This is a genomic window from Cobetia sp. LC6 (genome assembly GCF_030264805.1).
Classification (GTDB): domain Bacteria; phylum Pseudomonadota; class Gammaproteobacteria; order Pseudomonadales; family Halomonadaceae; genus Cobetia.
This window is the reverse complement of sequence record NZ_JASSPL010000008.1, coordinates 114,816-172,486: the sequence shown is the minus strand read 5'-3', so window position 1 is coordinate 172,486 and position 57,671 is coordinate 114,816. Positions and strand designations below refer to the sequence as shown.

Here is a 57,671-nt window from a genome sequence, read left to right as displayed (position 1 = left end):
GCTCCAGCAGGTGGACGTAAAGCTTTTCCTTGGAGCCGAAGTAATAGAGCAGATTGGCCTTGGGCAACTCGGCCACTTCCGCAATCTGCTTCAAGGTGCTGCCGCGATAACCGTGACAGGCAAATACGCATTCGGCGGCCTCGAGAATGCGGCTCTCAGCTTGCTCACGCGGAGAACTGGCGGGTGGCGCGCTCAATTCCGCACTACGGGTACGACGGACTTCAGCGTAAAGGGAAGAAGGAGAATCCGCGGGCATCGGCATCACTCATCAGGTCAGAAAAAAGCATTCGAGTCTCTTGGCGACAGCCCCCTGTCGGTCTCGCCTGTCAGCGGCGATGTGCGCAAACAGGAGGCTCTGGTCAAGCGACTGACACGTGGCGTTGGAACAGCAGTGAAAACAGCCCGTTGAGACACCGGTGAACAAAATACCACAACATGCACTGACCATTTGGTCAGATTCTTGCAGGAATCACAATACGACCTGTTACATTGATAGAGACAACAGCCTGCAGACCGACGCTCGCCGCCTGGCTAGAACAGGCCCGCTGGCAAGACAGACCAAGTCCGCGACCATGGCAGGACCAGGACTTGAGCGTAGTGAGCACGCTGTACGCAACAAGGCACCACAATGACAAAACGACCTGACAGGATGCCCGCATGATCGACTTCACCTTGAACGGGCGCGCGTGCCGACTGCCCTCACCCGCACCGGGAACGAGCGTACTCGAAGTGCTGCGCACCTCACTTGGGCAAGACGGCACCAAGGAAGGCTGTGCCTCCGGCGACTGCGGTGCCTGCACCATTGCCTTGCAGGGGCCGGGCCACAATGTGAGCACCGCCAATGCCTGCCTCATGCCCGCCCACCAGCTGGCCGGCTGCGACTTGATCACCGTCGAGGGTCTGGCGGATGCCAGCCAGACACCAACTCTCTCGGCGGTGCAGCAGGCATTGGTCAGCACCCATGCCAGTCAATGTGGCTTCTGCACCCCGGGCATCGCCATGAGCCTTGCGGTGCTGCATGCCTGCCATCAGCGCCAGATCGATCAAGGCGAAGTGATTGATGCCAGACAGCGCGATACCATGATCGACCATGCACTGGGCGGCAACCTGTGTCGTTGCACTGGCTATCGGCCGATCCGCGAGGCCGCTCACCGTCTACTGCAAGGCGAATTCGGGCCAGCCAGCCTGCTGGACGCTCGCGTGAGCACAGGGGAGGCACAGCACGACACCGCCCCTGATGATGAGAGAGACGCCGGCCGCTTCTATCGGCCGGTCACCTTGCAGGCCCTGCTGGCGCTGCGCGCCGAGCGCCCGGATGCCGCGCTGATCGCCGGCGGCACGGACCTGATGCTGGAGCACACCCAGCGCCTGCGCGACTTCCCGGCCTTGATCGACACCACCCAGGTCGCGGCGCTCGGCAAGATAGAGGAAGGCGAGCACGCCGGTCAGGCAGGCTGGTGGATCGGGGCCGCGGTCAGCTATCACCAGCTGATGCCGCTGCTGCGGGAACATTACCCGGATGGCGCGGAGCTGCTCACGCGGCTGGGCAGTGAACAGATCCGTCATCGTGGCACCCTGGGTGGCAATATCGGCAATGCCTCGCCCATCGGGGACATGCCGCCGCTGCTGATCGCGCTGGACGCCTATATCCAGCTGATGAGCCAGGACAATGAGCGCATTCTGAAGCTCGAGGACTACTTCCTCGACTACAAGCGCACCCAGCTGATGCCGGACGAGATCATCCACTCCGTCTTCCTGCCGCGTCCGCTGCACAACCAGCGACTGGCGGTGCACAAGCTTTCCAAACGGCGTGACGATGACATCTCCACCCTGCTCGGTGTCTTCGCCTGGCGACGTGATGCCAGCGGGCGCGCGCAGCACTGGCGGGTGGCCTTCGGCGGCATGGCCGGGGTTCCGGCCCGCGCCCCGCACCTGGAGGCACTGCTGACGCTGCAAGCACTGGAATCTCTTACTCCCGCCAGGCTGACGGGACAGACTCGCCAACAGATCGAGCAGGCGGTGCAGGCCGATTTCTCACCGCTCAGTGACGTGCGCGGCTCACGCGAGTATCGCCTGCTGGCGGCCAGCCATCTGATTCCCCGCGTGGCCCAGCGCATCCTGAATGAGCGTCAGACCACGACTTCCCTCACGTCACTGGAGAGCCTCGATGCGTACCTTGCACAGTCTTGAGTCCGACGCCAGCGCCGCGCCGACCGCCCCCGTCCTCCAGTCGCGTCAGCATGAAAGCGCCCAGCGCCATGTCAGCGGTTCGGCGCGTTATGTGGATGACCTGCCACTGCCCGCGGGCACGCTGCATCTGGCCATCGGCATGAGCGAGGTCGCGCACGCCACCCTGGAGGCGCTGAATCTCGAGGCGGTGCGCCGTGCCCCCGGCGTGGTCTGCGTGCTCAGCGCCGCCGACATCCCCGGCCACAGCGATGTGGGGCCGGTCTTCCCCGGCGACCCGCTGCTGGTCAGTGACATCATCAGCCATCATGGTCAGGCACTCTTCGTGGTCGCCGCCGACAGCGAGCGCGCGGCACGTCAGGCGGCGCGACTAGCCAAGGTCGCAACGTCCCCCCTGCCGGTGTGCTTGGACCCGCGCGAGGCGGCCAGCCGCGGTGATCTGGTGCGCCCGACCCACACCCAGGCGCGGCTCGCCAATGGCCGCGCCGGCGATCTCGACAGCATCAGCGCCAGGCTCGCCAGATCCGCCTGGCAATTGAGCGGTGAGCTGGAAAGCGGCGGTCAGGAACACTTCTATCTGGAAAGTCAGGCCGCACTGGCCTTGCCGGGTGAGGATGACGAGATGCTGGTGCACAGCTCCACCCAGCACCCCAGCGAAGTCCAGAAGTTGATTGCCGAGGTGCTCGGAGTGCCCTTCCACGCCATCACGGTGGAGACCCGCCGCATGGGGGGCGGCTTCGGCGGCAAGGAAACACAGGCCGCGCCGGTGGCCTGTCTGGCCGCGATGGTCGCCCGCCGCACGGGCCGCGCGGCACGCCTGCGTCTGCCACGTGGCGATGACATGCGCCTGACCGGCAAGCGCCATCCTTTCCACCATCGCTATGAATTCGGCGTCGATGACAGCGGGCGCATCGAGTCCGCCATCATCGAGCTGACCGGCGACTGCGGCCACTCGCCGGACCTGTCGGATGCCATCGTCGATCGCGCCATGTTCCATGCCGACAACGCCTACTATCTGGGCAATGCCCACGTGCGCGGCATTCGCGCACGCACCAATGTGGCGTCCAATACCGCCTTCCGCGGTTTTGGCGGCCCTCAGGGCATGTTGGCGGTGGAGGCCGCGATGGAGGATATCGCCCGGCGTCTGGGGCGTGACCCGCTGGAGATCCGCAAGCGCAATCTCTACTGCGAGGGCCGTGAGACCACGCATTATGGCCAACACGTCAATCAGCACCCGCTGCTGGCGACCCTGATCGATCAGCTCGAGGACAGCGGCCGCTACTGGGAGCGCCGCGCCGAGATACGCGCCTTCAATGCCGCCAACCCGGTGGTCAGGAAGGGGCTGGCACTGACACCGGTCAAGTTCGGCATATCCTTTACCGCCAAGCACCTCAATCAGGCAGGTGCCCTGGTACATGTCTACACCGATGGCAGCGTGCAGGTGAATCACGGCGGCACCGAGATGGGCCAGGGCCTGCACACCAAGATCACCCAGGTCGCGGCCCGTGAACTGGGGCTGAGCGTGGACAAGGTACGCATCACCGCCACCCGTACCGACAAGGTGCCCAACACCTCGCCGACGGCGGCAAGCTCCGGCGCTGACCTCAATGGCATGGCGACGCGTGATGCCTGCCTGCGCCTCAAGATGCGTCTGCTCGACTTCGCCGCCGAGCATCTCGCTCAGCCACGCGTCAGCCTGAGCCTTACGGATGGCGAGCTGCATGGCCCGAACGGTGTGCTGATGACCTGGGGCGAGCTGATCCAGGCGGCGTATCTGGAACGCATCTCACTGTCCGAGAAGGGCTTCTATGCCACCCCGGATATCCATTACGATCGCGCCAGCGGCACCGGCCACCCCTTCTACTACTACGCCTTCGGCGCAGCGCTGTGCGAAGTGGTCGTCGATACGCTGAGTGGGGAGTACCGCCTGGAAAGCGCCGAGATCCTGCATGATGTCGGAGATTCGCTCAATCCGGCCATCGACATCGGCCAGATCGAGGGCGGCTTCGTGCAGGGCATGGGCTGGCTGACGACGGAGGAGCTCAAGTGGAACGAGGATGGTCGGCTGCTCACCGATGGCCCGGCGACCTACAAGATTCCGGCGATCAGTGACGTGCCAGCCGGTGCGCTCAAGGTGCGCCTGCTGGAAGGCCACCCCAACTCGGCCGCCAGCATCTATCGCTCCAAGGCGGTCGGCGAGCCACCCTTCATGCTCGCCATCAGCGTGTGGGCGGCACTGCGCGATGCACTGGCCTCGCTGACCGACTACCGCCGCGCGGTACGCCTGGACACCCCGGCTACGCCGGAACGTGTGATGCTGGCGGCGCGCGAACAGCGTGACTGGCAGGAGCAGCACGACACTCCCGGCGCAGAGTCAACGCAGGTGACGTCATGAGTGCCGGCAAGAATGTCGACAAGAGTGCCGTCCGCTGGTATCAGGCGCTCGCCGAGGCCCAGGCAGCATTGACGGCGCATGCACTGGCCACCGTGGTGACGGTGGCGGGCTCTGCCCCGCGTGGGGCCGGCAGCAAGATGCTGATCACCCCCGATACACTCCATGACAGCCTCGGCGGCGGTCGGCTGGAACAGCTGGTGGTGGAGCGCGCCCGCGAGAAGCTGGCCCGGGGGCAGTCAGGCTGCCTGCTCGAGGAGATCGCGCTCGGCCAGCATGCCCAGCAATGCTGCGGCGGCCATGTGCAGGTGCTGATCGAGCTGTACCCGGCGCTTGCGCCACGCCTCGCCCTGTTCGGCGCCGGCCATGTCGGGCAGGCGATCGTCACGCTACTGGCACCGCTGGGCTGGCAGATCGACTGGCGGGACTCACGCGCCGAGCAGCTCACGAGTGCCACGACTCCGGCAGGCTGTGAGGGCCGTGTAGCGCGTCAGACGTTCAATGTCCTCACGGAACTGCCGACCGGGAAAGCTGCGCCAGGCAGTGAGGCGGTGCCCGTGATGGCGGGCAGCCATGTGCTGGTATTGACCCATGACCATGTCGAGGACCAGGTGTTGATTGCCGCGCTCGCAGCGCGTGATGACCTGGCCTCGCTGGGGTTGATCGGTTCCAGCAGCAAGTGGGCGCGCTTTCGCCAGCGCCTGCGTGGCGATCTCGAGGAGCATCAGGTCGCCCGCGTTCGCTGCCCGATCGGCGTGCCCGGCATCCCCGGCAAACGCCCTGAGGAAATAGCGATTGGTGTCGTCGCCGAGCTACTGCAGATCGAGGCACGGCGCAGTGACGAAGCGGCCTTGAACTCGGCCGACAAGGCCGCCAGACATGGCACGTCTCTCCAAAAAAGCACGTCAGCCCAAGGCACGTCACTGGACAGCCATGGGCTGACGCGTCAGGGTGCCCGCCAGCTGCGCGCCCAGTTCGCCCCTGACGCGATGCATCAGACAGAAACGACACAGAAGGCCGAATGATGACTGACCAAGACACGTCGCACACTGCGGCCTGCCACCTGGATGAGCACCGCCTGACGGCAGCCCTGCGCGCGGCCGCCAGGGACGCTTCCTGCGTCAGCCTGCTGCGCGGAGCACTGCTGCATTTCGTCGCTGACCCTGAAGACGCCATGCTGAGTGAGGCGGCCTCGAGCGATGGCAGCGATAAGCAAGATAGCAATCAAGGAGACAGAGACACACGAGCCTCTGACATGACGGCGACCCTGGCACGCGCCGTCGAATACTACGCCGATGCGCTGCTGGTGATGCATGCAGGCCATGTGGTCGCCGTGGGGGATCATCACTCGCTTGCCCGACATGAGGCCGTGGGCGAGCTGATGCGCCTATCTCCGCCGCGCAACGTCGAGGGCCTGATGATGCCGGGCTTCATCGATACCCATGTGCACTTCCCGCAGCTGGATATCATCGCAAGCTACGGCCACTGCCTGATCGACTGGCTGAACACCTACACCTTCCCCGCCGAGCAGCGCTTCGCCGACCCCGCACATGCCGCCGAGGTCGCCGATGCCTTCCTCGATGCGCTGTTGTGTCATGGTTCGACCAGTGCCCAGGTGTTCGCCACCTCACATGCCACCAGTGCCGATGCCCTGTTCAGGGCCGCTCGCGCTCGCGACATGCGCATACACGCCGGGCGCGTGATGATGGACCGCAACGCCCCGCCCGAATTGCTGGACTCCGGAGTCGCCGCGCTCAAGGACGATGAGCGCCTGATCGCCGACTGGCACGGGCGTGACCGCCTTGGCTATGTGCTGACGCCGCGCTTCGCGCCGACCTCCACGCCCGAGCAGCTGAAGGCTGCCGGCCAACTGCTCAAGAGCCAACCGGACCTGCACCTGCAGACCCATCTGGCCGAGAATCTCGATGAGGTGAAGTGGGTCGCCGAGCTATTCCCCGACGCTCGGGATTATCTGGCGGTCTATGAGGATGTCGGCCTGAGCCATGAGCGCACCACCTTCGCCCACGGCATCCACCTGGACGATGGCATGCGCCAACGCATCGCGGATCAGGGCGCCAGTATCGCCTTCTGCCCGACCTCCAACCTGTTTCTCGGCAGCGGACTCTTCGATCGCGCCAGTGCCCGCGCCATGGGCATGAACATCAGCATCGCCACCGATGTCGGCGGTGGCTCCAGCCTGTGTCAGCTGGAGAGCCTCAAGGCCGCCTATCAGGTCGGCCAGCTTCACGGCGCGGTCGCCCATGATGTGACGGGGCTTGAGTCACGCACCAATCAACCGCTGACACCCTGGCAGGGCTTCTATCAACTGACGCTGGGCAATGCGCGCGCCATGCGTCTGCAAGACAAGGTCGGCAACCTGCGTCCGGGCATGGAAGCCGATGTCATCGTGCTCGACCCCGCCGCCACGCCCTTGCTGGCACGGCGCACTCGCTGGGGTCAGTCCAGCCAGGTATCGCTGCAGGAGGTGCTGTTCGCATTGATGATGCTGGGCGACGACCGCGTGATACGCGAAGTCCATGTGGCGGGCCAATGCCGCAAGCTGCACGGCCTGATGCTGAGTGCTTCTTCTGATACGCCATCCAGAGAGCCTGCCGCAGCATTAATGCCATGAAAGCATCACAGCGATGACAAGCAATTGACATATGGCACCAATTCTCGGGATTGGTGCCATTTTTTCATCTTAAAGATGCGCGCAATGCGGATACTCAACGCTGAATCCACTCGCTATGATGGCGACATCTTCTTCCAAAAGGTCATGGACGCTCAGCGACTGGCCTGCCACTACGAGGACCATCATCATGACTCCCACCGCCATCATGCAACGTCGTTATTCCACCAAGGCCTTCGATCCGGCACGCAAGATCAGCGCCGCCGACTGGCAGGAACTGGAAAACGTGATGCGCCTGAGCGCCTCCAGCGTCAATTCCCAGCCGTGGCACTTCCTGGTGCTGGAATCCGACGATGCCAAGCAGCGCTTCGCGCGCGCCGGTACCGATGACAAGTACGCCTTCAACTCGCCGAAGATCACCAATGCGTCTCACGTCGTGCTGTTCTGCACTCGCTCCACCCTGGACGACGACTACCTGAACCACCTGCTGGACACCGAAGCCTCTGATGGCCGCTTCAAGAAGGATGACGAATTCAGCGCGATGATGGATGGCGCGCGTCGTCTGTTCATCGACCTGCACCGTCATGACCTCAAGGACCTGCAGCACTGGATGGACAAGCAGGTCTACCTCAACTACGGCAGCCTGCTGTATGCGGCCTCCAGCCTGAACATCGATGCGGTGCCGCTGGAAGGCATCGACCCGGTGGCGCTGGATGCGGAGTTCGGTCTGCGCGAGAAAGGCTTCAACGCCCTGGTCGCCGTGAGCCTCGGTTACCGCGCCGCTGACGACTTCAATGCCGAGCTGCCCAAGTCCCGTCTGCCGGCAGACGAGATCTTCACTCGCCTGTAAGGCTCGCGCTCAAGAGCGGATTCTGAATATCTGTTCAGAAAGCTGTCCGCAAGACATCGACGTGTCCGCCTTGCGGGCCAACGACGGGCACGGGGGGCAAGTCGCTGCCCGTGCCCGTCGCATTGCATCCCGATGACGGACATGCCACCTTTTCGAGGCAGGCCGGCGCAGTGCATTCCCGGCGGCGATGTCCGGCTTGCGTGCCTGATTCGTTTCGCCTAACCGTCACGTCCACTTCTTACGCCCACGACAGGATTCATGCCATGTCCATCAAGCTTATCGCGACACTGACCTTCCCCGCCGACCAGCAGGACAAGGCACGCGATGCTCTCGCCGAACTGGTCGAGAAGAGCCAGTCCGACAAGGGCTGCCTGCAGTACGAATTCTTCGCGATCGACAAGAACGTCGCGGAAGGTGAGCCGGTACCGGAAGGCGACTTCGTGGTACTGGAAGAATGGTGGGATGAAGAAGCCATCGAAGCCCACGTGGCCACCGAGCACTTCCAGGGCTTCCTGAGCACCTTCGGCGAAGGCGAGATCAGCCTCAATATCCAGCGCCTGCTGACGCCCTGATCCGCTGAGCGTACGTTCGCTCAGACAAGGCGCCGCGAGAGCGCAGACAGACCCCCGCCGGGCATCACACCCGGCGGGGGTCTTGCGTTTCTGGCACACGGGCCTGGCCGCGGGACACGCAACAAGTGACGGAAAAATCGACACGAGCACTGAACTTGGTTCATATCTTGCTTATAATTGGCTGCCCGCGCTGAACACTCCAGTGCCCGACACCATTTCCGTTATTGCACCGCGAGCAGAACAAGGAGCGTCACATGAGCCAATCCTCTTCCGATTCCAAGGGGATCGACGAACCACTGCTCGGCCTCGAAAGCTGCCCGTCGGTCCCCATCTCGGCACTCGCTGGCGCCCAGCATCTGCTGGCCAGTCTGGCCGGCATCATTGCACCGACATTGATCATCACCAGCGCGCTGGGCCTCGGTGCCTACACCGCCAGCCTGCTGTCGATGGCACTGATGGTCTCCGGGGTCGCCACCTGGATCCAGTCCCAGCGTATCGGCCCGTTCGGCTCGGGGCTGTTGAGCATCCAGGGCACCAGTTTCAGCTTCGTGTCCGCACTGATCACCGCCGGGTTGATCGCTCGATCGCAGAATGCCAGTGACGAGCAGGTACTGGCGGTGCTGTTCGGCACCTGCCTGGCGGGCAGCCTGATCGAGATGGCGCTGGGCACGGTGCTGCCATGGCTCAAGCGGGTCATCACGCCCGTGGTCACCGGCGTGGTGGTGATGCTGATCGGCCTGAGCCTGATCCAGGTCGGCATGACGGACATCGGCGGCGGCTTCGGCGCCGAGGACTTCGGTGCGCCCGCCAATCTGGCGCTGGCCGGTTGTGTGCTGATCACGGTGCTGGCCTGTCAGGTCTCGCGTCATCCGTGGCTGAGAATCGCCTCCATCTTCATCGGCATGGCCGTCGGCTGCATCATCGCCGCCATCGGTGGCCTATATGATGCACCGCAGCTGGCCGATGCCGCCCTGCTGGCCCTGCCGCATCCGGCGACCCTGAATACCGGCTTCGATTTCTCGCTGGCCGCCTTCCTGCCGGTGGCCTTCATCTTCATGATCACCGCCATCGAGACGGTCGGTGACCTCACCGGCAGCGCACGCGCCTCGGGTCTGGCCGTGGATGATGAGCTGCACCAGAAGCGTCTGCGCGGCGGCGTGCTGGGCGATGGCCTGAATTCCGCACTCGGCGCGCTGGCCGGCACCTTCCCCAACACCACCTTCAGCCAGAACACCGGCGTGATCCAGCTGACCGGCATCGCCAGCCGCCATGTGGGCCGCTACGTGGCCGGCTTCCTGTTGCTGCTGGGGCTGTCGCCCTTCATCGCCACCCTGCTGACCCAGATGCCGCGTCCGGTGCTCGGTGCCACCACCACGCTGATGTTCGCGCTGATCGCGGTGTCAGGCATTCGCATCCTGATGGCGCAACCCATCGGGCGTCGCGAGATGATGATCATTGCGCTGGCCCTGGGGCTGGGGCTTGGTGTCGGCATGGTGCCGGATGTCCTGAACGCCATTCCGGGCGCCTTCGCCGATGCGCTGCGCTCGCCGATCACCATGGGCGGCCTGACCGCCATCATCGCCGAGCTGCTGCTGCCGAAGATGGAAGACGCCGAGGTGTTCAATCCCAGAGCGAGTGAGCGTGAATCCACCGACAGCATCAGCGCGGACCAGGAACACGCCTGACCCGCAGGCTCAGCGATGAGACGTGAAAGAACCGGCGCATCATCGGCCGGTTTTTTCATGTCGGTCTGGAAAGTTCGCACTTCGGGTGCCGGTCATCCAATCTCCACATTGGCAAGACAGGCTCGCACAGCGGTGACTCTTGCCATCGGTTACATCGTCACCTTCCTCATATCAGCACTTTCACACTCAACACCCTTACACTCAGCCCCCTGGCAGTCACTCCCCTTTCCAGCAGCATTTCAGATCGGGACGCGACATTGCGCCCCAAAGCCATTGCGCCCCAAAGCCAGACACAAGGAACGTATCGCTCATGAAGAACACTCGACTCATCTCATCAAATGCGCCGTGCTTGAACGCATCCCCCGACTCGCTCATGGCGCTGAAGGCCCTGCTGGGGGCTGCACTGCTCAGTACGCTGAGTGCCTGTGCCAGCCAGGCGGGCCATGAATGGCAGGCCGACACCACCTATCAACTGACGGTGCTGCATACCAACGATCACCACGGTCGCTTCTGGCAAAGCAGTGATGGCGAATACGGCATGTCGGCGCGCAAGACGCTGGTCGACCGTGTCCGCGCCGAGGTGGAATCCGCAGGCGGCAGCGTGCTGCTGCTGTCGGGTGGCGACATCAACACCGGCGTGCCGGAATCCGACCTCCAGCAGGCTGAGCCCGACTTCAAGGGCATGAATCGCATCGGCTACGACGCCATGGCGGTGGGCAACCATGAATTCGACAACCCGCTGGAGGTGCTGCTCAAGCAGCGCGACTGGGCCGATTTCCCGATGCTGGCCGCCAACATCTACGACAAGACCACCGGCAAGCGGCTATTCGCGCCCTGGAAGATCTTCGATGAGCAGGGTGTCCGTATCGCGGTGATCGGTCTGACCACCGAAGACACCGTTCGCATCGGCAATCCCGAATATTTCAGCAAACTCGACTTCCGCGATCCCAAGGAAGAAGCCCGCAAGGCCATCGAGCAGCTCAACGAGCAGGAGCAGCCGGACCTGATCTTCGCAGTCACCCACATGGGCCACTATCAGAACGCCGAACATGGCATCAATGCGCCGGGCGATGTCTCGCTGGCACGTTACCTGCCCTATGGCGAACTGGACATGATCGTCGGTGGCCACTCCCAGGAGCCGGTCTGCATGGAGGGCATCAACCGGATGGCGGGCTTTGCGCCCGGCGATGATTGCCAGCCGGACCGCCAGAACGGCACCTACATCGTGCAGGCGCATGAATGGGGCAAGTACGTAGGACGCGCCGATTACGAGTTCCGCAATGGCGAGCTGACCATGCGCAACTATCAGCTGATTCCGGTGAATCTCAAGAAGACCGTCGAAGTGAACGGCGAGCGCATGAAGGTGCTGGTCGCAGAGGAAATTGCCGAGGACAGCGAACTGCGCGAATTCCTGCGCCCCTATCAGGAAAAGGGCCAGGCGCAGCTCAACGTCACGGTCGCGCAGAGCAACGGCAAGCTCGAAGGTGATCGCGATGTGGTGCGCTTTGCCCAGACCAACCTGGGCCGCCTGATCGCCACCGCCACCATGCAGGCCGGCAAGGCCGACTTCGGCGTGATGAACGCAGGTGGCGTGCGCGCCTCCCTGCCCGCGGGCGAGATCACTTACAAGGATGTACTGACTGTACTGCCCTTCGGCAACACCGTGGGGGTCGTCAGCATGTCAGGCAGCGAGGTGCTCGACTACCTCAATGCCGTGGCGACCCTGCCGGTGGACTCCGGCGCCTATGCCCAGTTCGCCGGCATCAGCCTGCGCGTAAATCGAGCAGAAAGCAGCGTGTCCGACGTGATGATCCAGGGCCAGCCTCTGGACAGAAGCGCGCAATATCGCTTCAGCGTTCCGAGCTTCAATGCCGCCGGCGGGGATGGCTATCCCAAGGTCTCTGACCAGCCAGGTTACCTGGATACCGGCTTCGTCGATGCCGATGTGCTCAAGGCCTATCTTGCCGAGCAGAGCCCGATCGACGTCGAGGTATACGCGCCCCAGGGCGAGATCGTCTATCAGTGACGCTTGAGGCTGCTGTCATACAGCATGCACATGACAACGGGGTGCCTTGGCGCCCCGTTGTCGTTTTCAGAGCGGGAATATTCTCGCCAGAGGCGGAAGTCGGACTATACAAGTGCGGGTCGCACAGGTTTGATAAGACAGGTGCACCACTACAACAAAGACCATCGAGACCCTGGCCCATGAACCTCAACCGCACCGACAGTGAACTGCTCAACCTGCTGATCAAGGACGGTCGCATGTCCTATGCCGATATCGCCCGCAAGCTCGGCATTTCACGTGCCCATGCCCGCAGTCGCGTCCAGGCGCTGGTCGAGAGCGGCGTGATCGAACAGTTCACCGCCGTCATCAACCCCGACAAGCTCGGCAAGGGCATCTCCACCTTCGTGGACCTGACCGTCGCTCCCAGCGCCATCGAACGTATCGCCGAGGAGCTCTCCGCCTGCGTCGAGGTGGTCAGCCTCTACATCATGAGCGACCTGAAAAGCCTGCACATCCACACCCTCACCGACAGCTACGAGGCCTTCGATGCCTTCGTGCGCGCGCATATCTTCAATCGCGACGAGATCCTCTCCGTCGACTGCAAGTCGCTGATGACTCGCGTAAAGCACCGGCGTGGCGGTGCGCGGCTATAACGTCTCTGTTTCTGCCTCCGCCTCTATCTCTGACGCCGCAGCCCCGGCCGGCGCCAGGGCTGACATCTCAATCGTCATCTCCAGTATCACCTCAAGCGTCACTGCAATCTTCCCAACCCGCGCAGCAGCCGTAGCGCGATCCACAGAAAGCCCAGCGGGAACAGCACCGTCTGGGTGATGAACAGCATGGTGAGGTCGATCACCTTATCGGTCATAGCATCAAAGCCCTGGGTGACACTGGTGATCGGCCCGCCGACCCAGCCTTCCATGCTGCCCTTGAACTGCTGCCACCAACTGCGCTCCTCGTGCGCGCCGCCTACCTGCTTGTCGGCGACTTCCGCCAGCTGCTGCTGCGTCACGCTCAGCTGCGCCATCTGGGTATCGCGGCTGTCATCGAGAAAGGCCTGACCTGCGGCGCCGCTGGCCAGCGCGACACTCAGCACCGCGAAGCGCAGTGCGATGCCCCACAGAGCCAAGCGCAGTATGGCTACCTGCCACCAGCGCTGACTGGGATGCACGCCATCGACCGATTGGCGACTGCCCGTGAGCAGCCCGAGTGCCGCCAGCAGGCAGGTACCGCTGGCGAATACCTTGATGATCACGGAACCGGAGATGCCCAGCAGCAGCTTCTGCAGCGCCAGCGAGCCAGTCGCCGCGAACATCACCCACGAGAAGCGCTCGATCATGTCATTGGCGGGGTCCAGCGCTTCCCCGGGCGAGACCTGAAAGACCTGCAGGTCGATGGTCGAGGACTGCAGCACCGAGATGGTCGCGTTCAGGCCCTTGGCGATGGCGAAGGCACTGAACGCCTGGCCCAGAGTGGCGTCGAGGAAGTCCAGCGCCCACTGCTGCGGCATTTCCCACCAGGCAAGCACCGCCATCACCACGAGGATGGCGACCAGCGGGATGCGCGGCACCTGTGCCCCTCCGGGTGCCCCAGGCGTGGCGGGCAAGCGAGGCCCGGCAGACTTCATCACGAAGGCGGATGAGGCGGCAGGTGAAGACACCGAGCGGGCGGCGGGCTCTTCAGGCTCATGAGGTGACATTCAAAGCTCCATCAGGACAAAGCCGCATGATGCCACCGCCCCGATAGACTGTCGTCTTTGGTGCCTCGCATGAAGGCTCGATGTGGGCGAACCGGCTCTTATTGGCCTGCTCAGGTTGACCGACGCTGATTGACCGACTCCGAGCACCCCTATCCAGATGCACCATGATCGATCGCACGCACCATCAGGTCGCGAGCATGACAATTGATCATGTCCACCCCACATTCGTGAGCCAGATGTCACCCTCTAGGTCGCTATCGGTGAACAAATGCCGCGACAAGCGCCATCTTCCGACATATGTCAGGCCCTGCCCCCTGCCAATCAGCGCTGACACGGCCTCACCTGGGCAACGCCAGGGGCGCACCCACGCTCCATCAGCGGAAAACAGCACCGAAAACCACCATCCAGTCGATTGAAAATAAAGGACAAATATCCCTACGCGCAAAATGGCACATGCCTTGCAACGTCATCCGTGTAGCCCACTGACAAATGGCAGCCTTCTGGCTGACAAATGACAGGCATCGCTACTCAAGAACATGCAGAAACACCTACACAACAAGATCGCCGGCCGCGATGTCGGCATGCCGTACAGGCGCCCCTTGAGACAGAGAACTCTTTCACAAAGAGCATTCAGAGCCGTCTGTCGCAAGGACATTACTGGTCATCCGTCCGCAGGAGATCCTCCCATGACATTCGATCGTCGCAAGTTCCTGGGTGCCGCACTGGCAACCTCAACCGCTGGACTCGTGATGGGTGCGCCCGCCATCGTGCGCGCGGAATCCAACAAGACCTATCAATGGAAGATGACTAATGCCTACGGCCCGGGCTCGCCCTTCTATGTCGAGGGCCCGGGCAGCCCGACCGATTTCTGCCGCAAGGTGGAGGCCATGTCGGGCGGGCGCATGAAGATCCAGCACTTCGCGGCTGGTGAGTTGATTCCGGCCCTGGAGGGCTTCAATGCCGTCGCCAGTGGCGTGGTGGAGATGAACGCCGGCAATGCCTACTTCTGGGCTGGCAAGATTCCCGCCGCCCAGTACTTCACTACCGTGCCCTTCGGCATGAATACCCAGGGCATGAATGCCTGGCTGTATCACGGTGGCGGGCTGGAGCTGTGGCATGAACTCTACGCCCCCAAGGGGCTGATCGCCTTCCCGATGGGCAATACCGGCGTGCAGATGACCGGCTGGTTCCGCAAGCCGATCAATACGGTCGAGGACTTGAAGGGTCTGAAGATGCGCATCCCGGGGCTGGCCGGCAAGGTCTACGCCGAACTGGGCGTAGCCGTGCGTCTGTTGCCCGGCGGAGAGATCTTCCCGGCGCTGGAGCGCGGTGTCATCGACGCCGCCGAGTTCGTCGGCCCCTATCAGGATCGTCGTCTGGGGCTGCAGAAGGCCGCCAAATACTACTACACCACCGGCTGGCACGAGCCGACCAACGTTACCGAGCTGATGATCAACAAGGCGGCCTGGGAGGGCCTGCCCGAAGACCTGCAGGCCATCGTCAAGGCTGCCGCCCAGGCGTGCAACGTCGAGAGCCAGGCCTGGTGCGAGTCGGTGAATGCCGAGGCGCTCAATGATCTGGTCGACAACGAAGGCGTCACCGCCCAGCCGCTGCCGGACGAGGTGGTAGCGCGCCTGAAGGAAGTCACCGAGAAGACGCTGACCGACATGGCGGCGGCCGATCCGGACACCGCGCGCGTCCACGAGTCCTTCATGGCCTTCCGTGACCAGCACAAGGAATGGGCCGCCGTCAGTGAGAAGACCTTCCTGGCGCTCTGACGGCTGACATCGAACTTCCCTCTCCGTCGCGCCTACTGCAGCTCACGCCCCAGTGCCTGAGCGAGTCATCGCTGGTGTCATCCCTGCTTCCCTGTCCAACGCCACGACCTGTCCCGTCGTGGCGTTCACGAGGCCATGTCATGCTGTACATCATCCATTTTCTCGAGGGCATCATCGAGCGACTGGGCGTCATCGCCCGTTACTCGCTGCTGGCGCTCGTATTGCTGGTCGCCGGTAACGTGCTGCTGCGTTACTTCTTCAGCATCAGCCCCGTGCCACTCCAGGAATTCGAGTGGCACCTGATTTCTCCCATCGCGCTGCTGGGCATCTCCTACGCCCTCAAGCATCGCGCCGACGTTCGCGTCGATGTCTTCTACGACCGTTTCTCCCTCAAGGGCCGCGCGCTGGTGGATCTGATCGGTGCGCTGATGACCATCGCCATCGGCGCCGCCATCGCCTGGCTGGGCCTGAGCTACACCGAGCAGTCCTGGCAGCTGATGGAAGGCTCGCCCGACCCCGGCGGCCTGCCCTATCGCTATCTGCTCAAGGCCTTCATTCCCCTCGGGTTCTCCGCGCTTGCGCTGCAGGGCGTGGCAGATTGCCTGCGCGCGCTGCTGGTGCTGTCCGGCAAGTCCGTCGACGGTGACCTGGAATGCGAGGTGACGCCATGAGTCCGAACGAGTGGATCGCGCTGGCCATGATCGGCGGTTTTCTGGTCCTGATGCTGATCGGCATTCCGGTCGCGATTTCCCTGGCCGTAGCCGGTTTCGTCGCAGGGCTGGCGGGTTTTGGCCCGCTGCTGTTCAGCCTGATGCCGGCACGTCTGTATGGCGTGGTCACCAACTACACCCTGCTGGCGATTCCCTTGTTCGTCTTCATGGGGGTCATGCTCGAGAAATCACGGGTCGCCGAGGACATGCTCGAGACCATCGGGCGGGCCATGGGTGGCGTCAATGGCGGCATGGGCATCGCGATCATCCTGGTCGGCGTGCTGATGGGCGCCTCTACCGGCATCGTCGGCGCGACCGTGGTCACCGTCGGCATGCTGACGCTGCCGACCCTGTTGCGGCGTGGTTACCACCCCGGCGTGGCCTCGGCCACCATCTGTGCCTCCGGCACCCTGGGGCAGATCATCCCACCGAGTCTGGTGCTGATCCTGCTGTCGGAAATTCTCGGCGAATCCGTCGGCACCCTGTTTGCCGCCGCCTTCGTACCGGGGCTGGCCATCGCCGTCATCTATATCGTCTATCTGCTGGTACTGGGCTGGTGGAAGCCGGCTCTCGTCCCGGCCATCCCGGAAGAGGAGCGCGCCGCTGCCGGTGGCATGAAGGAATTGCTGCGTGACCTGGCGCGTAGCGTGATTCCGCCGCTGATGCTGGTGTTTGCGGTACTCGGCTCGATTCTGGGCGGCGTGGCCGCTCCCACCGAAGCGGCCTCGATGGGCGCGTTGGGCAGCATGCTGATCGCGCTGCTGGCGCGGCGTCTCAACTTCGCCATGCTCAAGGCCTGTCTGCACTCGACCCTGACCATCACCGCCATGGTCTATTTCATTCTGCTGTGCGCGCAGCCCTTCTCACTGGCCTTCCGCGGCCTTGGCGGCGAGAACATGGTGCATGATCTGTTCAACCTGCTGCCGGGTGGCGAGCTGGGCGCGCTGATCTTCCTGATGGTGATACTGTTCGTGCTCGGCTTTTTCCTCGAGTGGATCGAGATCAGCTATATCGCGCTGCCGATGTTCCTGCCGGTCTTCATCGGCTATGGCACCGACATGGTGTGGCTGGGCGTGCTGGTGGCGATGAATCTGCAGATGTCCTTCCTGACGCCGCCCTTTGGCTGGGCGTTGTTCTTCCTCAAGGGCGTCGCCCCGCCAGAGGTCACCACCCGCCATCTGTATCTCGGTGTACTGCCCTTCGTGGGCCTGCAGGCTATGGCAGTCGTGCTGCTGTTCTGCTTCCCGGGGCTTGCCACCTGGCTGCCGGAAGCGATCGGTTGGTAAGCCGGCCAGCCATGTACCGGCGCGGCTCGAGACACTTGACGGGTAATTCAGCGCAAAGGCCATTGGAAAGGTAATTCAGCAACGCGTAATGTCTTGTGGCCTGCCCATCGGCTCGCCTCCCTGGAGACAGTACACCCGCCAGCGCTTCAGGCAGTGCTTCAGGGGACAAGCATCGACTGCCGATGGCGTTCATCGGCAACCTTCATCAGCAATGAACTACCCCGCGCCATACGGGGACGACAAGGAAACACCATGGAACTGTTCTCAGCCTATCCACTGCACTGGATTCTCGGCCTGATCGCCGCACTGATCGTCACCGGCATGATTGCCGGCGTGATGGCCGGCCTGCTGGGGGTCGGCGGCGGCATCGTCATCGTGCCCGTGCTCTTTCACCTCTTCAGCCTGCTGGGCGTCGATGAAGCGGTGCGCATGCACCAGGCCGTCGGCACTTCACTGGCGACCATCATTCCCACCTCGATCATGTCGGCCAGGGCGCATTACGCCAAGGGCAATCTTGACCCGGCGATTCTCAAGCGCCTGCTGCCGGGCGTGATCATCGGCGTCATCATCGGCGGCCTGCTGTCCAACCTGTTCAGCGGTGCGGTACTGATGGGGCTGTTTGCCACCGTGGCCTTCCTGGTCGCACTCAACATGTTCCGCCGTCAGTCCACCGTGCTGGGCAGTGGGCTGCCGGGTCCGCTGGGCAGCAGCGCACTGGGTACCTTCATCGGGAGCGTCTCGACGCTGATGGGCATCGGCGGCGGCACCCTGAGCGTACCGACCCTGAGCACCCTGGGCACCCCGATGCACCTGGCCGTCGGCACGGGCGCGGCGCTGGGTCTGGTCATCAGCCTGCCGGGCACTGCCAGCTTCCTGCTCAATGGCATCGGCGAACCTAACCTGCTGCCGGGCTCCATCGGCTACGTCAACCTGCTCGGCTTCGCCGCCATCGTGCCGGCCACCATGCTGTGCGCCCCGATCGGCGCGAAGCTGGCCCACGCAATGGACGCCGCCAAGCTCAAGAAAGTCTTCGCCATCTTCCTGATGTTCACGGCACTGCGCATGTTCTACGACCTGTTCACCGGTAGCTGAAACGTACTGGACGCTCAATAACAACAACGGAATCCCCAGGAGCAAGACGCCATGATTCATACCCGACGTGGTTTCGGCGGTGCCTGCGCCGCGCCTCACCATCTGGCGGCGCAAGCAGGCCGCGATATTCTGCGCGATGGCGGCAATGCCATCGAGGCAATGGTCGCGATGGCGGCAACCATTGCGGTGGTCTACCCCCACATGAACGGCATCGGCGGTGATGGCTTCTGGCTGATCAAGCGTCCGGGGCTGGCGCCGCTGGCGATCGATGCCTGTGGCCCGGCGGCAGGGCTTGCCAGCCGGGAGTTCTATGCCGCCCAAGGCTACGGTGTCGCTGATGATGAGGCTGCCGCCCCCCTGATGAATGGCGACAGCATCCCCTCGCGGGGGCCACTGTCCGCCTTGACGGTGGCCGGTACCATCGGCGGCTGGCAGGAGGCGCTGGCCTTCTCTGCCGAGACCTCGGCGGATGGACGCTCGCCCGTGGCGCTCGCGACACTGCTGGGTCATGCCATTCGGCATGCCAATGATGGCGTGGCTGTCAGCGCCAGCCAGAAGGCACTCAGCGAAAAACACCTGGCTGTGCTCTCGCAGCAGCCCGGCTTCGCTGAGCGCTATCTGGGCCAGAGCGAGTCAGGTGAGCCGATCGCGCTGGAAGAAGGCGCACGCCTGCGTCAGCCGGCGCTGGCCGCGACGCTCTCACGTCTGGCAGATGCCGGACTCGATGACTTCTATCGTGGTGAACTTGCCACGCGCATGGCACAGGAGCTGGAAGCCGGAGGCAGCCCGCTGCGCCTGGCAGACCTCAACGGCTATCGCGCCCAGCGCGTCACGCCGCTCAAGGTTCGCCTGCGTGACAGTGAGGTATACAACCTGCCAGCGCCTACCCAGGGCCTCGCGACGCTGATGATTCTGGGGCTCTACGATGAATTGAGCGCCAGGCATGGCATCAGCGAGGCGGATGGCAATACACCGCGTCATCTGCATGCGCTGATCGAAGCCACCAAGCGTTCCTTCCTGGTGCGTGACAGTCTGATCACCTCGCCGGAATGCCTCGAAGGTGGCCTGGCGGGCAGTGTCGCGACTCAGCAGAGGCATCTCGCCGCGGAGGCTCTGGCAGAACAGGCAGCCAGGGTCGACATGCAGGTCGCACTTGGCTGGCCCTACGAGCCCGCCGAGGGCGACACCATCTGGATGGGCGCCACGGATAGTGACGGCACCACCGTCAGCTTCATCCAGAGCGTCTATTGGGAATTCGGCAGTGGCATGGTGCTGCCCAGCAGTGGCGTGATGTGGCAGAACCGTGGGCTGGCGTTCGATCTGGAGCCGGACAGACTGCGCAGCCTGGCGCCGGGCCGCAAGCCCTTCCATACCCTCAATCCGTCACTGGCCTGCTTCGATGATGGCCGTGTGATGGCCTTCGGCACCATGGGCGGTGAAGGCCAGCCGCAGACCCAGGCGGCAGTCTTCACGCGCATCGCGCGCCACGGCATGTCACTCCAGGACGCCATCAGTGCGCCCCGCTGGTTGCTCGGCCGCACCTGGGGCGATGTCAGCACCAGCCTCAAGCTCGAATCACGCCTCGCGGGTGAGATGGCTCAGACACTCGCGGCCATGGGCCATGAGGTGGAAGTCCTCGATGAAGCCTTCAGCGACACCCTGGGGCACGCCGGCGCCGTGATGCGCCACCCGGACGGACAGGTCGAGGCAGCCCACGACCCACGCAGTGATGGTAGCGCGGCGCTGACGTGAAGGCACTGTCTGATTAAATTTGCGAGAACCGTGAGGAATACGCAAAAAGGGACTGCTCAGGCAGTCCCTTTTTGCTGCATCCCCCATGTGTCGAGGCGTGAAACGCTATCACACCTTCAAGGCGCGTTGCGCTGCGAGGGGCTGCACGTGAAAGCACCGGGGCGCTTCTCACCGTCTTCGCACTCGTGATAACGCCTGGCGGCATTCGCCCACCAGGCAAGTTGTTCGAAGGCCCGCCCGAGATAAACATCCCATTCCCGGGCATCCTGATTGCTGGCGTAGCCGCCACCCTCGTTGAGCACTTCCTGGGCCCTGGGTACGTGGATCATCGCCGAGACCGGCAGACAGCCCAGCTCCGACAAGAAGGTGCGCATGTTGACCGCTGCGCGTACCCCACCCCACTGCCCTGCGGAATAGGTCGCGATGACCGAGGGCTTGTAGGAGTAAAGCGAGCTGCCGAAGTGATTCAGCAGATTGGCCAACGCCGGACTCATGGAATGGTTGTACTCGGGGCTGACCATCACGTAACCATCCGCCGCTTCGATTTGCTGGGCGAGATTGAGCAAGTCCGGGGGGGCATTGCGTTGCGCATAGGAGAACAGTGGCTTGAAAGGGTCTGCCAGAGCGTAATCCAGTGGATCGATCAACACCGCTTCATGGCCGCTTTCCTCGAGCAGTGCGACGCAACACCTGGCGACCCTCTCCCCAAGGCGTGCAGGTGCGGGAGGTGTCCTGGTCCGCACCGACCCCAGAAAGACGAGTATCTTCAGTGCCATTGCTATCTCCTTGTGGTGAGCCCCATGAGGTGAATTCCTGTGCTCGATATTCGCTCTTTCATTGCATCATTTCCCGAACCCAGAACACCAGAACACCAGAACACCAGGGTGCAGAACACAGAATCAATTTTCGTGATGCACCTGACACAGATCATGAGTATGCATTCTCAGCCGTGCATGCCCTGCCATGAATTCCTGCCATGAATTTCTGGGCTGGTTGCTTTACCTCCTCCCGCATTCTTTCCGTGATTGTGCTGAGACATCACCCTTCCAGTACCCGCAAGGGTATGCCCTGCTGGCAATGAAGCATGTCACCCACAGTACCTGCAATTGGTGACTGATGACCCTCTGCAAAGGTAGCGTGGCGGAGTATCTGGTGTTGCGTCAGTAGCCCATCATTTTCATGACAATACCGATCTCATATCTCGCAGAGTCCAAAGGCTCAAGGCCATGCACGAGCCAATCCGGAACCATGCGAAAAATCGCAACTTCATCTAATTTGGCATCATGTTAGCCGCTTATAACGACACTATTCTGCCGTATAAACGTCATCCATCATGTCGCACACATTTCATCAGCGCGCTGGCAATCCTGAGGTACATGCCAACGTTGCTATATCCGGTTTCGCGTCATGACGCTGCAACAAACATGCACTAAAACTAATTAAGTGCTAGCTTTGCCATCCCCATAGCATGAGAAAACCAACCCGCCTCATGACACGAGGAGACAGACAGGGAATGCAAGACACTCAGGACGTAGCCGTCATCCAGCAGTTCACCTCTTCTTTCACGCATCAGGCCCATCGCGAGACTGTGTCTTTCTTTGGTCGCAATCATCCGCTATTCCGCCAGGTGCTCACGCTACGCGAAGACCACCACAGCGCCTCGAAGGCCTACCTCCAAAAGCACCGTGACCACGATGATGTGATCGACAGCAACAGCCAGCATATCTGCCTGATGGATACCCAGCGCGACACCGTACTGGGCAGCATTCGTGTCACCCCCGGTAGTCTCGAGTCGCGCACACTCTTCGATGACAGCGATGCCGTGTCCATCCCCAAGGGCGCCATCTATGAATTCAGCCGGCTGGTGATGGCACCGGAGGCCAAGCGATTTTCCCACGGCAATCTACTGATGGCTGCTGCGGCACATCATGTCAGATCTGAAAAAGGCGCCGGCATTCTGGCCTTGTGCAAACGCGCCAACATGAAGATATTCAAGCGTTTCGGCCTGCTGCCGATCCACGATGCCACGCTCCGGACTGACAAGCACCTGGGAGATCTCTACATGGTGTACGCCAGCATGGAGACCATAATGCACACCGCGAAACAGCGATATTGCGCGCCCGAGCAAGCGCCACAGCCAGCGTACCTCTCACCAGACGCTACCCCGTTCTCGCCGGGCCCGGGCCTCGCAAGCCAAGCTCTCTGAACGTAGAACGCTCACCAGTACTGCATCGCAGCCAGCCTACGCGCTGACAGCATATCTGTATTGCGCGCACGACCCGGGGCCAAGCCACCTCCGCCTGATTTTCCATTCCCTCTTGCAGTCGCTGAGGCTTTGCACCATTATTGAATGATAATGATTATCATAATCATGACGATTCGCTAGAGAGACGGTAACCGGACACGGGAGGGCCTAATGGACGAATGGAAGCGTGAAACACAGGCAGGCAATGTATTGTTCGAACAGGGCGACTACGCCATGGCAGAGCAGCATTATCTCAACGCCTGCCATTTTGCCGACATCTTTCTGATGCCCTCAGCAGACCCGGATGGCGGCGTCGCGGCACTGGTCGTGAGCTATCAGAATCTGGCCGAGCTCTATCGCGCCCAGGGCCAACACCCGCAAGCGATGCGCGCCCTGCAGGCTGCCCATGCGCGCCTCTCCCATGCGCTTTCCGCCCCGGGTCTTTGCCATGCCCATCAACAAGCCTTGCTGCGCGGCAGCGGCCAGGTACGCATGGAGATCATGAATACCGTGCAATGGCTCGGCGTTAACAAGCGACGGACTCAACCGACAAAACCCGCGGAACACTCCACGACGCGGGTCTATCACTGACTCTCACCCTCACAGGAGATACGGCATGAAGAAAACCCTCACCACGAGCGGACTGCTGTTGCTGACCGCCGCCAATACGGCCCTGGCCCACCCGGGACATGACCACAGTGACTGGAGCAGCCCACTCGTTCACACCCTGTTCTATGGTGCCATCGCAGCCATCATCGGTACCGCGTTCTTCGTCATTCGTCAGTCGCGTCACAAGCGCCAGAACACTCAGCAAAAGGAGGATTGAGCATGATTCACGCCCTGCTTCGCGGCATTGACCGCCTGGTATCAGTCCCTGCAGCTTCCGCGCACTGTGATATTCCCTGCAAGATCTACGACCCGTCTGCTGCGCAGATCGCCGCGCTCAGCGTGATCCGCTTCATGGACCTCATCAATGAGCTGGGTCAGAAGGACAGCCTGACGCTGGCAGACCAGGCCCTGCTGGCGCGCCTGGTGGAGCAGAAGGAAAGCCACGCCGAGAAAGCCAAGCATGAGATTCGCATCATCTGGGGCGATTACATCAAGCAGCCGCAACGTGACGCCTATCCGGACATCGATGCACTGGTCCACAGCATCATGCTGGCCGGCTCTGCCTGCAAACAGGGCATCGAGCGCGACAAGGGCGAGAAACTGCTGACCCTCATCAATGAATTCGCTGTGGCATTCTGGGATACCAAGGGACTTCCCACCTTTACTGCGACCTGCCCGTATCCGCCATCTGAAAATGTCGTCTATCCGAAGCTGGACTGATTCAGCGACATGACGCGCCAAAGCACTGATGAAGCGTGAATTGATCAAGAGTGAACGGATGCCCTTCGGACTCTATCGCGTCAATGGCATCAGCATGTCTCCCGGCCTTGCGCCGGGAGATTATGTCGTGACGCTTAAACGCTGGAAATCGCGCTATCGCATCGGCGATATCGTAGTGGCACAGCACCCCCACTTCGGCCGTATCATCAAGCGCATCCGCGCGATACAATCAGACGGCATGCTCTGGCTGGAAGGCAGCCATCCTGACAGCACCTCGACTGAAAAGATGGGCTTGCTGTCAAATCACCTGATCAAGGGGCGAGTGATCCACACCTTCTCTCAAGACAATACGTGAGCCTTTCTTTCTCCTTGCCACGACTTCCCTTTGATATCCAATCTCTCCGCTAACCATCACACCTCCTTCATCAGCCTCAGCGCGTCGTAGATCGCCGCATGGGTATTGCGGGTCGCGACGGCGTCGCCGATGCGGTAGAGCTGGAATTTGCCGTCTGCTGTGCGTTGGGTGTGTTCCGGGCTCGGGCCATCTGCGGGTTGGGCGAGTCCCTCGATCAGGGCGTCGTAGTCCACTGCCCCGCCATTGCGTGAGTGAGGCTTGAGTTCGAAGTAGAGGTCTTCCATCGGGCGGGCGCCGTAGTTGACGACTACCTGATCGACGATTCGCTGATCCGTGTAGGCACCAGTGCCCTTGCCCTGCGCTACGGCATCATCCAGGTAATCACTGCCGATATGGGCGATGAGCTGACCCTCCTCACTGCGCGTGACACCGCCCAGGCGATAGGTCGGCGTGAAGGTGACGGCGAGACGTTGCAGGCTGCGCATGTAAGGCACCAGGTTCATGGCCATGATTTCCGGCGCGAAGGTGCGGTCTGGCGTCATCATCTCGAGCCTGGCCCCGCTGTTGGCGATCATCTCGGCGGCCTGAAGTGCGGCGTGATCTCCCGCGTCATCAAACAGCAGCACGTTGCGGCCAGGCGTGACATGGCCGGAGAGAATGTCCCAGCTGGAGACGACCAGCTCACTGCCGACCTGCGGTATGTCTTCCTCGGGATAGCCACCGGTGGCGACGATGACCACATCGGGCTGTTCCGCCAGCACATCCTCTGCTTCCGCGAAGACGTTGTAGCGAATCTGGACACCGAGCGCCTCGCAGCGACTGATTCGCCAATCGATGATACCGATCATCTCGCGACGCCGCTCGCTCTGCGCGGTGAGGCGAATCTGGCCACCGGGTTGATCGGCGGCTTCCAGCACTACTACCTGATGCCCACGTTCACCGGCGACACGTGCGGCCTCGAGCCCTGCCGGGCCCGCCCCGATGATCACGACCTTTCGGGTGACCTCGGCAGGCGTGATGTCATGCGGCTGCTCCAGCTCCCGCCCGGTCGCAGCGTTATGGATGCAGTAAGCGGAGCCGCCCTGATAGATGCGATCAAGACAATAATTGGCCCCGACACAGGGGCGAATATCCTCTTCCTTTCCGGCCAACAGCTTGCGCACGATGTGCGGGTCCGCCATGTGGGCACGCGTCATGCCGACCATGTCGACCTTGCCGGTGGCGATGGCGTGGCGCGCAGTGGCGATGTCCTGAATCTTGGCACCGTGGAAGGTCGGGAAATCCATCGCCTCACGAATCTGTCCAGCGAAGTCGAGATGCGGCGCACTGGCCATGCCCTGGATCGGGATGACATCGGTGAGCCCTGCATCGGTATCGATATGGCCGCGCACCACATTGAGAAAATCGACCTGACCGCTATCGCGCAGCAGACGCGAGACTTCCAGGCCATCACTGGCGTCCAGTCCGCCACGCAGGCACTCATCCCCGGTGTAGCGAACGCCGACGATGAACTCGTTGCCCACCCGTGCGCGAATGGCGCTCAACACTTCCATGGTGAAGCGCAGTCGATTCTCGAGACTGCCGCCATAGGGGCTCTCCAGGGTATTGGTGAGCGGCGACCAGAACTGGTCCATCAGATGGCCATAGGCCTGCAGCTCGATACCATCAAGACCCGCCGCCTGCATCCGTTCTGCGGCATCCGCATAATCATTGATGAGACGCGTGATATCCCAGTCCTCGACCCGCTTGGGAAAGGCGCGATGAGCCGCCTCGCGACGATGCGACGCCGACACGGCAGGTAGCCAGTCGGCCTTGTCCCAACGCGTACGCCGCCCCAGGTGGGTGAGCTGGATCATCACCGCGGTGCCGTGCTCATGGCAGGCATCGGTCAGCTCGCTCAGCCATGGCACCACCTCATCACGCCAGGCGAGAATATTGTTGAACACCGGCGGACTATCCCTGGCGACCGAGGCGGAGCCTGCTGTCATGGTCAAGGCGATACCGGCACGCGCACGCTCCTCGTGATAGGCGCGATAACGTGCCTTGGGCATGCCATCTTCGGGATAGGCGGGCTCGTGGGAGGTCATCATCAAGCGATTCTTGAGGGTGAGGTGCTTGAGCGTGAACGGTGTGAGCAGCGGATCCAGAGCCATGCGGCCTCCTGAACGTCAGGTCATGAGCCATCACAAACAGAGATGCCTTTGTCGTGTACACATGTGTACATGAGCTGACTATAGCCCTAGAATCCAGATCGTGCGTCGCTGGAAATGGCGTTCTAGTCCCGCTGGCGCAGACAGAATCGTCACTGTCGCAGACAGCATGCTCGAGACGCGCCACTCCCCCCGTGCTGGTGTCATGCTTGGGTCTTCGAGCCCCCGACGACAGCATCCCCCGCCTGTCAGCCCTTCAGGAGCCCGCCCATGACAGAGAGCACCGCCACACGACCCGAGAGTGCGAGCGCCAGGCCGGAGGGACGCGGCAAGGCCGAAGACTGGCTGGAAGCCGCCTATCAGCAACTGTTGCTCGGTGGCGTGGATTCGGTGCGCGTCCTGACATTGGCCAAGACGCTGGGGCTGTCACGCACCAGCTTCTACTGGAGCTTCAAGGACCGCGATGCCCTGCTCGCGGCCTTGCTCGCCCGATGGGATGCTCACAATACTGCTGGCTTGATCGGTCGCTGCGAGCAATACGCGGCCACGGTGGTGGAGGCCATGCTCAATGTCTTCGACTGCTGGCTGGATGAGTCGCTTTTCGACTCCCGCTTCGAGCTGGCGATCCGCAACTGGGGCTTGAAGAATGATGAGGTCGCCGCTGTCGTCGACCGCGCCGATCAGGCACGCCTACAGGCACTGACCACGATGCTGATGCGTCATGGCCAGCCTGGCCCCCAGGCTGATGTCCGAGCGCGCACCATTTACCTGACCCAGATCGGCTATCTGTCGATGCGCACTCAGGAAAGTGTCAGCGAGCGCATCAGTCGCGTCGCCGAGTACGTCGAGGTCTTCGTCGGCGAGCGCTGCGCCCCCCAGGAGGTGGCACGCTTCGCGGCGCGACATCCGGCCTGAAAAAACAAAGCCCTCACCGACGTCGGTCGGCAAGGGCTTGGCGCAGGACCGAACTCAGGGTTCAGCCTGGAGCAGAACGCGCTCAGAAGGCTTCCCACTCCTCCTCTTCGCGGCGCTGGAACCCGCGCGTGGCATTTGCCGGCGGCGGGAAAGCTGTCTGCTCGGCATCCGCCTTCGGCTGCGTGTTCATGTGCGACATGGACTGATGCGACAAGGGCTGGCGCGACATTGATGAATTTGCCATGTCCTGGGCGCCCGCCACCTTGAAGCCTGCCATCAGCTGCTCCAGTGCCTGAGCCTGAGCGCTCATGCTGCGCGCTGCGCCACTGACCTGATTGACCAGGGTGGTGTTCTGCTGCGTCATCGCATCCAGCTCGCTGACCGCGGTATTCACCTGGCCGACGCCGGCACTCTGCTCACGCGCGCCGGCACTGATCTCGGCGATCATGTCGTTGACACGCTCGACACTGGAGAGAATCTCGGCCATCGCCTGACTGGCGTCCTTCACCTGCGCCACGCCCTGCTGCGTGTGCGAGATCGACTCGTCGATCAGGCCGCGAATCTCGCGGGATGCATCGCTCGAGCGCGTCGCCAGGGTGCGCACTTCCTGCGCGACCACCGCGAAGCCACGCCCATGCTCACCGGCCCGCGCCGCTTCCACCGAAGCATTCAGCGCCAGGATGTTGGTCTGAAAGGCGATGCCGTCGATCAGGCTGATGATCTCGCTGATGCGCTCTGCGGAGCGGTTGATGTCTTCCATGCTCGCCTGCGCCTTGCGCATGTCGTCATTGCCGCGGCGCGCCTGCTCGGAGGTCGAATTGACCAGCTGGCTGGCCTGCTGGGCGGAATCGGCACTGTGTTGCACGGTGGTGGTGATCTCCTCCATCGAGGCCGAGGTTTCCTGCAGGCTGGAGGCGGACTGCTCGGTGCGTGCCGAAAGCTCCTCGTTGCCCTGGGCAATTTCACCGGCAGCCTGATTGACGGCGCCCGTGGTGCCCCGCACCTGACCGACCACACGACTCAGGTCCTCGCCGACGCTGTTCATGGCTGCGGTCAGCTTGCCGATCTCATCCTGACGCTGACTGGTGATGCGCCGGGACAGATCGCCCCGCGCCAGCGCCTGAGCCAGTGATACCAGCGCATCCAATGGGCGACTGATCAGGCGACGCTCAAGGAAATAGAGAATGCCGGCCACGACCAGCGCCAACAGCAGTGCCAGCCCGAAGACCTGATTGCGGACCTGCGTGATGCCCGCCGTCACTTCCTGCTTGTCGATCGTGGTCGCCACGATCCAGTTCCAGGCCGGATAGTGCTGGAAGCTGGTGATACGATCGCTGTCGTCACCCGCCAGGCGGTAATCGATCTGACCACTGTCGGCGGCAAAGAGTGGCGCGAAGGCCGATTCACCCTGCGCATTCTTGAAGTCCATCAGCGAGCGGCCCTGCCACTGCCCCGTCGTCAGCACCTTGCCCTGCTGCCCCGGTGCCGTGCTCGCCACCAGACTGAAGTCCTTCTCATGCAACTGGATATTGGTGATGGTGGCATACAGCTCATCGATCTGCTCGCCGACATCCACCCCGATGAACGAGGCCCCGATGAGGTTGTCATTGAAGTCGGTGATCGGGCGATAGCGCGTCATGTAGTGACGGCCCGCCAGATAGAGCATGCCGGTATAGGGCTGGCCGGCATTCAGCGCATCCTTGACCCCACCACTCAGCGTCAGCCCGAGCAGGCTTGAGCCATCTTCGGTCTTGAGGGTGGTGGCGATCCGCACGAAATCCTCACCATCGCGCACGAAGAAGCTGACCGGGGCACCAGTGCGATTGGCGAAGTCGGCCAGATAACCGGATTGATTGTTGAGCATGAAGCCGGCATTGAGCAGCGCCGGGGCATCGCGCTCGCCGATCGGCAGACGTCGGTCCTCGATCAGCGTGAAGTTGTCAGGAATGGTCGCCAGGAAGGCATTGAGCATGCGGGTCACGCTGGACTGCATGGTGGTGTCGAACAGCTCGATGGTGTTGGTGATCTGTTGCTGCTGCTGAGCGAGAGCGCGTTCTGTCTCGCCTTCCACCTGATGCATGCTGGCCGTCGAGAACACCAGGCCCAGCGCCGTGAAGGCTGCCATCATCAACAGCAATACCAGCAAGGCGAGCTTGCTGCCGACACTGGCGCGGGCCAGACGCTTTCTTGTTGTCATCACTACGCGATACCCCGATCCAAGAGAGAAGTATCACGTCTATCGGCCACCGGACGCAGAACTGTAGCGATCCTGCTGACGAGGGGTTGCTGAAGAGTTGGCACTGACAAGGGGGGGCTGGCCAGCGGGGCCTTGGGTTGCCGCTGATCAGTCCCCCCTCATTCATGCCTCACTCATCCCTTGCCCCACATCCATTGCGCCTCATCCATTGCATCTCATCCATTGCCCCTCAGCGTTTTGCCTGCCACCAGTCATCCAGCAGCTGGCGCTCGGAATCGGTCATCTGGGTCATGTTGGCCAGCGGCATGCTCTTGTCGACCACCGTGCGCTGATGGATACGCATGGCCTGACGCTGGATGTCATCCCAGCCATTGAAGGCCACGCCGGCCGCCGGAGCCGTCAAGCCGATCAAGTTCGGCGTGTCACTGTGACAGCCGGCGCAGCGTTGCTCGACGATATGGCTGACCTTGTCTCGCAGGGCCTGATTCTCCCCCGGGCCCTGGTTGACCGCAGCGCTGCTGGCCGTGACAGATGCTGAAGACGCTGTAGTCTGGGCGGTCGCAGGCGCCGTCTGTGAGCGCGGTGAGCAGAGCAGGATCACGCCGATCAACGCCAACACTGCCCCCACGGGCACCCACAGGCGCTTGACGCCCTTGTGATGATCCACCGTGGCGATGCGGATCAGACCGCCCATCACCAGCAACAGAAGGATGACGCCGAGGCGAGAGTCATTGGCATACAGCAGCGGGTAGTGGTTGCTGATCATCATCAGCACCACAGGCAGCGTGATGAAGGTGTTGTGTACCGAGCGCTGCTTTGCGCGCTGGCCGTGGACCGGGTCCGGCGATGCCCCACGCTGCGCAGCGGCCAGCAGCGCCTTCTGACCCGGGATGATCACATTGAAGACGTTGCCCGCCATGATGCTGCCCATCAGCGCGCCCATCACCAGAAAGGCGGCACGCCCCGCGAACAGTTCGGTCGCGACCCACGCCGCCAGCGTCAGCCACATACCGACCGCGACGAACAGCGCACCGGCATGGCGCTTGAAGGGGCTGCGGCACAGCGCCTCGTAGCCCAGCCAGCCGCCGACGAGCACGCCCAGAGCGCTGCACACGGCCAGGGTGCCGCTCATCTCGAACACGCGCGGGTCGATCAGGTAGGCGTGAGGCTGCAGCAGGTAGATCAGCGTGAACAGCCCCATCCCGGACAGCCAGGTGACGTAGGCTTCCCACTTGAACCAGTGGATCTCGCTGGGCAGCCGTTCGCTGACCCCATCATGGCGAAACAGATGATAGAGGCCGCCACCGTGTACCGCCCACAGCTCACCGCCGGGGCGGCCATCGACCGCATGAGTAGCGGGCTTGCGCCGATTGTCGAGCCAGATGAAGAAGAACGATGCGCCGATCCAGGCGATCCCCGCCATGACATGCAGCCAGCGGGTCAGCAGCATCGCCCAATCGAGAAGATATGCGCTCATGCCGGCTCCTTAGCTGCCGCGGTAGACACTGTAGGCCCACGGGGTGACCAGCAGCGGAATGTGATAATGGCCGTTGGCCTCCAGCGTGAACTCGACCGGCACCCGGCCGAGCATGCCCTTGCCCACCGCGCGGCTGGCAAAGTAATCCCCGACCTGAAACGTCAGACGATAGACGCCGGAGAGATCAGCGGAAGCGTCGCTTTCCTCAAGCAGCGGTGCATCGAGGCGCCCATCGGCATTGGTGGTGACCTGCGCGATCTCGTGGAAGTGACCCTGCGCATCCTGGTGCTCCAGGGTGATATGCACACCGCTGGCAGCGATGCCTTCGGCCTGGTTGAGCACATGCGTCGTCAGTCTGGGCATGGCGATTTCCTGTTCTTGTGTGGGTGTGGCGGGTACGGCTGGGCCCTGTACGACGGGGGCCTGTACAAATGAAGCCCTGCGAAAGACGGCCGTGTTTCGGTTTTCTGGCTTGCCCTGTTCTGACCTGCCGTCAGCGGTTGGTGGTATTGCACCCGATGAGTGCATTGCTGCATTCTGACCGATCGGTCAAGGTGCAAGCCGTATCTCCCCATCGCAGGCGCCGCTCGGCGCCGCCAGGCAAGTCGGAGGCGATACAGCCTTGTCGTCCACCCGCTGGCATGGCGATGCAGCGTGTGACCGAGCGTTGGTCAGGCGCGTTGCCAGCGACGGCATGTGCCTTGCAAGCTGATGATTCCGTGAGCTTTTCAAACCTATCCCCCTCTCTGGAGCAAGGCGCATGCCAATCGAGACCCCGATGCACTATCTGGTGATGCTGGACACGCTCAACGCCCTGCCACCCGAGGCGCTGGCACGACGCTTGAGTGGTCTCTATGAGCACTCGGACTGGGTGGTGGAACGCGCCGCGGCAGAGCGCCCGTTCGCGAGCATGGAAGTCCTGCTGACGGCGTGTGCCAACGCAGTACGCCAGGCCAGTGATGCCGAGCGTCACCAATTGATTCTGGCCCATCCAGAGCTGGCTGCCGGCAAGCTGGAGGCCCTGACGCCCGCCTCGCAGGGTGAGCAGCGAGGCGCAGGGCTCGATCAGCTCGATGACGCCACACGTGAACGATTCCTGACGGCCAATGCCGACTATCAGGCGCGTCATGGCATTCCATTCATCATCTGCGTCAAGGGCCACAGCGCCTCAAGCATTCTCGAGGAACTGGAGCGCCGCCTGCCGCAATCCACCGAGGCGGAATATCAGGAAGCATTGGCCCAGATAAATGCGATCGCCGCAGTGCGCCTGCCGGGCCTGCTCGAGGCCAGTTGACGACCAGCACCGTTGCGGCCGCCGAGGCGCTCTGTCCCAAGCGCTCTGTCTCACACGTGCCTGGCGGCCACGGCCTCGATGCTGGCGATCAGTGCCGCCAGGGCCTTGGCGACATCGTCTTCGGACACCGCCTCCAGCGGGTGGTGGCTGATACCGCGCTCACAGCGCACGAACAGCATGCCCACCGGGCACAGATGGCTGATCGCCATGGCGTCATGTCCGGCGCCACTCGGTAGCCGGAATGGCACCTGACCGGTGACGGCGATGCCGGCATCGACGGCCTGCATCAATCCCTCGTCACAGGCCATGGCGTCGGCCGCATGCGTCTGCTCGCAGTGGAAGGTGAGGCCCCGTCGCGCCGCGATTCGGTGCGCCTCGTTCAAGAGTTCATCCAGCGCTCGGTCCCGCTGCGCATCGTCCAGCGCGCGGATATCCAGACTCAGCGCTGCCCCCCCGGGGATGACATTCACCGCCCCGGGATGCAGCTCGCAACAGCCCACGGTCGCGACCAGCGAGTGGTCCGCCATGTCAGCGCGCTTGCCCGCCTGGACATCACGCGCCAGGGCTTCCACCGCCAGTGTCCACTCCGCCGCCGCACACAGCGCATCCTGACGCAGCGCCATCGGCGTGGTGCCGGCATGCCCCGCCTGACCAACGAAGTTGACCGCGAAGCGTCGCGCACCAGCGATTCCCGTCACGGTGCCCAGTGCCAGATTCTCGGCTTCCAGCACCGGGCCCTGCTCGATGTGGACTTCCAGATAGCCCAGCGGCGGATTCGCCTGCAGGCTGGCCCCGGCGGCCACCTGCCCGGAAAGCCCGAAGCGTTCGAGCGCGTCGCCAAGCGTGATGCCGTCCTCATCCTCTATCCGCTCCCAGTCCGACTGCCAGCGTCCGGCGATAGCATGGCTGCCGAGCAGGGTCGCACCGAAGCGGGTACCCTCTTCATCACCGAAACCGACCACTTCCAGCGCGAAGGGCAAGCTCTGCTCGCCCGCATCGGCACGCTGCCTGAAATGCGTCAAGGCGGCCACCCCGAGCAGGACACCAAGAATGCCGTCGTAACGGCCGGCGTCCGGCACGCTATCCAGATGCGAGCCGATCACCAGTCGCGGCACGCCGGCTTCGCTGCCAGCGTCAGCGGTGAGAGCAGAAGGACACCAGCGGCCCCAGAGATTGCCGGCGCCATCCTGCCAGCTGCGCAGACCGGCGGTCTTGAGCCAGCCAGCCGTGGTGGCGTTGGCGGCGGCGTGTTCCGGCGTCAGATAGCGGCGGTCGATCCCGCTGTCACTGCGTGAGATCGCCGCCAGGGTGTTGCAGGCGGCCAACACATCGGCGGCCGTTTCCAGCGGCGCGATGGCATCTGCCCTCATGGATCCTGCATCGTTCATGGCTGGCCTCCCGCGCTGGGATTGACATGACCATTGGCCGCCTGACCCTGATGCTCCTGATAGAAGTCCAGCGCGGCGCCGACGCCACCGCCGGGCAGAGTCTTGACGCCACCACGGCGCAGGGTCTGCTCCAGCGCCGCCAGCGTGGTCAGCACGGTATCGCGACGCGCGTTGTAGCCCATCACGCCAAGACGCCAGACCTTGCCGTGCAGCGGGCCGAAACTGGTGCCGATCTCGATGCCGAAGTCCTCCAGCATGCTGCGGCGCAGGCCATCGCCATCCAGGCCGTCGGGAATCATCACCGCGCTGACGTTGTTCATGCGGTGGGCCTGGTCGCCGAACAGCGCAAGCCCCAGCCCCTTCAAGCCCTCGACCATCGCCTGGCCATGCAACGCATGGCGCGCAATGGCGTTGTCCATGCCCTCATTGACCAGCAGGCGCGCACACTCACGTGCGCCATACAGCATGCTGGTGGCTTCGGTGTGGTGATTGAGGCGCAGCTCACCCCAGTAATCGAGCACCATGGAGAGATCGAAATAGTTGGAGCGAATGCGTGCGCCCGGCTCCGCCAGCCGGTCCGCCCCGCTGCTGATGCCGGCCTCGACATGGCGACGCGAATGCACCACCTCCACCGCACGCGGCGACAACGTCAACGGCGAACTGCCTGACGGACCGGCGAGGCATTTCTGCAAGCCGGCGGTGACGGCGTCCAGCCCCCAATCGTCCGTCTTGAGCGGATTGCCCGCCAGCGAGGCCGTGGCATCGCTGTAGAACAGCACGCCTTCGCGGCGACAGATGGCGCCGATCTCCTCGAGGGGTTGGCACATGGTGGTCGAGGTATCGCCCTGCACCAGAGCCAGCACGCTGGGTTTGACCTCGCGAATGGCGGCTTCGATCTGCTCCGGGCGGAACACTTGCCCCCACTCGCATTCCAGCGTATGCACCTCGGCACCGCAGCGCTCGGCGATCTCGCGCAGCAGATGACCGAAGCGGCCGAAGATCGGCACCAGCACACGCTCCCCTGGCTGGATCAACGAGACCAGCACCGCCTCGATACCGGCACGCGAGGTGCCATCGATCAACAGGGTGGCATCATTGGTGGTCTCGAAGACGCCGCGATAGAGCTGCATCGTCTCGTTCATGTAGTGCGTCATCGCCGGGTCGTACTGGCCGATCAAGGGAGCGGAAAGCGCTCGCAATACACGCGGGTCCGCATTGATCGGACCGGGGCCCATCAGCAGGCGTTGGGGAGGATGAATCTGGTCAAAGGTCGAGCTCACGGTCGCTCCTCGTGCAGCAGGGCATGGAATGCGGAAAGACTCGCCAACTCGCCGAGCCTCATGCCCAGACTACTGCAACAAGTGCGCCAGAATTTCAGAAATGAAACAAATGTTGAATTGCCGGTGTATTTGACGGGCGCCCCCTCCCTGTCATGGCGTGGGCATCGAGGGGCAAAAGGCAACCAGGCAACCTGATAACCGAGTGACAGAAAGGCACCTCGGCAAAAGACGGCATGGCTCCAAGATAACGCTATAATCTTGCTGACCACACTGCCCAGTATCGCTCTGACAGTGCATGCCTTGCCTGCCAGGCACCATGACGGGGCATGAATGAGATGAATCGTCGCTTTCATTATCTGTTTCATGCGCCGGCCCACTGCCCGAGGCTGAACTCGCCACATGAGTCTGTTATACAAGGAGACATCGGATGAGTGAGGGTTGCCTCATCCGACCTGATCATCGCTGCCGGAGAGCTACATGACGCTGGAACAACGCCTGGAACGAGCAACGGAACTGGCCAGACAGGCTGGTGAACGCATGGTGCAAGCGCGCGAGGAACAGGGTTTCGCGCACCATTACAAGAAAGGCGATGAGCTGGTCACCGACATCGACGTGGCGATCGATACCTTCCTGGCGGAAGCGCTCGAAGCCGAATTTCCCGAGGATGCGCGCCTTACCGAAGAGCTGTCGCCCGAGCGGGACGTGATCGGTACCAAGGGTGGCCTGTGGGTGATCGACCCCATCGACGGTACCGTCAATTTTGCCCATGGCCTGCGCCATGTCGCCGTGTCCATCGCCTGGTGCGAGCGCGGCAAGATCCAGATGGGGGTCGTGCATGCGCCCTTCCTTGGCGAGACCTTCACCGCCATCCGCGGCAAGGGGGCCTGGCTCAACGGCGAGAGCATTTCAGTCAGTGAGACCGATGAAATGAGCCGCGCACTGGTCGCGACCGGCTTCCCCTACAACCGTGACAGCCGTCCGCCGCTGCTCAAGCGCCTCTCGGCCATGCTGCTGGTCTGCCAGGACGTGCGCCGCAACGGCAGTGCCGCGCTGGATCTCTGTGATGTGGCGTGTGGACGCCTGGATGCCTATTACGAAAGCGTCTCCCCCTGGGACTTTGCGGCGGGCCTTCTGATCGCGCGTGAAGCCGGCGCACGCACGGGGCACCTGTATCGCTGTCCGGACGGCATTCCCGATGAGCTTTATGGCGAGAATATCGTGGTGGCCTCACCAGCCTTGCATGCTCCGCTCAAGCGTCTGTTGGAAGAGGCCGATGCCAGTTCAGGGCTGCCGGGGCTGTAGCGAAGTGCTTCGTCAAAGACTGTAGTGACGCGACTGTGATGACATGACTTTCATGACGTGACTTTAATGACAGACTGCCGCTGCAATACGCAAGAGCCCCGCCAATTGGCGGGGCTCTGTGTTTCTGGCTGGCTGACACTCGGCATCAATCGCCCAAGTTACCGCCCTTCTTCTTGCCCTTGGCGGCCGACTTGCTGGAGGCCTTGCGGGAGTCTTTACTGGCGGAAGGCTTGCTCGCCGGTTTCTTGTCAGCGCCGCCCGCTTTCTTGCTGGCCGCCTCCCCTTTGGCGCTGGCCTTGCCGGTGGCAGCACCTTGAGGCGCGGTGGCGGTTGATTCAGCCTCAGCAGCCTTGGCGGCGGCTGGCGACACCGTCGGCTCCTTGAGCAGGCTCAGGCGTTGGCCGATTTCCTGCCACAGGCTGCGATAGCTGACCGCCGGTGAGCTGTTGCGCGAGAAAGTCCCGATGGGTTTGCGCTCGATTCCCATACGCTCGACCACGCTGGAATACGGGATATAGCCACTGAGTTGCAACGGATAATCCTGCTTGAGCGATTCCATCACACCCTTGTGCAATGTCTTGCGGCGATCCACCAGAGTGAAGAACGGCCAGACAGGCACATCGAGATCGATCTCGGCCAGATAGGCGTTCAGTTGCTCCAGGGTACGCAACGACAGGACCGTGGGAATGAGCGGCACCAGCAGGGTATCGGCAGAGGCGAAGACCTGCTCGGAAAGACTGGAAATGCTCGGCGGACAATCGAGGATGACAAGGTCGTAGTCATCGCGAACCGGCTTTAGGACCTTGCGCAGTCGGGTTCGCTTCTCTTCCTCGAGAATGTGGTCGAGATTGCGGTAGGAAAATTCCGCCGGCAGGACATCCAGGTTCTGATAATCCGTGGAACGAATGACGCGGGACATGTCCTGCTTGCCGCTGATCAGTTTTTCGACCCCACCCTTCAGCTTGGGCTTGGTACGCACATAAAAGGTCGCAGCGGCCTGCGGATCAAGATCCCACAGCAACACACGCAGGCCACTGTTGGCGGCACAATGCGCCAGATTGATGGCAGAAGCAGTCTTGCCCACGCCCCCTTTGATGCTGTACACCGCAGCGATTTTCATGGCTCCCTCCCGTCATTCCAGTTTGTGCAACGTTAGCACAATCCAGTGCCATGTCCCTGACTGACCACGGCGAAACGGGAGAAAATGATATGACCGTTTTATGTCAGACAGGCTCTCGCTCATCGACCAGGCCGCGCTTGAGCAACTGGTTCGTGAGGCGGTTGAGCAACAATCCGTACATCGGCAGGAACAGCAAGATCGAGATGGCCAACTTGATCGCGTAATCCACCCAGGCGATCTCGATCCAGTGAGCCGCCATGAAAGCATCAGGCCCATTGCGGAACGCTACCGAGAAGAAGGCAAAGGTGTCAGCGAGATTGCCGAACAATGTCGACGCCAACGGTGCGATCCACCAGTGGGCATTGCGGCGCAGTCGATCGAACACCTGAATGTCGAGCAATTGACCGATCACGTAGGCAATGAAGCTTGCCAGCGCGATACGGGCCACGAACAGGTTGAAGTCCGCCAATGCCTCTACCCCGGCAAAGCTGCCCGCCTGGAACATCACCGACACCATATAGCTGACCAACAGCGCCGGCAGCATGACCACCGCAATGATGCGCCGCGCCTGATACTTGCCGAATAGACGCACCGTCAGATCCGTTGCCAGGAAGATGAACGGGAAACTGAAGGCGCCCCAGGTGGTATGGAAGCCGAACAGGGTCATCGGCAACTGCACCAGGTAATTGCTGGCGGTGATGATGAGGATGTGAAACAGGGACAGTGCGACGAGTGCGCGCTGCGTCTGGGCTGACGAGAGGAGTAGCATTGCAGGTCCTTTTTGGATCAAAGCCGTCGTCCAGGGGTGAGGGAACCCTGTCACGAGCGTGTTGATGTTTGCGTCGACGATGCTGACATCAGTAGCCATGGCCTGAAATCGGCCTGACGCCATGTCGTAGCGATCGAGCGCCGCAGTCATGGCGCAACCGGCATGCTTCACTGACAGTCGCAGCAAGGCTTGCACATCGCCAGAACACAAAATGGCCGCGCATCGTATCACGATGCGCGGCCATTGACAGGTACCTGCGGGGAAAATCTGGCCAGATGGTCAGGCCATCAGTCTCCCTAGGCGGCCCTTATGCTGCAAAGACAGTGTTGCAATGACATCCATGCAATGAAAGCGAGTGCCAGAGTCACTTCTTCCAGATGCTGGCATCGACCTTGCCCTTGAGCTCCGGGAACTGCTCCGGATCAAAGGTCGGCTCCTTGCCGGCCTTATGCTGACGGTCGTAATCCTTGAAGATACGGAAGGCCAGCGGCGACAGCAGCAGGATGGCGATCAGGTTGATCAAGGCCATCGCGCCCATCGACAGATCAGCGAAGTTCCAGATGTTCTTCAGGCTGGCGACAGCACCGAGCATGACCATGCCGAGGACGGCGAAGCGGTAGACCATGATGACGGCCTTGGCGTTCTTCTTGCCGGAGATGTACTCGATGTTGGACTCGCCATAGGAGTAGTTCGCCACCAGGGAGGTGAAGGCGAACAGCAGAATGGCGATCGCCACGAAGCCGCCACCCCAGCTACCGACCTGTGAGGACAGTGCCGCCTGGGTGATCTGGATGCCATCATTGCCGCCATCGTTGCCCAGGGTGCCACTCATGATGATGATGGCCGCGGTCGCGGTGCAGATGACCAGGGTGTCGATGAACACGCCGAGCATCTGGACGAAGCCCTGGGAGGCCGGGTGCTTGGTGGTCGCCATCGCGGCGGCGTTCGGAGCGGAACCCATGCCTGCTTCGTTGGAGAACAGGCCCCGCTTGATGCCATTCATCATCGCCTGGGCGATGGTGTAACCCAGCGCGCCACCTGCGGCCTGCTCAAGACCGAAGGCACTACGGAAGATGGTGCCCAGCGCAGCCGGCAGCTCGGTGATGTTGATGGCCACGACGAAGATGGCCAGCAGCAGATAGAGCAGTGCCATGATCGGCACGATCAGCTCAGCGGTACGCGTGATGCGCTTCATGCCACCGAAGATGATCGGCACCATGACCACGACCAGCACCACGCCCATGATCCACGGCGGCACGCTGAAGGCCTGCTCCATGGCAAGCGCAATGGAGTTGGACTGCACGGAGTTGAAGGCCAGACCGAAGGCGATGATCAGACACACGGAGAACAGGATGGCCATCCAGCGCTGACCGAGGCCCTTCTCGATGTAATAGGCCGGGCCACCACGGAAGGTGTTGTCTTCATGCGAGACCTTGTAGGCCTGCGCCAGGGTGGACTCGATGAAGCTGGTGGACATGCCGACCAGCGCCGTCATCCACATCCAGAAGATGGCGCCCGGGCCACCCAGTGAAATCGCCACGGCGACACCGGCGAGGTTACCGGTACCGACGCGCGCCGCCAGAGAAGTGGCCAACGCCTGGAAGGAAGAGATGCCGCCTTCACTGCCCTGACGAGATGTGGCAAGCAGCTTCCACATGTGCCCGAAATAACGGAACTGGATACCCTTGGTCATGACCGTGAAGAAGAGACCCGCTCCGATGAGCAGGTAAATCAATACACTGCCCCACAGCAGGCCATTGCCTGCATCGATCAACGCCAGGATCGGCGCTGGAATGATGGACGTTGTTTCCGACATGTCGGTCTCGCTTTGGCGGGTTTTTGGTCTTGTCGACGCTGACAGAGCAACGGAAAGCCCATGACTTTCCTGCGACTGACAGCGAGCAACCACTACGATCAGGTTGCTCGACATGCTTTGGTGAGCGCCATTCTTCATATCCCACGGGGATAAGCAAGAAGAGCCCACTGTAAAGCGGTCTTCTACGCCCGAATTCTAGGGGAAAAATAGCGCAATGGCGGTGTTTTTCACTGCGATCTAGACTTTAGATGAACACGGGAATGTTTCACGTCTTGTTTGGCTCGGGCATAATGCGCCCCCTTCCGGAAGTCGCCGCCTGCCAGTGGCGGCCCAGGACTTGTCGGGCGCATGCTCGCGACTCATCGATTGCCGTTGCGCAACGGCGATCCCGTGAGTGTGCGCTGCGATCAGGCGGTGCAACTCCCTGACACCCACGCACCATAACCGCCATCACGGCACCCGGCAGTGCGCATTGTCCCGGCGCCTGCCTTTGATTACAGGTGATACATGGAACTGACCAGCTACGCGGCGTCCCCGCTTTCGCTGCTCGCCCCGATCATAGCCATCGGTCTCGCAATACTGACACGTCGTGTCATGCTCTCCCTCGGGCTGGGTATCGTGTCAGGCGCCCTGCTGCTGAATGATTTCTCGCCGCTCGTCACGCTGCACTATCTCTGGCAGCAACTGGTTGCCGTCTTCATCGAAATGCCGGACAGCGGTCAGCTTGCCGATGCCAGCCTCAACAGCTGGAATGTCTATATTCTGCTGTTCCTGCTGGCCTTGGGTGCCATGGTCGGCGTGATCACACTGGCAGGCGGCACCCGAGCCTTCGGCAACTGGGCGCGGGCGCGAGTCACTACCCGCCGTGGCTCGCAGCTGATGACCGTGCTGCTGGGGGTATTCATCTTCATCGATGATTATTTCAATAGCCTGGCCGTGGGCAACATCTGTCGTCCACTGACCGATCGTCAGGGGCTGTCGCGCGCGCGCCTGGCCTATCTTATCGACTCCACCGCCGCTCCCGTCTGCGTGCTGACGCCGATCTCCAGCTGGGGTGCCTACATCATCAGCCTGATCGCCGGTATTCTGGCGACCCACCACATCACGGATGTCAGCCCGTTCGGTGCCTTCCTCGAGCTATCCGCCTTCAACTACTACGCGATTGCGGCGCTGGTGCTGGTGATCGCCTCCGCCTGGTTCGACATCAACTTCGGTGCCATGCGCCGTCATGCCATCGCGGCGCGCGACGGTGAGCTTTTCGATGCCAAGCGCGGCAATCCGCCAGGCAACACCCACGTGGAAGAGTCCGAGCGTGGCCGCCCGATGGACCTGCTGATCCCGATCATCGTGCTGGTCATCGCAACCTTCTTCATGATCGTGCAGACCGGCGCCAGCGCACTGGCCGCCGAGGGTGAGGCCTTCGGCCTGATTCGCGCCTTTGAACTGACGGATGTCGCCAAATCGCTGATCATCGGCGGCGCCATCGGTCTGCTGGCTGCGGTAGCGATGCTGCTTCGGCATCGCATGGGCGCTGGTCGCAGTCTCAGCGCCATCGCCCAGGGCGCCAGTTCCATGCTGCCTGCCGTCTATATCCTCGTCTTCGCCTGGCTGCTGACCGGCATCATCGGCTCTCTGGGGACCGGTCAGTACCTCGCCACACTGGTCGAGGGCGTCGTGTCTCCGACTTGGCTGCCGATGCTGCTGTTCGTGCTCTCCGGCCTGATGGCCTTTGCCACCGGCACCAGCTGGGGCACCTTCGGCATCATGCTGCCCATTGCCGGTGACATGGCGGCCGCCACCGAGCTCGCCATGATGCTGCCGATGATGGGGGCGGTGCTGGCCGGCTCCGTGTTCGGGGATCACTGCTCGCCGATTTCCGACACCACCATCCTGTCCTCGACGGGTGCCAGCTGCCACCATATCGATCACGTGATCACCCAGTTGCCCTACGCCCTGCTGGGTGCCGCGATCTCGCTGATCGCCTACCTGGTGATGGGCGTGACCGACAGCACCCTGTTCGGCTGGTTGAGCCTGGCGGGTCTGCTGGTCATCAGCATTGCATGGCTTGCACGCCGCGAGATGGCCGATCCGGTCGTGGCACGCACGTGATGCAATAAATGCTGCCTTGCTGAAAAAAGCCCCCGCCATGTCTCATGGCGGGGGCTTTTGCCTTGTTGGAGCAGCACGGACCGCGTCATGCGTCCGCGATATCACTGCATCGGCTCATGCGCCTCGATTCATGCGCTACGTGCCTCCCTCGCCTGACCGACGCCAGCATCGCTCAGGGCTTCACGCACATCCTCCAGGCTTGAGGGGTCATCTATCGTCGAGGGCACCTGGTATTGCTCGCCCGCGGCGATCTGACGGATCATCTTGCGCAGTATCTTGCCTGAGCGCGTCTTGGGCAGGCGCTCGACGACCAGCACCTCCTTGAGCGAGGCAAAGGCCCCGATTTCCTCGCGTATCCGCTGGGCAAGCTCGGCGCACAGGCTGGCTTCATCCCCTTGCCAGCCATCCTTGAGAATCACCAGTCCCAACGGCATCTCGCCCTTGAGCGAGTCCTCGATGCCGATCACCGCGCATTCCGCGATCGCGGCGTGTGCACCGAGCACCTGCTCCATCTCGCCCGTCGACAGGCGGTGCCCCGCCACATTGATGACATCATCAATGCGTCCCATCACGAACAGATAGCCCTGCTCATCGAAGTAGCCGCCATCCCCGGACAGGTAGTAGCCGGGGTAGGCGGCCAGATAGGCTGCATGGAAACGCCCGGGGTCCTGATAGAGTCCGGTCAGGCAGCCCGGCGGCAACGGCTGACGCAACACGACATTGCCCTGCTCTCCCGTGGGAACCTCATCCCCCATGCCATCGAGAATCTGTACATTGAAGCCCGGCAACGGCCAGGTGGCACTACCGGCACGTGCCTCGACCGGCGCCGTCACCTCGCGACTGCCTTCGGTGAGCATGTCCAGCCCCAAAAGGTTGCCGGCGATGGGCCAGCCGGTTTCGGTCTGCCACCAATGATCGACGACCGGCACTGGCAAGAGGTCGGCGAGCCAGTGATAGGTCGGCGGGTCCAGTCGCTCTCCGGCCAGAAACAGACTGCGCAGGCTGGAAAGATCGTAGTTGGCCATATGACTGGCTTCCGGGTCTTCCTTCTTCATGGCGCGGAACGCCGTGGGCGCGGTGAAGAAGCAGTTGATGTGGTATTCCTCGATCAAGCGCCAGAAGGCTCCGGCATCCGGTGTCTTGACCGGCTTGCCTTCATACATGACGGTACTGGCCCCCATCAGCAGCGGGCCATAAACGATATAGGAGTGGCCGACGACCCAGCCAATGTCCGAGGCCGCCATGAAGGTATCGCCGGGGCGGGTCGCATAGAGAAGCTCCATTGAATAATGCAGCGCCACGGCGTAGCCGGCGTGATCACGCACCACTCCCTTGGGCTTGCCAGTCGTGCCGGAGGTATAGAGGACATAGAGAGGTTCACTGCCCATCATGCTGACCGCTTCAGTGGCCTGGGCGCTGGCCAGACACTCATGCCAGTCATGATCACGCGGCCCGAGTGTCGCCCGCTGCTGTTCACGCTGCAGGATCAGACAGGCTTGCGGGGTATGCTCGGCAAGCTCGATGGCCTCATCCAGCCAGGGCTTGTAGGGAATGATGCGATCGACTTCCACCCCGCAGGACGCTGCCATGATCACCTTGGGCGCGGCATCATCGATGCGTACCGCCAGCTCCTTGGGGGAAAAGCCGCCGAAGACCACCGAATGCACCGCCCCTAGGCGGGCACAGGCCAGCATCGCCATCATGGCCTCGGCGACCATCGGCATGTAGATCACGACACGGTCGCCCTTCTCCACCCCGAGATTGCGCAGCCCCCCCGCCAGCAGAGCCACCTCATCACGCAGCTCACGAAACGTGTACTGCCGCTTGCTCTGGGTGACCGGCGAGTCCCAGTACAGCGCGACTTGATCCGCTCGCCCATTGGCGACGTGGTGGTCGAGCGCGGCATGGCAGATGTTCATCTCGCCATCGATGAACCAGCGCGCATGCTGTTGCTCATCCCAGGCCAGAATGGTCTGCGGCGGGCGAAACCAGGCGATGCGTTGCGCCTGCTCAGCCCAGAAGTCTTCTGGTGTCTCGTTGGCTTTCGCCGTCAGAGCTAGATAACGCTCGCGTGCACAGGAGTGATTGGCGTCGGGCATGGCGTACCTCGTGATCCACGAATGGCTTTGTGGGCATCTCTTGCCTGCCCTGACGCAAGACCTTTCCCCGGGGCCCGTTGGCCGGACCTCTTTTGATGTCGTCATTGATGTCGCTCGCCAAAGGCGATGCGACAGACGACGATGGAGAGAGGGGCAGGCAGTACAGAGACACCTGACTCGATAGTTACGTTGAAACCTTAGGCCAAAAATCGCCCTTCAAACTCACTCGCCTCACCGTTTTCAGCGTCTGATGGTCTTATACTCAGTCCTTGGTCGCAGACGGCCTGACAGCGTGAAAGGCGTCATTCGCGCAATGAAACATACGCTTGAACACGGTCTCATAGCAGATGCGACCAAAAGTCAAAGCCTGAGAACGACCATGTCGATGATTTACCGTTTAAGATTGTCTTGGACGTAGCACGCGGAGTTATTGATCATTCACTAAAACAAGGTTAGGTCATAACAACATGCCAATGGCCCATTGCGTCCCTCGGGATGCATCAAGATAGACCGACCGGGAGAGACCGCATGAACGCAACACTTTCTACAGCTGCAAGGAATAACCCCATGCCAGTGTCCAGCGATGCCATCACCCTGCACCAGGCCGGTGACCGCGTCATCGAAGAAGCCACTGCCCTGCTCAAGGCGATGGGCAACGAGAACCGCCTGCGCATCCTGTGCCTGCTCAGCGACAGCGAAATGTCGGTGAGCGAGCTCAACTCGCGCCTGGAGCTGTCGCAATCCGCGTTGTCACAGCATCTGGCCATTCTGCGTCGTGAAGGCATGGTCCGCACACGCCGCGCTTCGCAGACTATCTACTATTCGCTGCAAGGCCCCAACGCCACAGGTGTCATTCGTGCCCTGCAGGACCTCTATAACTGAAAAAGGGCGCCAGCCGGTGACTGACGCCCCTTGAGGGGAATGTCGCTGAGTCACGCTGATCGTGACCCGCTAGACATCTGTATCACTCGCCGACTCCAACAAGATCGGGCAGGCCACGGAATGGCCTTCCAAGCCTCTTCTCTTTACCAGCGACGGCAATCTCTTTTATTGCTGATGCCAGCGCGACTCCGCATTGCGCTCCAGCACGCGGTCCAGCACGCGATCCAGACTCGATGTCACGCCCTTGCCGAAACGGTCCATCACGCGGCGCGGCTTCTCGAGACTCACCTCGAATATCTTGACCTCTTCCTTTAGATAGCGCGCCAGCAACGCCTGACTGGTACCGACCTCGTCGATCAGACCGATATCGATGGCTTCACTGCCATACCAGATATCGCCCTGGGACACTGCCTCGACGTCCAATTGCGGACGACGGCTGCCGACATGCTGCTTGAACAGCTCATGGGTGCGCGCCAAGTCCGACAGGAACTTCTCACGCCCTTCTTCACTGTTCTCGCCGAGCATGGTCAAGGTGCGCTTGTAACGCCCCGCCGTCAGGATCTCGACATCCACATCATGCTTCTTGAGCAGACGGTGCACATTGGGCACCTGAGCCACGACACCGATCGAGCCAATGACCGCAAAGGGCGCTGCCACCACGTGATCCGCCGCACAGGCCATCATGTAACCGCCACTGGCCGCGACCTTGTCGACCGTGATCGTCAGTCGCGCGCCACTGGCACGCAGACGGTCCAGCTGTGCCGCGGCCAGACCATAGGCATGCACCAGGCCACCACCGGACTCAAGTCGCAGTACGACCTCATCCTGCTCACCCAGCACGCCTTCCAGTGCCGTGATCTGTTCTGCCAGGCTTTCCACACCACTGGCCTTGATGTCGCCGACGAAGTCGAGCACGAAGACCCGGCGCCCACGCGTGCTGGCCGGCGTATCGTCCTTGTCCACATTGCCGCCCTTGTTGGCTTTCGCCTTGGCCTTGAGCGATTTCTTGAGCGCCTTGGCCTCCTGCTTGTGCTTCTTGGCCCGCGCCTTCTCCTTGGCGGCGTACTCGGCCTCTTCCAGGCCGGCGTGGCTCAATTCGCGTTGATAGCCCTTGATGCGCTCATGCCAGGGGCGAACCTTCAGCTTGGCCTGGCGCTCTCCCGCTTCCCCCTGTCGTGCACGTGCAATGATGAGCACGATGGCCGCGATCGCGACCACTACGGTGATCGCCTGGGCCAGAAAGAGGCCGTACTGTGAAATCCATTGCATGCACTTGCTCCTGAAACATTGAAGAAGGTGTCTGATCTCTCGCCTGCACGTGAGCGGCGAACGCTAGCTCTCGAGTGCATGGCTGTCAGGCAGAAGGTCAAGGCATCTGCCACACGGCCAGGACCCCATAACGAAATCACCGGCTAAAGGGCCGGTGCGGGATGGTACTCGATATGGGGGCGAGCTTGCCCGCCTGCAAGGCTGGCAGGCGCTTGGGCAGATTACACGCTGCTCGTATTGTCATGTGACTGGCGAGCCGCCTGTGCGGGTTCTCTAGGTGACCTGGACGCGATCTGTACGTTATCCCTATATGTTACTTCTACACGTTACTTCTGCAGGTTCGGAGCTGAGCGCTGAAGCGCGGAACACGCCAGATCGATCAAACGACTTGATTGGAACGCTCGTTTGAAATAGTCTGATGTCAGTCTTGAAGGTCAGCAGCGTGATCACTTCATGGTGAGCAAGGTGATGAACGACACCCCACCCCTCATCATGCACGTCATCTTTCCCCGCGATCATTGACCTTTCTCCACCGCTAGCACTGACAAGGAATATCACCATGGCCGACGCCAACGCCGTCATCGACATGCTCAAGAGCCGTTTCAACCCCGAAGCCGCCAAGGGCATGGATGAAGTCTTTCAATTCAACATCACCGACAGCGATGACTACTACATGGTCGTCAAGGACGGCACTCTGGACGTCGGCGAGGGTGAGCACGATGATCCGTCAGTGACCCTGAGCACCGACAGCGATACCCTCAAGGGCGTGATGAAAGGCGAAGTCGACGGCATGCAGGCCTTCATGACTGGCCGCCTGAAAGCCACCGGCAACATCATGCTGGCCACCAAGCTGACGTCTCTGTTCCCGAACAAGTAAGCGTCTACTTGAGCAGGTGCATCGTTGCGGACAAGCCCGATGAAAAGGGTCGCTTGATGCACCAGCCAAATAAAACGCCCCGGCCAATGGTCGGGGCGTTTTCTTTGGGGAGAGGCTCACAATTTCAGCGGCCCGTCGCGACCGAGCGCAGGAAGTTGTCGATCAAGGCATGCGAGATCGAGAACTTCGGGGGCAGCCCCGGCAAGTCTTCCGGCGTGAACCACTGGGCATCCTCTATCTCGACACCATCGATGGTGATGTCGCCACCGGCATATTCCGCGTAGTAGCCCAACATGAACGAGTGCGGGAACGGCCACGACTGACTCTGGAAATAACTGACTCGCCCGACCTCGACACCGACTTCCTCGTGCACCTCACGCCGCACGGCCTCCTCGGCACTTTCACCGGCTTCGATGAAGCCCGCCAAGGTCGAATACATGCCCGGCCCGAAGCGCGGACTGCGTGCCAGCAACATCTCGCGCCCCCGAGTGATCAGCGTGATGATACAGGGCGAGATACGCGGGTAGCTGCGATGCTGACAACCGGTGCAGTGCATGGCGAACTCATGTTCCAGACGCTTCATGCGCTTGCCACAACGGCCACAGAATCGATGGTCGCGCAGCCACTTGAGTACCTGCAGCGCGCTGGAAAGCAGAGGAAACTGATCACGTGGCAGCGTATGCAGCCACTGACGCGCGGTGGGCCAATCCGCACTGCCATTCTCACCGAACACCGCAATCGGCGCGCCCTGCCATTCCCCAAGGGCCACGGCGCCGCTGGGCCAATCCGCGATAGGCTGGATGATGCCGCCATCCGGCGCAGGCGCCACGCCATCACGCCCCACGCGAATCAGATAACCATGGCGCTGAGTCACACGCGAGAGATCACGAATCAACATCAGGCGTCGTCTCCGCGGGCACCTCGGTTGTCCAAGCTGGCGCCTTCAAGACTGGCACTATCAAGACTGCCCAAGGCATCGATCGAGAAGCGATCGAACAGGCACTCATCCGCCTTGCCGCGAATCTCTTCACACCAGGCCGAGTGACGCTCAAGTTCCAGCGCGGACAGGCCGGGCGTGACCAGACGTGGGCGATCGGCACGCAGGCGACGAACCCCGACGATACCGCCCTCCTCGCCATCGCCTTCCTCTATCACGTCCAGGCCCAGCGCCGTCTGGCCACCGGTCATCGCCAGATAGACGTCGCCGAGAATCTCGGCATCCAGCAAGGCGCCGTGCAGCACGCGATGCCCGTTGTCGATATCGTAGCGCTTGCACAGCGCATCCAGATTATTGCGCTGTCCGGGGTGCTTCTCTCGGGCCAGCTTCAGGGTATCGAGTATGGCGCAGTGATCGGCGACCGGGCCCAGCGGGTTGGCACGCTCGGGGTTGATCAGCCCGAATTCGTGATCGATGAAGCCCACATCGAAGGGCGCATTGTGGATGACCAGCTGGGCACCCTTGATGAAGTCCCAGAAGGCATCGGCAATCTCGGCGAAGACCGGCTCGTTGGCGACTCGCTCATCGGTGATGCCGTGGACCCCGATCGCCTCTGCATCGATCAAGCGCTCAGGATTGACGTACTGATGGTAGGTGCGTCCGGTCAGGCGGCGGTTGATCATCTCCACCGCGCCGATCTCGATCAGGCGATGGCCTTCCTTCGGGTCGATACCTGTCGTTTCGGTATCGAGAATAATCTGACGCATCTCAGACCTCTTGGTAAACAGTGATAGCTCCCTGATCGGTCCGCCTCAAGCTTCGGCCCGCGCATCAGGGTGCCTCAATATCGGATCCTGCATGTCCGTGCTCAAACACGGCTGGCCACCGCGCTCGGCGTGCCTGCCAGCCGAGGCACTCAGCGGCGGCGCTGCATCTCGTCGATGGCCTCGTTGGCCAGCGCATCGGCGCGCTCGTTGCCCTCATCGCCGCTATGGCCCTTGACCCAGCGCCACTCGATATCATGCCGCTCACTCTGGGCCAGCAGTGCCTTCCACAGATCTTCGTTCTTTACCGGCTGCTTGGCTGCCGTCTTCCAACCGCGCTTGACCCAGCCGTGCACCCACTTGGTGATGCCGTTCTTGACGTATTCGGAGTCGGTCCACAGCACCACCTGACAGCGCTTGGTAAGCGCCGTGAGCGCCTCGACCGCCGCCATCATCTCCATCCGATTGTTGGTCGTCTGGGCCTCGTTGCCATTGAGTTCCTTGCGATGCTTGCCACTGACGAGAATCGCGCCCCAGCCACCCGGACCCGGGTTGCCACGACAGGCACCATCGGTGTGGATGACCACGCGAGTCGGTGCCGCCTTGGGCTCGGGCGTCGCAGCGGCGGAGGGGTTCTGGGGTTCGGACGTGGATGCACTCTGGCTCACAAACGGCACTCTCGACAAAGGAAACGAAGACGGGCAAGTGCGATGGCGCTGGCTGTCATGACAGGGACGAACCTGGCCCGCGGAGTCGGGGCTCGCAACTCACCCCTGTCAACCACTCTCCTCTCCGGGAGCCATTGCGCGGCAACAGCAGGCCTCGCCACAGTGAGCGTCATTCTACCCACTCGCATCCAGCATGGCCAAAGCCCCTGTATTTTTTTACAGCTTCCGCCAGGCTGAAGCTCTATAGAAAAGGAGCCCAGCAGCGCCCCCTCGAGCTAGCCGCGCTCGGACAGATCTCTGCGCGACTCACCCCTCACATGTCCCTCCCGGGAATGCACCCGCGTGGCCTGACCGATGGAGACACCGGGGATGGCGACTCGTGGTCGCTTGGCATTCAAGGGCTGTACATACCCGACATTGCGCCGTGCCCGTATCAACATCAGACTGCCCAGCGGCAGGTTGTAGCGACGCCCCATGCGTTCAAGCCAGCCATGTCGCAGGCGTAACCCCGGCAGATGGAAGCCGGCATAGTCGATACGCTCGATCTCGAAATCCACGAAGGCCAGCCAGTCACGCAAGGCCGCGGGCGTTCGCCAGCTTCCCTCCCAGGGAGTGATGTGGCGACGCCGCGGGTCCAGACGCAGCAGTCCCTCGCCGGAGAACGGCTGCCAGGCCACGATGACCAGACAGCCACTGGAGCGCAGGACACGAGCCGCCTCGCGCAGCAGACGGTGCGGCTCCGGCGCGACCTCCAGCAGATGATGGAGCATCACCAGATCCATGCTCTCGTCCGGCAATGCCAGCTGGGTCAGCGGACAGATCAAGGTGGATGGCGACTCGGCAAGCGCCGCCTCGGGGCTCCATTGGATGGCATGGCGGATGGCGGAGAGTGACAAGAGGTCATTGCCGCCCGGGCCCAGGTTCAGGCTGTGAAAACCGAAGCAGCGCTCGAACAGCGGTGACAGCATCTCGCGCTCCGCCGTCAGGATGTCCTGCCCATCCGGGCCCTCGAAAAAGGCACGCATGGCGCGCACATGGGCACTCAATTGGCGAGCATGCTGGCGCTGGCGCTCATCGGCGGTCAGGGACGCGCTGGCCCTGTCTCCACCCGAGTCATTCACACCAAAGGGGCCTTTCCACATCTTGCATCTCCCGGGCTTCAGGCGGGGAGACACTCCCCACGGCATAGACAGGCTTTGACACTTGCCTACATTCTCACACCATAAGAGGTTTGACACTTACCTGCTGGCTCGTCAGGCTTGTTATCCGGAAAAATCAGATTCCCGCCACGAATCAGTCCACTGGGCATCATCATGCTGGCTATCGGCCTTGCGATTGATGGCGTTCATGGACCTGAGCACAGGCGGCCAGTCGTGGCTTTTCCTGATGGACTCTTCCTCAAGGACGCTTCCTGCAGGACCAGGCATCTGCCATCCGCTGCCTGATCGCAAACGGCGAGCCTGACCGGGAACGAAATGCCGATGAGCGAGTCTTGTACAGGACTGTGGGTACCGAGCGTCTCGACAGCCCGGCCCGACACTCAGGATAGAGTGAAGCAAGGTGTTACCCAACATCCTGCGAATGACCCATAAACATGCGTTGTCGATGATGGAGCCCCCGGATTGTCCCTGCCGCCCGGATACGCGGCATGGGGGAGCTCTCAGTAGCAAGAGCGGCCTGAGCCGTCTCTGAGCATGATCTTGTGCCGATTTCGACAACTAACTCTCAGTAAGGAGTCGATGGAACGCCTGCCCATCAGCATTGCAGGCGACGATGACATGCCATGTTCATCTGCTTCAGCCTCGCCGATTCCCTGACGAGGACGTATGAAGCCACTTTTCGCGTCACTGGCCTGTCATTGCTTCGATCGACGACTGCAAGACATCAAGAGCACCTGACCACCATGATGAGCGTAACGCCCATAGCGGCCTTTCAGGACAACTACATCTGGTTGATACAGAGCGACGACAACCCCCGCGTGGCGGTCGTCGACCCCGGTGATGCACGCCCGGTGGTGGAGGCGCTGGAGTCCAGAGGCCTGACCCTCGACACCATCCTCATCACCCATCATCACCAGGATCACACCGGCGGCCTGCCGGAGTTGATCGAACGCTATCAACCTCGCGTGGTCGGCCCGCACAACCCGGCCATCCACGGTATCGACGAGCGTGTCGGCGATGGCGACAGCTTCCGCCTGCAGGGCCGCCTCTTCGAGGTCATGGAAGTGCCGGGCCATACCCTGGACCACATCGCCTTCGTCAGCTCCGGCATGCCGGGTCTGCTGTTCTGTGGCGACACCCTGTTCAGTGGCGGTTGCGGACGCCTGTTTGAAGGCACCCCGGAACAGATGCATCACTCCTTGTCGCGCCTCGCCGCTCTGCCGGAAGAAACACTTGTCTTCCCGGCACACGAGTACACGCTGGCCAATCTGGCCTTCGCCAGTGCCGCCGAGCCGAACAATCCGGCGCGAGACACCCTCAACGCAGAATGCGAACAGCTGCGTTCACTGGGCCGTCCCACGCTGCCCACCCTCATCGGCCGAGAAAAGCAGATCAATCCGTTCCTGCGCAGTGACGAGATGACGCTGCAGCGCCATCTCGAGCAGGAAGGGCGCCTCTCGGCACCCTTGGGTCAGGAAGATTCTCCACTGGCGGCCTTCACGGCACTGCGTCAGTGGAAGGACAACTTCTAGCCCTGCTGCCCGCGTGCCATTGCCCCGTTCTGACGCCACCAGGTGAGAGGTTGGAGCGCGGTGTGAATGGCATTTCGCGTGACAGCGGGTCGAGAACATTCCTGATCTCGATCAGCCCCCGCAGTCACTGATTCGTGCCGGCATGGCCGGCCAGCCGAGCCGCCGCTGACCCATCCAGCGGCGGCTCGCCAGAGAGTATTTCGTCAATGCATCAGCAAGACCTCCGTACCGACGGCCAGATGGCCGCCGACACGCCGTGTCGTGTCACTCCGATCCAGGCCCCCTTCCGTCCGGCTCGACTGCGTCACCTGATTCGCCTCGCCTCTCTGGGTGCCACCCTGTGCCTGATGCCGCTGACCGCCAGTGCCAACTCAGCGATGGTGCCCGGGGTTACGCCCACCAGTGAATATCAGCGCGCCCCGCTGAACTTCATGGAGGCCGTCGATGCCATTCCCGCGCACTACGATGACGTCTGGGAGCGCCTGCGCGCCAGCTATCAGTTACAGCAGGACACCGGCCGCCCACGCGTGCGCAAATGGATCAGCTGGTATCAGGAGCACCCTCACCACGTGGAGCGTATCGCGGAGCAGGCCCGCCCCTGGATTCGCTACGTGACACTGCGTACCGAAGCACGCGGCCTGCCGGCAGAGCTGGCACTGCTGCCCTTCATCGAGAGCGCCTACGACCCGGACGCCGCGCATCCGGGCGGTGCGACTGGCATGTGGCAGTTCATGCCGCGCACCGGTGACGCCATGGGGCTGACACGCAACCGCTGGTATGACGGCCGCAAGGACGTGTTGCTGTCTACGGACGCCGCGCTGGATTACCTGGAGACCCAGGGCGAGCGCTGGTATGACGGCGACTGGGAGCTGGCATTGGCCGCCTACAATGCCGGTGCCGGTACCGTGAACCGTGCACGCCGCCGCGCCGGTGGCGATGAGGATTACTGGAACATCAAGCTACCCAACGAGACCATGGAATACGTGCCGAAGCTTCTGGCACTGGCCGCGGTGATTCGCGACCCTGAGGAATATGGACTGTCGTTGCCGAAGATTGACGACAAGCCGGAAATCGCGGCCGTCGAGACGGGCGGACAACTGGACCTGTCCACCGCCGCCAAACTGGCCGGCATCAGTGAAGATGAGCTGCGCGCCCTGAACCCGGCCTACAAGCGCTGGGCCACCACGCCGGGCGACAGCTCGCTGGTCATTCCCGCCACCGCCCGCGACACCTTCCTCAGCCAGCTGGCCACGTTGCCTGAAAAAGCGCGCCAGAGCTGGGCCAGCTATCGCGTGAAGCGCGGCGACACCCTGTCCGTCATCGCACGCCGCAATGGCCTGACGCTCTCCGAGCTGAAGCAGAAGAATCGTCTCTCGAGCAACACCATCCGCATCGGCCAGGCACTGATGGTGCCGGACCGTGGCGCCTCGGTGGCCACCCAGCTGGCCTCGGCCAACGGCGAGAAGAAGGTGCGCGTGAAGAGTGGCGATTCCCTGTCCTTGATCGCCGCACGTCACAATGTCAGCACTCGACAGCTCGCGCGCTGGAACAAGCTGTCATCGGCGGACTACCTACGCCCCGGTCAGATGCTGACTCTTTACAGCGCCAACTGAGTCTTCGACCACAACTGAGTCTTCAACCAAAACTGAGCCAGTCGATTCACGCGTCTTGAAGCGACGAGTGATACGCGATTCCTGGACGCCCCTGCCATCCGTGATGGTGGGGGCGTTTGCGATTCAAACGCCGCAGCATGGCCGCTGACAGGGAACTTCGTTACTCTTGGCGGGGTCGATGCAAGGAGACCGGCCGAAGCCCGGCGCGCTGCGTGCAGCTGCTTTACCGCTTCTACAGTTCTCCATCAGCTCACGGCAGCTCACGGTCGACAGCCGTTGAGGCGACCCAGGCCAGCGGAGTTGATAGTGAGCAAGACGCAATCCAGCCGCGCTGCCAAGCTGCCAAGCTGCCAAGCTGCCAAGCTGCCAAGCTGCCGGTCATTTCATCACGGCCGCGAGGCCCGGGTCATTCAGTCAAGGAAGTCTTCGATGCAGCGTGTTTCTTCACTCGCCCCCCGTCGCTGGGCCGCGCTACGCGCGCTATGCCTGGGGGCGCTGATGGTGAGCGGCTCGTTCACTGCCACGGCCAACGCGGCTGAGCCCAAGGCAGCCGGGTCCAATGCGAATAGCGGGCAATCTGCCGATTCACGCCCCAGCGCCGACATGGCGTCGGCCACGCAGGCAACCAGCGCGCAAGCAACCAGCGTGCAGGCAACCAGTACCCCCACCTCGAACGTGCAGACGCCGCTGGACGTCCCGACCGTGCATGGCCTGGCCATCTACGGCGAGCCCGCCCACAAGCCCGGCTTCACCCACTTCCCTTACGTCAATCCGGAGGCGCCGGTCGGCGGGCGCATGACGCGCGCCGCCATCGGCAGCTTCGACTCCACCAATCCCTTCATCCTCAAGGGCAATTCGGTGGCGGGACTCAACTACTTCGGCGGACTGATCTACGACACCCTGATGATCCCCTCCGCCGATGAACCCTTCACCGAATACGGATTGCTGGCCAGCGGCATCCGCTTGGCCAAGGACCGCAGCGCCATCGAATTCGATATCGACCCTCGGGCACGCTTTCACGATGGCGTGGCAGTGACTGCCGAAGATGTCATCTTCACCTATCGCCTGCTCAAGGATGAAGGCCTGCCGTTCTTCAAGAGCTACTATCACGATGTCACCGGCGTCAGCGTGATCGATGCCGACACCGTGCGTTTCGAGATGGCGCCAGGCGCGGCGCGCGAATTGCCGCTGATCATCGGACAGCTACCGGTGTTGCCGGAGCACTACTGGAAGAGCCGCGACTTCACGCGCGCCACCCTGGAAATTCCGCTGGGTTCCGGCCCCTATCGCATGGCGTCTCTGGACGCCGGCCGCCAGGTTCGCTATGAGCGTGTCGACGACTACTGGGGCAAGGACCTGCCGGTCAACAAGGGCCGCCACAACATCCAGACACTGGTCTACGACTACTACCGGGACCAGACCGTCTCGCTGGAAGCCTTCAAGGCCGGCAGCATCGATCTGCACGTCGAAAGCAGCGCCAAGAACTGGGCGACCGCCTACGACACTCCCGCGCTGCACGATGGGCGACTGAAGAAGCTGGAAGTCCCGGACAGCAACCCGGCAGGCATGCAGGGTTTCGTGCTCAATGAGCGCCGCGAGCGCTTCCAGGACCCGAGAGTCCGTGAGGCACTGGCGCTGGTCTTCGACTTCGACTGGATCAACCGCAACCTCTTCTACGGTGCCTATCAGCAGACCCACAGCTATTTCGAGAATTCGGACATGGCCGCGGATGGCATGCCCACCGGCAAGGAACTCGCGCTGCTTGAGCCCTTCAAGGATGAGCTGCCCAGCGCGGTCTTCGACAAGCCCCTGCCGATCGATGAGCCACAGGAATTACGCCCTCGCCTGCGCAAGGCGTTGGGGCTGCTGCGCGAAGCGGGCTATGAAGTGGTCAAGGGCCAGCTGGTCAGCCGCAGCAGCGGCAAGCCGCTGACGCTTGAGGTGCTCAACTACGACACCCAGTTCGAGCGCATCATTCAGCCCTGGATCCGCAATCTGGCGCGCATCGGCATCAAGGCGCGGATTCGCACCGTCGACGTCAATCAGTACATCAACCGCCGTCGCAGCTTCGACTTCGACGTGGTGGTCGGCAGTTATCCGCAGTCCAACAGTCCCGGCAGCGAGCAGCGTGAATACTGGACCAGCGACTATGCCGACGTGGCCGGCTCACGCAACCTGATCGGGCTGAAGAGCCCGGTGGTGGACGCGCTCACTGATGCCCTGATTCAGGCACAGACCCGTGAAGACCTGCTCAGCGCGACACGGGCACTCGACCGCGTACTGCGCTGGGGCTTCCATGTCGTGCCCCAGTGGCACCTGGCGGCGACGCGCATCGCGCTCTGGAACAAGTTCGGCTATCCGCAGCCCTTCCCGGAATACCAGCTGAGCCTGGACAGCTGGTGGATCGAGCCCGACAAGAATGCCTCGCTTGAACCAGGCGAATGAATCAGGTGAATGAGCCGGGTGAACATGCCTGTTCAGCAAGTCTGGTCAACAAGCCTGAAGAACACGCTCGGCGCCTATGCCAGGCATAGACGCCTGGCAGGACTGACGCCTTGCTGATGCGTCCACGACACCAATAACCGATGCCCCTTGCACCGCACACAAGATGCCGGCGATGAGGGGCACGCAGGGAGATTGCCATTGGGTGCCTATATTCTGCGCCGGATTCTGTTGATGATTCCGACGCTGCTCGGAATCCTGTTGCTGAATTTTCTGATCGTCCAGGCCGCCCCAGGTGGCCCGATCGAACAACTGATGTCCCGTCTGGACGGCATGAGTGCCGGTGCCAGCACCCGTCTCAACAGTGGCGGCGGTGATGGTGTCACCAGCGGTGGCGGTGGAGGAGCTGCCTCGACCTATCGCGGCGCGTCAGGGGTCGACCCGGCCTTGATCGAGGAGCTGGAGCAGCAGTTCGGCTTCGACAAGCCGGTCTGGGAGCGCTTCACCGACATGGTCGTCGATTACGCGCAGTTCGATTTCGGCGACAGCTTCTTCCGTGATCGCCCGGTGATCGACCTGATGCTGGAGCGCCTGCCGGTCTCCATCTCGCTGGGGCTATGGACCACGCTGCTGGTCTATCTGGTCTCGATCCCGCTGGGTATCCGCAAGGCGCTGGTGCATGGCTCGCGCTTCGACATCTGGACCTCCGGCGTCGTCATCGTCGGCTACGCCATTCCGGGCTTTCTGTTCGCGATCCTGTTGATCGTGGTATTCGCCGGCGGCAGCTATCTGGACTGGTTCCCGCTCAGGGGGCTGACCTCGCCGGACTTCGAGGAGCTGTCTACCGCCGGCAAGATTCTGGATTACTTCCATCACATCGCCCTGCCCGTGCTGGCCTCGGCCATCGGCAGCTTCGCGACCCTGACGATGCTGACCAAGAACAGCTTCCTGGACGAGATCCACAAGCAATACGTCCTGACGGCACGCGCCAAGGGAGCCAGCGAGAACCGTATTCTCTACGGGCATGTCTTCCGCAACGCCATGC

Annotated in this window: 47 protein-coding genes (2 of these 47 cut by a window edge); 29 read left to right on the top strand and 18 right to left on the bottom strand. The window is 62.3% G+C overall.

Going from position 1 to position 57,671, the window contains the following annotated elements; genetic code table 11:
* Positions 1-256: the 5' portion of a TetR family transcriptional regulator C-terminal domain-containing protein gene (locus QQF40_RS11315; RefSeq protein WP_285461388.1), read on the bottom strand. It extends 428 nt beyond the left edge of the window; the window shows 256 of its 684 coding nt (coding positions 1-256); its start codon is at positions 254-256; its stop codon lies off the left edge, out of view.
* A 401-nt stretch (positions 257-657) separates the two neighbouring features.
* Here QQF40_RS11315 and QQF40_RS11310 point away from each other — a divergent pair, with 401 nt between their 5' ends.
* The 9 genes from QQF40_RS11310 (at position 658) to QQF40_RS11270 (ending at position 12,973) form a co-directional block, all read left to right on the top strand.
* Complete coding sequence (locus tag QQF40_RS11310) at positions 658-2,190, top strand: xanthine dehydrogenase small subunit (protein ID WP_285461387.1); 1,533 nt, start codon at positions 658-660, stop codon at positions 2,188-2,190.
* Positions 2,168-4,582, top strand: coding sequence for a xanthine dehydrogenase molybdopterin binding subunit (gene xdhB / locus QQF40_RS11305; RefSeq protein WP_285461386.1), 2,415 nt, complete (start codon positions 2,168-2,170; stop codon positions 4,580-4,582). The genes QQF40_RS11310 and xdhB overlap by 23 nt, the downstream gene beginning before the upstream one ends.
* Positions 4,579-5,604, top strand: a complete 1,026-nt coding sequence (gene xdhC / locus QQF40_RS11300; protein WP_285461385.1) for a xanthine dehydrogenase accessory protein XdhC — start codon at positions 4,579-4,581, stop codon at positions 5,602-5,604. The genes xdhB and xdhC overlap by 4 nt, the downstream gene beginning before the upstream one ends.
* A gap of 230 nt (positions 5,605-5,834) precedes the next feature.
* On the top strand, positions 5,835-7,211 hold the full coding sequence (guaD, locus tag QQF40_RS11295; RefSeq protein ID WP_285461384.1) for a guanine deaminase: 1,377 nt from the start codon (positions 5,835-5,837) through the stop codon (positions 7,209-7,211).
* A gap of 187 nt (positions 7,212-7,398) precedes the next feature.
* Positions 7,399-8,058, top strand: a complete 660-nt coding sequence (gene nfsB, locus QQF40_RS11290) for an oxygen-insensitive NAD(P)H nitroreductase (protein WP_043333519.1) — start codon at positions 7,399-7,401, stop codon at positions 8,056-8,058.
* A gap of 263 nt (positions 8,059-8,321) precedes the next feature.
* The gene (locus QQF40_RS11285) at positions 8,322-8,630 is read left to right on the top strand and encodes a putative quinol monooxygenase (RefSeq protein WP_175088716.1); all 309 of its coding nucleotides are present in this window, start codon (positions 8,322-8,324) and stop codon (positions 8,628-8,630) included.
* Positions 8,631-8,884: 254 nt separating this feature from the next.
* Positions 8,885-10,315: a uracil-xanthine permease family protein gene (locus QQF40_RS11280; protein ID WP_285461383.1), complete on the top strand. Its 1,431-nt coding sequence runs from the start codon at positions 8,885-8,887 to the stop codon at positions 10,313-10,315.
* A gap of 373 nt (positions 10,316-10,688) precedes the next feature.
* Positions 10,689-12,341, top strand: a complete 1,653-nt coding sequence (ushA, locus tag QQF40_RS11275) for a bifunctional UDP-sugar hydrolase/5'-nucleotidase UshA (RefSeq protein ID WP_285461382.1) — start codon at positions 10,689-10,691, stop codon at positions 12,339-12,341.
* Between the two features lie 179 nt (positions 12,342-12,520).
* Entirely contained in the window at positions 12,521-12,973 is a 453-nt protein-coding gene (locus tag QQF40_RS11270; RefSeq protein ID WP_043332694.1) for an Lrp/AsnC family transcriptional regulator, read from the top strand.
* A 98-nt stretch (positions 12,974-13,071) separates the two neighbouring features.
* Here QQF40_RS11270 and QQF40_RS11265 read toward each other — a convergent pair whose 3' ends face one another.
* On the bottom strand, positions 13,072-14,019 hold the full coding sequence (locus QQF40_RS11265) for a hypothetical protein (protein WP_285461381.1): 948 nt from the start codon (positions 14,017-14,019) through the stop codon (positions 13,072-13,074).
* Positions 14,020-14,705: 686 nt separating this feature from the next.
* Here QQF40_RS11265 and QQF40_RS11260 point away from each other — a divergent pair.
* The 5 genes from QQF40_RS11260 (at position 14,706) to QQF40_RS11240 (ending at position 20,637) form a co-directional block, all read left to right on the top strand.
* Positions 14,706-15,797, top strand: a complete 1,092-nt coding sequence (locus QQF40_RS11260; protein ID WP_175088712.1) for a TRAP transporter substrate-binding protein — start codon at positions 14,706-14,708, stop codon at positions 15,795-15,797.
* 140 nt (positions 15,798-15,937) lie between these two features.
* On the top strand, positions 15,938-16,468 hold the full coding sequence (locus tag QQF40_RS11255; protein WP_175088711.1) for a TRAP transporter small permease subunit: 531 nt from the start codon (positions 15,938-15,940) through the stop codon (positions 16,466-16,468).
* The gene (locus QQF40_RS11250) at positions 16,465-17,793 is read left to right on the top strand and encodes a TRAP transporter large permease (protein ID WP_285461380.1); all 1,329 of its coding nucleotides are present in this window, start codon (positions 16,465-16,467) and stop codon (positions 17,791-17,793) included. The genes QQF40_RS11255 and QQF40_RS11250 overlap by 4 nt, the downstream gene beginning before the upstream one ends.
* Positions 17,794-18,045: 252 nt before the next feature.
* The gene (locus QQF40_RS11245) at positions 18,046-18,885 is read left to right on the top strand and encodes a sulfite exporter TauE/SafE family protein (protein ID WP_175088709.1); all 840 of its coding nucleotides are present in this window, start codon (positions 18,046-18,048) and stop codon (positions 18,883-18,885) included.
* Between the two features lie 51 nt (positions 18,886-18,936).
* On the top strand, positions 18,937-20,637 hold the full coding sequence (locus QQF40_RS11240) for a gamma-glutamyltransferase family protein (protein ID WP_285461379.1): 1,701 nt from the start codon (positions 18,937-18,939) through the stop codon (positions 20,635-20,637).
* Between the two features lie 116 nt (positions 20,638-20,753).
* Here the strand turns inward: QQF40_RS11240 and QQF40_RS11235 are convergent, their stop codons facing one another.
* Complete coding sequence (locus QQF40_RS11235) at positions 20,754-21,413, bottom strand: NADPH-dependent FMN reductase (protein ID WP_285461378.1); 660 nt, start codon at positions 21,411-21,413, stop codon at positions 20,754-20,756.
* 737 nt (positions 21,414-22,150) lie between these two features.
* On the opposite strand from QQF40_RS11235, the gene QQF40_RS11230 reads away from it, so the two are divergent.
* The 5 genes from QQF40_RS11230 (at position 22,151) to sodX (ending at position 24,566) form a co-directional block, all read left to right on the top strand.
* Positions 22,151-22,843, top strand: coding sequence for a hypothetical protein (locus tag QQF40_RS11230; protein ID WP_285461377.1), 693 nt, complete (start codon positions 22,151-22,153; stop codon positions 22,841-22,843).
* 210 nt (positions 22,844-23,053) lie between these two features.
* A complete protein-coding gene (locus QQF40_RS11225) occupies positions 23,054-23,473 on the top strand; it encodes a DUF2753 family protein (RefSeq protein ID WP_285461376.1) in 420 nt (139 codons plus the stop codon).
* A gap of 25 nt (positions 23,474-23,498) precedes the next feature.
* Positions 23,499-23,708 (top strand): hypothetical protein, encoded by a 210-nt coding sequence (locus QQF40_RS11220; RefSeq protein WP_285461375.1) that lies wholly within the window; start codon positions 23,499-23,501, stop codon positions 23,706-23,708.
* Positions 23,709-23,710: 2 nt separating this feature from the next.
* Positions 23,711-24,211 (top strand): superoxide dismutase, Ni, encoded by a 501-nt coding sequence (gene sodN, locus QQF40_RS11215; protein WP_285461374.1) that lies wholly within the window; start codon positions 23,711-23,713, stop codon positions 24,209-24,211.
* A gap of 58 nt (positions 24,212-24,269) precedes the next feature.
* On the top strand, positions 24,270-24,566 hold the full coding sequence (gene sodX, locus QQF40_RS11210; RefSeq protein WP_285461373.1) for a nickel-type superoxide dismutase maturation protease: 297 nt from the start codon (positions 24,270-24,272) through the stop codon (positions 24,564-24,566).
* A 56-nt stretch (positions 24,567-24,622) separates the two neighbouring features.
* Here the strand turns inward: sodX and QQF40_RS11205 are convergent, their stop codons facing one another.
* Positions 24,623-26,719 (bottom strand): NADH:flavin oxidoreductase, encoded by a 2,097-nt coding sequence (locus QQF40_RS11205; RefSeq protein ID WP_285461372.1) that lies wholly within the window; start codon positions 26,717-26,719, stop codon positions 24,623-24,625.
* A gap of 267 nt (positions 26,720-26,986) precedes the next feature.
* Between QQF40_RS11205 and QQF40_RS11200 the strand changes: the two genes are divergently transcribed.
* Complete coding sequence (locus QQF40_RS11200) at positions 26,987-27,631, top strand: TetR/AcrR family transcriptional regulator (protein ID WP_285461370.1); 645 nt, start codon at positions 26,987-26,989, stop codon at positions 27,629-27,631.
* Between the two features lie 82 nt (positions 27,632-27,713).
* Here the strand turns inward: QQF40_RS11200 and QQF40_RS11195 are convergent, their stop codons facing one another.
* The 3 genes from QQF40_RS11195 to uraH form a co-directional block, all read right to left on the bottom strand.
* Positions 27,714-29,828 (bottom strand): methyl-accepting chemotaxis protein, encoded by a 2,115-nt coding sequence (locus QQF40_RS11195; protein ID WP_285461369.1) that lies wholly within the window; start codon positions 29,826-29,828, stop codon positions 27,714-27,716.
* A gap of 229 nt (positions 29,829-30,057) precedes the next feature.
* Positions 30,058-31,305, bottom strand: a complete 1,248-nt coding sequence (locus tag QQF40_RS11190; RefSeq protein ID WP_285461368.1) for a urate hydroxylase PuuD — start codon at positions 31,303-31,305, stop codon at positions 30,058-30,060.
* A gap of 9 nt (positions 31,306-31,314) precedes the next feature.
* Complete coding sequence (gene uraH / locus QQF40_RS11185) at positions 31,315-31,668, bottom strand: hydroxyisourate hydrolase (protein WP_175088698.1); 354 nt, start codon at positions 31,666-31,668, stop codon at positions 31,315-31,317.
* Positions 31,669-32,065: 397 nt separating this feature from the next.
* Between uraH and uraD the strand changes: the two genes are divergently transcribed.
* A complete protein-coding gene (gene uraD / locus QQF40_RS11180) occupies positions 32,066-32,599 on the top strand; it encodes a 2-oxo-4-hydroxy-4-carboxy-5-ureidoimidazoline decarboxylase (RefSeq protein ID WP_175088697.1) in 534 nt (177 codons plus the stop codon).
* 50 nt (positions 32,600-32,649) lie between these two features.
* Here the strand turns inward: uraD and QQF40_RS11175 are convergent, their stop codons facing one another.
* Together QQF40_RS11175 and QQF40_RS11170 are read right to left on the bottom strand one after the other, a co-directional pair.
* Positions 32,650-33,987: an allantoate amidohydrolase gene (locus QQF40_RS11175; protein ID WP_285461367.1), complete on the bottom strand. Its 1,338-nt coding sequence runs from the start codon at positions 33,985-33,987 to the stop codon at positions 32,650-32,652.
* A complete protein-coding gene (locus QQF40_RS11170) occupies positions 33,984-35,267 on the bottom strand; it encodes a pyridoxal-phosphate-dependent aminotransferase family protein (protein ID WP_285461366.1) in 1,284 nt (427 codons plus the stop codon). The genes QQF40_RS11175 and QQF40_RS11170 overlap by 4 nt, the downstream gene beginning before the upstream one ends.
* A gap of 477 nt (positions 35,268-35,744) precedes the next feature.
* Here QQF40_RS11170 and QQF40_RS11165 point away from each other — a divergent pair, with 477 nt between their 5' ends.
* Complete coding sequence (locus tag QQF40_RS11165) at positions 35,745-36,569, top strand: inositol monophosphatase family protein (protein WP_043332713.1); 825 nt, start codon at positions 35,745-35,747, stop codon at positions 36,567-36,569.
* Positions 36,570-36,714: 145 nt separating this feature from the next.
* On the opposite strand, the gene QQF40_RS11160 is transcribed toward QQF40_RS11165, so the two are convergent.
* The 3 genes from QQF40_RS11160 to QQF40_RS11150 form a co-directional block, all read right to left on the bottom strand.
* Positions 36,715-37,689, bottom strand: coding sequence for an AAA family ATPase (locus tag QQF40_RS11160; RefSeq protein ID WP_175088695.1), 975 nt, complete (start codon positions 37,687-37,689; stop codon positions 36,715-36,717).
* A gap of 103 nt (positions 37,690-37,792) precedes the next feature.
* Entirely contained in the window at positions 37,793-38,458 is a 666-nt protein-coding gene (locus QQF40_RS11155) for a 7-cyano-7-deazaguanine/7-aminomethyl-7-deazaguanine transporter (RefSeq protein ID WP_175088846.1), read from the bottom strand.
* Positions 38,459-38,822: 364 nt separating this feature from the next.
* On the bottom strand, positions 38,823-40,274 hold the full coding sequence (locus QQF40_RS11150; protein ID WP_175088694.1) for an alanine/glycine:cation symporter family protein: 1,452 nt from the start codon (positions 40,272-40,274) through the stop codon (positions 38,823-38,825).
* A 507-nt stretch (positions 40,275-40,781) separates the two neighbouring features.
* On the opposite strand from QQF40_RS11150, the gene QQF40_RS11145 reads away from it, so the two are divergent.
* Positions 40,782-42,383: a Na+/H+ antiporter NhaC family protein gene (locus QQF40_RS11145; protein WP_285461365.1), complete on the top strand. Its 1,602-nt coding sequence runs from the start codon at positions 40,782-40,784 to the stop codon at positions 42,381-42,383.
* A gap of 128 nt (positions 42,384-42,511) precedes the next feature.
* Here the strand turns inward: QQF40_RS11145 and QQF40_RS11140 are convergent, their stop codons facing one another.
* Entirely contained in the window at positions 42,512-44,482 is a 1,971-nt protein-coding gene (locus tag QQF40_RS11140) for an acetate--CoA ligase (RefSeq protein WP_285461364.1), read from the bottom strand.
* 567 nt (positions 44,483-45,049) lie between these two features.
* Here QQF40_RS11140 and QQF40_RS11135 point away from each other — a divergent pair.
* Positions 45,050-45,364 carry an ArsR/SmtB family transcription factor gene (locus tag QQF40_RS11135; protein WP_175088691.1) on the top strand — a complete coding sequence of 105 codons (315 nt, stop codon included), beginning with the start codon at positions 45,050-45,052 and terminating at the stop codon, positions 45,362-45,364.
* A gap of 165 nt (positions 45,365-45,529) precedes the next feature.
* Here QQF40_RS11135 and sohB read toward each other — a convergent pair whose 3' ends face one another.
* Positions 45,530-46,633 carry a protease SohB gene (gene sohB, locus QQF40_RS11130; protein ID WP_285461363.1) on the bottom strand — a complete coding sequence of 368 codons (1,104 nt, stop codon included), beginning with the start codon at positions 46,631-46,633 and terminating at the stop codon, positions 45,530-45,532.
* 559 nt (positions 46,634-47,192) lie between these two features.
* On the opposite strand from sohB, the gene QQF40_RS11125 reads away from it, so the two are divergent.
* Complete coding sequence (locus tag QQF40_RS11125; protein ID WP_043332726.1) at positions 47,193-47,510, top strand: SCP2 sterol-binding domain-containing protein; 318 nt, start codon at positions 47,193-47,195, stop codon at positions 47,508-47,510.
* A 124-nt stretch (positions 47,511-47,634) separates the two neighbouring features.
* Here QQF40_RS11125 and nudC read toward each other — a convergent pair whose 3' ends face one another.
* From nudC to QQF40_RS11105, 4 genes are all read right to left on the bottom strand, one after another.
* Positions 47,635-48,408, bottom strand: a complete 774-nt coding sequence (gene nudC / locus QQF40_RS11120; protein ID WP_175090215.1) for an NAD(+) diphosphatase — start codon at positions 48,406-48,408, stop codon at positions 47,635-47,637.
* Complete coding sequence (gene dnaQ / locus QQF40_RS11115) at positions 48,408-49,214, bottom strand: DNA polymerase III subunit epsilon (RefSeq protein WP_285461361.1); 807 nt, start codon at positions 49,212-49,214, stop codon at positions 48,408-48,410. The genes nudC and dnaQ overlap by 1 nt, the downstream gene beginning before the upstream one ends.
* Positions 49,215-49,363: 149 nt before the next feature.
* Entirely contained in the window at positions 49,364-49,798 is a 435-nt protein-coding gene (gene rnhA / locus QQF40_RS11110) for a ribonuclease HI (RefSeq protein WP_285461407.1), read from the bottom strand.
* Between the two features lie 356 nt (positions 49,799-50,154).
* Positions 50,155-51,021: a class I SAM-dependent methyltransferase gene (locus QQF40_RS11105; RefSeq protein ID WP_285461360.1), complete on the bottom strand. Its 867-nt coding sequence runs from the start codon at positions 51,019-51,021 to the stop codon at positions 50,155-50,157.
* A gap of 761 nt (positions 51,022-51,782) precedes the next feature.
* On the opposite strand from QQF40_RS11105, the gene gloB reads away from it, so the two are divergent.
* The 4 genes from gloB to QQF40_RS11085 form a co-directional block, all read left to right on the top strand.
* The gene (gene gloB / locus QQF40_RS11100) at positions 51,783-52,571 is read left to right on the top strand and encodes a hydroxyacylglutathione hydrolase (RefSeq protein WP_285461359.1); all 789 of its coding nucleotides are present in this window, start codon (positions 51,783-51,785) and stop codon (positions 52,569-52,571) included.
* A gap of 206 nt (positions 52,572-52,777) precedes the next feature.
* Positions 52,778-54,184, top strand: coding sequence for a LysM peptidoglycan-binding domain-containing protein (locus QQF40_RS11095; RefSeq protein WP_285461358.1), 1,407 nt, complete (start codon positions 52,778-52,780; stop codon positions 54,182-54,184).
* Between the two features lie 429 nt (positions 54,185-54,613).
* Entirely contained in the window at positions 54,614-56,629 is a 2,016-nt protein-coding gene (locus tag QQF40_RS11090; RefSeq protein ID WP_285461357.1) for an extracellular solute-binding protein, read from the top strand.
* Positions 56,630-56,827: 198 nt separating this feature from the next.
* Positions 56,828-57,671, top strand: the 5' portion of a protein-coding gene (locus QQF40_RS11085) for a microcin C ABC transporter permease YejB (RefSeq protein WP_213114706.1). 251 nt of this gene lie beyond the right edge of the window; only the first 844 of its 1,095 coding nucleotides appear in the window; it begins with the start codon at positions 56,828-56,830; its stop codon lies beyond the right edge, outside the window.

Bases quoted from the DNA above. Each gene is read 5' to 3' on its own strand.
- QQF40_RS11190 (WP_285461368.1), bottom strand. From the start codon at position 31,305: ATGAGCGCATATCTTCTCGATTGGGCGATGCTGCTGACCCGCTGGCTG.
- QQF40_RS11240 (WP_285461379.1), top strand. From the start codon at position 18,937: ATGATTCATACCCGACGTGGTTTCGGCGGTGCCTGCGCCGCGCCTCAC.
- QQF40_RS11230 (WP_285461377.1), top strand. From the start codon at position 22,151: ATGCAAGACACTCAGGACGTAGCCGTCATCCAGCAGTTCACCTCTTCT.
- gloB (WP_285461359.1), top strand. From the start codon at position 51,783: ATGATGAGCGTAACGCCCATAGCGGCCTTTCAGGACAACTACATCTGG.
- xdhC (WP_285461385.1), top strand. From the start codon at position 4,579: ATGAGTGCCGGCAAGAATGTCGACAAGAGTGCCGTCCGCTGGTATCAG.
- ushA (WP_285461382.1), top strand. From the start codon at position 10,689: ATGGCGCTGAAGGCCCTGCTGGGGGCTGCACTGCTCAGTACGCTGAGT.
- QQF40_RS11160 (WP_175088695.1), bottom strand. From the start codon at position 37,689: ATGAAAATCGCTGCGGTGTACAGCATCAAAGGGGGCGTGGGCAAGACT.
- QQF40_RS11140 (WP_285461364.1), bottom strand. From the start codon at position 44,482: ATGCCCGACGCCAATCACTCCTGTGCACGCGAGCGTTATCTAGCTCTG.
- sodN (WP_285461374.1), top strand. From the start codon at position 23,711: ATGATTCACGCCCTGCTTCGCGGCATTGACCGCCTGGTATCAGTCCCT.
- QQF40_RS11235 (WP_285461378.1), bottom strand. From the start codon at position 21,413: ATGGCACTGAAGATACTCGTCTTTCTGGGGTCGGTGCGGACCAGGACA.
- QQF40_RS11145 (WP_285461365.1), top strand. From the start codon at position 40,782: ATGGAACTGACCAGCTACGCGGCGTCCCCGCTTTCGCTGCTCGCCCCG.
- nudC (WP_175090215.1), bottom strand. From the start codon at position 48,408: ATGTTGATTCGTGATCTCTCGCGTGTGACTCAGCGCCATGGTTATCTG.
- QQF40_RS11125 (WP_043332726.1), top strand. From the start codon at position 47,193: ATGGCCGACGCCAACGCCGTCATCGACATGCTCAAGAGCCGTTTCAAC.
- QQF40_RS11270 (WP_043332694.1), top strand. From the start codon at position 12,521: ATGAACCTCAACCGCACCGACAGTGAACTGCTCAACCTGCTGATCAAG.
- QQF40_RS11250 (WP_285461380.1), top strand. From the start codon at position 16,465: ATGAGTCCGAACGAGTGGATCGCGCTGGCCATGATCGGCGGTTTTCTG.
- dnaQ (WP_285461361.1), bottom strand. From the start codon at position 49,214: ATGCGTCAGATTATTCTCGATACCGAAACGACAGGTATCGACCCGAAG.
- QQF40_RS11175 (WP_285461367.1), bottom strand. From the start codon at position 33,987: ATGAACGATGCAGGATCCATGAGGGCAGATGCCATCGCGCCGCTGGAA.
- QQF40_RS11155 (WP_175088846.1), bottom strand. From the start codon at position 38,458: ATGCTACTCCTCTCGTCAGCCCAGACGCAGCGCGCACTCGTCGCACTG.
- QQF40_RS11310 (WP_285461387.1), top strand. From the start codon at position 658: ATGATCGACTTCACCTTGAACGGGCGCGCGTGCCGACTGCCCTCACCC.
- uraD (WP_175088697.1), top strand. From the start codon at position 32,066: ATGCCAATCGAGACCCCGATGCACTATCTGGTGATGCTGGACACGCTC.
- QQF40_RS11220 (WP_285461375.1), top strand. From the start codon at position 23,499: ATGAAGAAAACCCTCACCACGAGCGGACTGCTGTTGCTGACCGCCGCC.
- QQF40_RS11265 (WP_285461381.1), bottom strand. From the start codon at position 14,019: ATGTCACCTCATGAGCCTGAAGAGCCCGCCGCCCGCTCGGTGTCTTCA.
- QQF40_RS11200 (WP_285461370.1), top strand. From the start codon at position 26,987: ATGACAGAGAGCACCGCCACACGACCCGAGAGTGCGAGCGCCAGGCCG.
- uraH (WP_175088698.1), bottom strand. From the start codon at position 31,668: ATGCCCAGACTGACGACGCATGTGCTCAACCAGGCCGAAGGCATCGCT.
- QQF40_RS11135 (WP_175088691.1), top strand. From the start codon at position 45,050: ATGCCAGTGTCCAGCGATGCCATCACCCTGCACCAGGCCGGTGACCGC.
- QQF40_RS11195 (WP_285461369.1), bottom strand. From the start codon at position 29,828: ATGACAACAAGAAAGCGTCTGGCCCGCGCCAGTGTCGGCAGCAAGCTC.
- sodX (WP_285461373.1), top strand. From the start codon at position 24,270: ATGCCCTTCGGACTCTATCGCGTCAATGGCATCAGCATGTCTCCCGGC.
- QQF40_RS11255 (WP_175088711.1), top strand. From the start codon at position 15,938: ATGCTGTACATCATCCATTTTCTCGAGGGCATCATCGAGCGACTGGGC.
- QQF40_RS11205 (WP_285461372.1), bottom strand. From the start codon at position 26,719: ATGGCTCTGGATCCGCTGCTCACACCGTTCACGCTCAAGCACCTCACC.
- QQF40_RS11150 (WP_175088694.1), bottom strand. From the start codon at position 40,274: ATGTCGGAAACAACGTCCATCATTCCAGCGCCGATCCTGGCGTTGATC.
- nfsB (WP_043333519.1), top strand. From the start codon at position 7,399: ATGACTCCCACCGCCATCATGCAACGTCGTTATTCCACCAAGGCCTTC.
- QQF40_RS11225 (WP_285461376.1), top strand. From the start codon at position 23,054: ATGGACGAATGGAAGCGTGAAACACAGGCAGGCAATGTATTGTTCGAA.
- QQF40_RS11285 (WP_175088716.1), top strand. From the start codon at position 8,322: ATGTCCATCAAGCTTATCGCGACACTGACCTTCCCCGCCGACCAGCAG.
- guaD (WP_285461384.1), top strand. From the start codon at position 5,835: ATGACGGCGACCCTGGCACGCGCCGTCGAATACTACGCCGATGCGCTG.
- xdhB (WP_285461386.1), top strand. From the start codon at position 2,168: ATGCGTACCTTGCACAGTCTTGAGTCCGACGCCAGCGCCGCGCCGACC.
- QQF40_RS11280 (WP_285461383.1), top strand. From the start codon at position 8,885: ATGAGCCAATCCTCTTCCGATTCCAAGGGGATCGACGAACCACTGCTC.
- sohB (WP_285461363.1), bottom strand. From the start codon at position 46,633: ATGCAATGGATTTCACAGTACGGCCTCTTTCTGGCCCAGGCGATCACC.
- QQF40_RS11245 (WP_175088709.1), top strand. From the start codon at position 18,046: ATGGAACTGTTCTCAGCCTATCCACTGCACTGGATTCTCGGCCTGATC.
- QQF40_RS11095 (WP_285461358.1), top strand. From the start codon at position 52,778: ATGCATCAGCAAGACCTCCGTACCGACGGCCAGATGGCCGCCGACACG.
- QQF40_RS11090 (WP_285461357.1), top strand. From the start codon at position 54,614: ATGCAGCGTGTTTCTTCACTCGCCCCCCGTCGCTGGGCCGCGCTACGC.
- QQF40_RS11260 (WP_175088712.1), top strand. From the start codon at position 14,706: ATGACATTCGATCGTCGCAAGTTCCTGGGTGCCGCACTGGCAACCTCA.
- QQF40_RS11105 (WP_285461360.1), bottom strand. From the start codon at position 51,021: ATGTGGAAAGGCCCCTTTGGTGTGAATGACTCGGGTGGAGACAGGGCC.
- QQF40_RS11165 (WP_043332713.1), top strand. From the start codon at position 35,745: ATGACGCTGGAACAACGCCTGGAACGAGCAACGGAACTGGCCAGACAG.